At 70.6% G+C, this 57,671-nt stretch carries 46 protein-coding genes, 1 tRNA gene and 2 pseudogenes (2 of these 49 cut by a window edge); 35 read left to right on the plus strand and 14 right to left on the minus strand.

The genetic code is table 11. The features are described 5' to 3' along the window. From OHA73_RS16625 to OHA73_RS16675, 11 genes and pseudogenes are all read left to right on the plus strand, one after another. Positions 1-898, plus strand: the 3' portion of a protein-coding gene (locus OHA73_RS16625) for a carbohydrate ABC transporter permease (protein ID WP_266719558.1). Its footprint begins 38 nt before the window's first position; 898 of the gene's 936 nt are visible here — the last part of the coding sequence; the start codon falls outside the window, past its left edge; the stop codon is at positions 896-898. Between the two features lie 5 nt (positions 899-903). Beyond that, complete coding sequence (locus tag OHA73_RS16630) at positions 904-1,812, plus strand: carbohydrate ABC transporter permease (RefSeq protein WP_327655419.1); 909 nt, start codon at positions 904-906, stop codon at positions 1,810-1,812. 9 nt (positions 1,813-1,821) lie between these two features. Continuing rightward, positions 1,822-3,090 (plus strand): annotated as a pseudogene (locus OHA73_RS16635) (6-phospho-beta-glucosidase); the annotation flags it as partial. A gap of 164 nt (positions 3,091-3,254) precedes the next feature. Continuing rightward, positions 3,255-4,226 carry an N-acetylglucosamine kinase gene (locus OHA73_RS16640; protein ID WP_327658473.1) on the plus strand — a complete coding sequence of 324 codons (972 nt, stop codon included), beginning with the start codon at positions 3,255-3,257 and terminating at the stop codon, positions 4,224-4,226. Between the two features lie 222 nt (positions 4,227-4,448). Then, a complete protein-coding gene (locus tag OHA73_RS16645) occupies positions 4,449-5,897 on the plus strand; it encodes a hypothetical protein (RefSeq protein WP_327655420.1) in 1,449 nt (482 codons plus the stop codon). A gap of 14 nt (positions 5,898-5,911) precedes the next feature. Continuing rightward, positions 5,912-6,964 carry a glutamate ABC transporter substrate-binding protein gene (locus OHA73_RS16650; protein WP_327655421.1) on the plus strand — a complete coding sequence of 351 codons (1,053 nt, stop codon included), beginning with the start codon at positions 5,912-5,914 and terminating at the stop codon, positions 6,962-6,964. A 69-nt stretch (positions 6,965-7,033) separates the two neighbouring features. Further along, on the plus strand, positions 7,034-8,341 hold the full coding sequence (locus tag OHA73_RS16655) for a hypothetical protein (RefSeq protein ID WP_327655422.1): 1,308 nt from the start codon (positions 7,034-7,036) through the stop codon (positions 8,339-8,341). A gap of 221 nt (positions 8,342-8,562) precedes the next feature. Beyond that, entirely contained in the window at positions 8,563-11,046 is a 2,484-nt protein-coding gene (locus tag OHA73_RS16660; protein ID WP_327658474.1) for a serine/threonine-protein kinase, read from the plus strand. Positions 11,047-11,075: 29 nt separating this feature from the next. Further along, on the plus strand, positions 11,076-12,395 hold the full coding sequence (locus tag OHA73_RS16665) for a protein phosphatase 2C domain-containing protein (protein WP_327655423.1): 1,320 nt from the start codon (positions 11,076-11,078) through the stop codon (positions 12,393-12,395). Between the two features lie 47 nt (positions 12,396-12,442). Beyond that, positions 12,443-13,789, plus strand: coding sequence for a vWA domain-containing protein (locus OHA73_RS16670; protein ID WP_327655424.1), 1,347 nt, complete (start codon positions 12,443-12,445; stop codon positions 13,787-13,789). A 58-nt stretch (positions 13,790-13,847) separates the two neighbouring features. Further along, positions 13,848-15,146 carry an FHA domain-containing protein gene (locus OHA73_RS16675; RefSeq protein WP_327655425.1) on the plus strand — a complete coding sequence of 433 codons (1,299 nt, stop codon included), beginning with the start codon at positions 13,848-13,850 and terminating at the stop codon, positions 15,144-15,146. Positions 15,147-15,177: 31 nt separating this feature from the next. Here the strand turns inward: OHA73_RS16675 and OHA73_RS16680 are convergent, their stop codons facing one another. After that, complete coding sequence (locus OHA73_RS16680) at positions 15,178-16,176, minus strand: methyltransferase domain-containing protein (RefSeq protein ID WP_327655426.1); 999 nt, start codon at positions 16,174-16,176, stop codon at positions 15,178-15,180. A gap of 104 nt (positions 16,177-16,280) precedes the next feature. On the opposite strand from OHA73_RS16680, the gene OHA73_RS16685 reads away from it, so the two are divergent. After that, on the plus strand, positions 16,281-16,685 hold the full coding sequence (locus tag OHA73_RS16685; RefSeq protein WP_266719538.1) for a globin: 405 nt from the start codon (positions 16,281-16,283) through the stop codon (positions 16,683-16,685). Positions 16,686-16,703: 18 nt separating this feature from the next. On the opposite strand, the gene OHA73_RS16690 is transcribed toward OHA73_RS16685, so the two are convergent. Genes OHA73_RS16690 through ettA form a run of 3 tightly spaced genes read right to left on the minus strand, consistent with a single transcriptional unit; the run spans position 16,704 to position 19,470 of the window. Then, on the minus strand, positions 16,704-17,387 hold the full coding sequence (locus OHA73_RS16690; protein WP_327655427.1) for a hypothetical protein: 684 nt from the start codon (positions 17,385-17,387) through the stop codon (positions 16,704-16,706). After that, positions 17,384-17,806, minus strand: coding sequence for an acyl-CoA thioesterase (locus OHA73_RS16695; RefSeq protein WP_266719535.1), 423 nt, complete (start codon positions 17,804-17,806; stop codon positions 17,384-17,386). Before OHA73_RS16695 ends, OHA73_RS16690 begins: the two co-directional genes overlap by 4 nt. After that, on the minus strand, positions 17,806-19,470 hold the full coding sequence (ettA, locus tag OHA73_RS16700; protein ID WP_266719534.1) for an energy-dependent translational throttle protein EttA: 1,665 nt from the start codon (positions 19,468-19,470) through the stop codon (positions 17,806-17,808). The genes OHA73_RS16695 and ettA overlap by 1 nt, the downstream gene beginning before the upstream one ends. A 279-nt stretch (positions 19,471-19,749) precedes the next feature. Here ettA and OHA73_RS16705 point away from each other — a divergent pair, with 279 nt between their 5' ends. Further along, positions 19,750-20,016 (plus strand): hypothetical protein, encoded by a 267-nt coding sequence (locus tag OHA73_RS16705; protein WP_267070417.1) that lies wholly within the window; start codon positions 19,750-19,752, stop codon positions 20,014-20,016. Between the two features lie 30 nt (positions 20,017-20,046). Here the strand turns inward: OHA73_RS16705 and OHA73_RS16710 are convergent. The 5 genes and pseudogenes from OHA73_RS16710 to OHA73_RS16730 form a co-directional block, all read right to left on the minus strand. Continuing rightward, a pseudogene (locus tag OHA73_RS16710) lies at positions 20,047-20,379 on the minus strand (UTRA domain-containing protein); the annotation flags it as partial. 345 nt (positions 20,380-20,724) lie between these two features. Continuing rightward, positions 20,725-22,182: a Cys-Gln thioester bond-forming surface protein gene (locus OHA73_RS16715; RefSeq protein WP_267070416.1), complete on the minus strand. Its 1,458-nt coding sequence runs from the start codon at positions 22,180-22,182 to the stop codon at positions 20,725-20,727. A 374-nt stretch (positions 22,183-22,556) separates the two neighbouring features. After that, entirely contained in the window at positions 22,557-23,072 is a 516-nt protein-coding gene (locus tag OHA73_RS16720; protein ID WP_267070415.1) for a single-stranded DNA-binding protein, read from the minus strand. A gap of 125 nt (positions 23,073-23,197) precedes the next feature. Continuing rightward, on the minus strand, positions 23,198-25,060 hold the full coding sequence (locus OHA73_RS16725; RefSeq protein ID WP_327655428.1) for a YfjP family GTPase: 1,863 nt from the start codon (positions 25,058-25,060) through the stop codon (positions 23,198-23,200). A gap of 98 nt (positions 25,061-25,158) precedes the next feature. Beyond that, a complete protein-coding gene (locus tag OHA73_RS16730; protein WP_327655429.1) occupies positions 25,159-26,847 on the minus strand; it encodes a GTPase domain-containing protein in 1,689 nt (562 codons plus the stop codon). A gap of 333 nt (positions 26,848-27,180) precedes the next feature. On the opposite strand from OHA73_RS16730, the gene OHA73_RS16735 reads away from it, so the two are divergent. Further along, positions 27,181-27,253, plus strand: a tRNA-Arg gene (locus OHA73_RS16735). Between the two features lie 177 nt (positions 27,254-27,430). Here OHA73_RS16735 and OHA73_RS16740 read toward each other — a convergent pair. Next, on the minus strand, positions 27,431-27,571 hold the full coding sequence (locus OHA73_RS16740; RefSeq protein ID WP_327655430.1) for a hypothetical protein: 141 nt from the start codon (positions 27,569-27,571) through the stop codon (positions 27,431-27,433). After that, positions 27,562-28,053, minus strand: a complete 492-nt coding sequence (locus OHA73_RS16745; protein WP_267070411.1) for an ATP-binding protein — start codon at positions 28,051-28,053, stop codon at positions 27,562-27,564. Before OHA73_RS16745 ends, OHA73_RS16740 begins: the two co-directional genes overlap by 10 nt. A 216-nt stretch (positions 28,054-28,269) precedes the next feature. Here OHA73_RS16745 and OHA73_RS16750 point away from each other — a divergent pair, with 216 nt between their 5' ends. Genes OHA73_RS16750 through OHA73_RS16760 form a run of 3 tightly spaced genes read left to right on the plus strand, consistent with a single transcriptional unit; the run spans position 28,270 to position 29,546 of the window. Continuing rightward, on the plus strand, positions 28,270-29,115 hold the full coding sequence (locus OHA73_RS16750) for a helix-turn-helix domain-containing protein (RefSeq protein WP_327655431.1): 846 nt from the start codon (positions 28,270-28,272) through the stop codon (positions 29,113-29,115). A 10-nt stretch (positions 29,116-29,125) separates the two neighbouring features. Next, a complete protein-coding gene (locus tag OHA73_RS16755) occupies positions 29,126-29,317 on the plus strand; it encodes a DUF397 domain-containing protein (RefSeq protein ID WP_266719511.1) in 192 nt (63 codons plus the stop codon). Next, on the plus strand, positions 29,310-29,546 hold the full coding sequence (locus OHA73_RS16760; RefSeq protein WP_327655432.1) for a DUF397 domain-containing protein: 237 nt from the start codon (positions 29,310-29,312) through the stop codon (positions 29,544-29,546). Before OHA73_RS16755 ends, OHA73_RS16760 begins: the two co-directional genes overlap by 8 nt. Positions 29,547-29,565: 19 nt before the next feature. Here OHA73_RS16760 and OHA73_RS16765 read toward each other — a convergent pair whose 3' ends face one another. After that, positions 29,566-29,727, minus strand: coding sequence for a hypothetical protein (locus OHA73_RS16765; protein ID WP_327655433.1), 162 nt, complete (start codon positions 29,725-29,727; stop codon positions 29,566-29,568). A gap of 95 nt (positions 29,728-29,822) precedes the next feature. Between OHA73_RS16765 and OHA73_RS16770 the strand changes: the two genes are divergently transcribed. Beyond that, on the plus strand, positions 29,823-30,857 hold the full coding sequence (locus OHA73_RS16770) for a protein NO VEIN domain-containing protein (RefSeq protein ID WP_327655434.1): 1,035 nt from the start codon (positions 29,823-29,825) through the stop codon (positions 30,855-30,857). Positions 30,858-31,116: 259 nt separating this feature from the next. Next, positions 31,117-31,815, plus strand: a complete 699-nt coding sequence (locus OHA73_RS16775; protein WP_327655435.1) for a hypothetical protein — start codon at positions 31,117-31,119, stop codon at positions 31,813-31,815. Between the two features lie 278 nt (positions 31,816-32,093). Here OHA73_RS16775 and OHA73_RS16780 read toward each other — a convergent pair whose 3' ends face one another. Beyond that, positions 32,094-33,323 (minus strand): pyridoxal phosphate-dependent aminotransferase, encoded by a 1,230-nt coding sequence (locus tag OHA73_RS16780; RefSeq protein WP_327655436.1) that lies wholly within the window; start codon positions 33,321-33,323, stop codon positions 32,094-32,096. 266 nt (positions 33,324-33,589) lie between these two features. On the opposite strand from OHA73_RS16780, the gene OHA73_RS16785 reads away from it, so the two are divergent. The 11 genes from OHA73_RS16785 to OHA73_RS16835 all read left to right on the plus strand — a co-directional run bounded on the left by OHA73_RS16785 (position 33,590) and on the right by OHA73_RS16835 (position 46,497). Further along, positions 33,590-33,811, plus strand: coding sequence for a hypothetical protein (locus OHA73_RS16785; protein ID WP_327655437.1), 222 nt, complete (start codon positions 33,590-33,592; stop codon positions 33,809-33,811). A gap of 97 nt (positions 33,812-33,908) precedes the next feature. Beyond that, entirely contained in the window at positions 33,909-34,259 is a 351-nt protein-coding gene (locus OHA73_RS16790) for a 4Fe-4S dicluster domain-containing protein (RefSeq protein ID WP_266719497.1), read from the plus strand. Next, positions 34,243-36,297 (plus strand): hypothetical protein, encoded by a 2,055-nt coding sequence (locus OHA73_RS16795; protein WP_327655438.1) that lies wholly within the window; start codon positions 34,243-34,245, stop codon positions 36,295-36,297. Before OHA73_RS16790 ends, OHA73_RS16795 begins: the two co-directional genes overlap by 17 nt. Then, positions 36,287-37,594 (plus strand): ATP-grasp domain-containing protein, encoded by a 1,308-nt coding sequence (locus OHA73_RS16800; RefSeq protein ID WP_327655439.1) that lies wholly within the window; start codon positions 36,287-36,289, stop codon positions 37,592-37,594. Before OHA73_RS16795 ends, OHA73_RS16800 begins: the two co-directional genes overlap by 11 nt. Continuing rightward, entirely contained in the window at positions 37,578-38,858 is a 1,281-nt protein-coding gene (locus OHA73_RS16805; protein WP_327655440.1) for an ATP-grasp domain-containing protein, read from the plus strand. Before OHA73_RS16800 ends, OHA73_RS16805 begins: the two co-directional genes overlap by 17 nt. Next, complete coding sequence (locus tag OHA73_RS16810) at positions 38,855-40,090, plus strand: MFS transporter (RefSeq protein WP_266719489.1); 1,236 nt, start codon at positions 38,855-38,857, stop codon at positions 40,088-40,090. Before OHA73_RS16805 ends, OHA73_RS16810 begins: the two co-directional genes overlap by 4 nt. 1 nt (position 40,091) lies before the next feature. Then, the gene (locus OHA73_RS16815; protein ID WP_266719487.1) at positions 40,092-41,330 is read left to right on the plus strand and encodes an ATP-grasp domain-containing protein; all 1,239 of its coding nucleotides are present in this window, start codon (positions 40,092-40,094) and stop codon (positions 41,328-41,330) included. After that, a complete protein-coding gene (locus OHA73_RS16820) occupies positions 41,320-43,308 on the plus strand; it encodes an FAD/NAD(P)-binding protein (RefSeq protein ID WP_327655441.1) in 1,989 nt (662 codons plus the stop codon). Before OHA73_RS16815 ends, OHA73_RS16820 begins: the two co-directional genes overlap by 11 nt. Continuing rightward, on the plus strand, positions 43,305-44,657 hold the full coding sequence (locus OHA73_RS16825) for a fatty acid desaturase (RefSeq protein ID WP_327655442.1): 1,353 nt from the start codon (positions 43,305-43,307) through the stop codon (positions 44,655-44,657). The genes OHA73_RS16820 and OHA73_RS16825 overlap by 4 nt, the downstream gene beginning before the upstream one ends. Positions 44,658-44,701: 44 nt before the next feature. Next, on the plus strand, positions 44,702-45,157 hold the full coding sequence (locus OHA73_RS16830) for a cobalamin-dependent protein (RefSeq protein WP_327655443.1): 456 nt from the start codon (positions 44,702-44,704) through the stop codon (positions 45,155-45,157). Continuing rightward, the gene (locus OHA73_RS16835) at positions 45,154-46,497 is read left to right on the plus strand and encodes a methylaspartate mutase (RefSeq protein WP_327655444.1); all 1,344 of its coding nucleotides are present in this window, start codon (positions 45,154-45,156) and stop codon (positions 46,495-46,497) included. The genes OHA73_RS16830 and OHA73_RS16835 overlap by 4 nt, the downstream gene beginning before the upstream one ends. 3 nt (positions 46,498-46,500) lie before the next feature. On the opposite strand, the gene OHA73_RS16840 is transcribed toward OHA73_RS16835, so the two are convergent. Further along, positions 46,501-47,523: a helix-turn-helix transcriptional regulator gene (locus OHA73_RS16840; RefSeq protein WP_266719477.1), complete on the minus strand. Its 1,023-nt coding sequence runs from the start codon at positions 47,521-47,523 to the stop codon at positions 46,501-46,503. Between the two features lie 262 nt (positions 47,524-47,785). Between OHA73_RS16840 and OHA73_RS16845 the strand changes: the two genes are divergently transcribed. From OHA73_RS16845 to OHA73_RS16865, 5 genes are all read left to right on the plus strand, one after another. Beyond that, positions 47,786-48,085 (plus strand): WXG100 family type VII secretion target, encoded by a 300-nt coding sequence (locus OHA73_RS16845; RefSeq protein WP_111662277.1) that lies wholly within the window; start codon positions 47,786-47,788, stop codon positions 48,083-48,085. Positions 48,086-48,160: 75 nt separating this feature from the next. After that, positions 48,161-48,478, plus strand: coding sequence for a hypothetical protein (locus tag OHA73_RS16850; protein ID WP_266719471.1), 318 nt, complete (start codon positions 48,161-48,163; stop codon positions 48,476-48,478). A 44-nt stretch (positions 48,479-48,522) separates the two neighbouring features. Beyond that, positions 48,523-49,245: a hypothetical protein gene (locus tag OHA73_RS16855; RefSeq protein WP_266719469.1), complete on the plus strand. Its 723-nt coding sequence runs from the start codon at positions 48,523-48,525 to the stop codon at positions 49,243-49,245. Between the two features lie 10 nt (positions 49,246-49,255). Continuing rightward, positions 49,256-53,731: a DUF6531 domain-containing protein gene (locus tag OHA73_RS16860; RefSeq protein WP_327655445.1), complete on the plus strand. Its 4,476-nt coding sequence runs from the start codon at positions 49,256-49,258 to the stop codon at positions 53,729-53,731. Between the two features lie 276 nt (positions 53,732-54,007). Beyond that, positions 54,008-57,671 carry the 5' portion of a DUF6531 domain-containing protein gene (locus OHA73_RS16865; RefSeq protein WP_327655446.1) on the plus strand. It continues 827 nt past the right edge of the window, so only the first 3,664 of its 4,491 coding nucleotides appear in the window; it begins with the start codon at positions 54,008-54,010; its stop codon lies off the right edge, out of view.

Below are 57,671 nucleotides of genomic sequence, written 5' to 3' on the forward strand. Positions count from 1 at the left end.
GCGCACCGTGGGCTTTCTCTCCCCCTGGCTGATCGGATTCAGCGCCTTCTTCGCCTATCCGCTGCTCGCCACCGTCTATTTCTCGTTCATGCACTACAACCAGATCAAGGCGCCCACCTTCGTGGGGCTGCGGAACTGGGTGTACGTGTTCCGGGACATGCCGCTGTTCGGGCCCGCCCTGTGGAACACGCTGTGGCTCGTGGTGGTGATGGTGGCGCTGCGCGTGGTGTTCGGACTCTCGCTCGGGCTGCTCATCACCAAGATCAAGAGCGGCGTCGGATTCTTCCGGACCGCCTTCTACCTGCCGTATCTGGCGCCGCCGGTCGCCGCGACCGTCGCCTTCGTCTTCCTGCTCAACCCGGGCAGCGGGCCGGTCAACGAGATCCTCGCCAAGGTCGGCATCGAGGGCCCCAACTGGTTCAACGACCCCACCTGGGCCAAGCCCTCGCTCGTCCTGCTGTCCCTCTGGGGCATCGGCGACCTCATGGTCATCTTCATGGCCGCGCTGCTCGACGTACCGAAGGAGCAGTACGAGGCGGCCGAGCTGGACGGCGCCGGTCCTTTCGCCAAGTTCCGCTACGTGACGTGGCCCTCGATCACCCCGATCGTCATGTTCGCCGTGGTGACGGGCGTCGTGCAGACCATGCAGTACTACACGCAGGCCCTCGTCGCCGGAAAGATCGCGTCGGGCGTATCGATCGGTCCCGGCACCGTCATCCAGCCGGGATACCCCGACCACTCGACCCTCACCGTCCCGCAGCTCGTCTACTCGATGGGCTTCCAGAACTTCAACACCGGCGCGGCGTGCGTGCTTTCGCTCGTCCTGTTCGCCATTGCCATGGCCGTGACCTCGCTGCTCATGCGCAAGCGCTCGGGTCTGCTCGCGGCGGAGGACTGATCGACATGACCACTACGACCTTGAGGCCGCGCCCCGCCGTCACCACCGGGCCCGCACCCGAGAGCGGCCCGGCCGCCCGGCGCGCCCGCCGCCAACGGATCCTGCACTGGATCGCCGTGCACAGCATCGCGATCGCGGTCGCGCTGCTCTTCGTCCTCCCCTTCGTGTTCGTCTTCCTGACGTCCGTGATGAGCGACGGGCAGGCGATGAGCGGCGACCTGTGGCCGGACTCCTGGCACTGGGAGAACTACAAGGCCGTCCTCCAGACGGACGGCTTCCTCGACTGGTGGAAGAACTCGCTGCTGTACGCGGGGCTCGGCACACTGTTCACCGTGTGCTCGGCGATCCCCGTCGCGTACGCGCTCGCCAAGTTCCGCTTCCGCGGGCGGCGCACGGCGATGCTCCTCGTCATCTCGACGATGATGCTTCCGCCGCAGGTCATCGTGATCCCGATGTACCTGGTGTGGGCGCAGCAGTTCCACCTCTCCGGCACCCTGTGGCCGCTGATCATCCCGATGGCGTTCGGCGACGCGTACTCGATCTTCCTGCTCCGTCAGTTCCTGCTGACGATCCCGAAGGAGTACATCGAGTCGGCGAAGGTCGACGGCTGCGGCGAGCTGCGCACGCTGCTGAGGATCGTGGTGCCGATGGCCAAGCCGGGCATCGCCGCCGTCGCCCTCTTCCAGTTCTTCTACTGCTGGAACGACTACTTCGGGCCGCAGATCTACGCGGCCCAGAACCCGGCTTCCTGGACGCTGAGTTACGGCCTTGAGTCCTTCAAGTCCGCGCACAGCGTCAACTGGAACCTGACGATGGCGGCCACGCTCCTGGTGATGGCGCCGGTCTGCCTCGTCTTCTTCTTCGCACAGAAGGCCTTCGTCGAAGGCGTCACCCTCACCGGAGTAAAGGGCTAAGGGATTTCTATGAAGCTCGCCGTGGTCGGCGGAGGATCGACCTACACACCCGAACTCATCGACGGGTTCGCGCGGCTGAGGGACACGCTGCCGATCGAGGAGCTGGTGCTCGTCGACCCGGCCGCGGACCGCCTCGAACTGGTCGGCGGCCTCGCCCGCCGCATCTTCGCCAAGCAGGGACACCCGGGCGTTATACGTACGACGTCCGACGTGGACGCGGGCGTCGCCGACGCCGACGCGGTGCTCCTCCAACTGCGAGTCGGCGGGCAGGCCGCCCGCAACCAGGACGAGACGTGGCCGCTCGACTGCGGCTGCGTCGGCCAGGAGACGACCGGCGCCGGCGGCCTCGCGAAGGCCATGCGGACCGTGCCCGTCGTCCTCGACATCGCCGAACGCGTGCGCCGCGCCAACCCGGACGCCTGGATCATCGACTTCACCAACCCGGTGGGCATCGTGACGCGGGCACTGCTTCAGGCGGGCCACAAGGCCGTCGGCCTGTGCAACGTCGCGATCGGCTTCCAGCGGAAGTTCGCCCGGCTCCTGGACGTGACGCCGCAGGAGGTGCACCTGGACCACGTCGGCCTCAACCACCTGACGTGGGAGCTGGGTGTGCGCCTCGGCGGCCCCGACGGCGAGAACGTCCTGCCGCGCCTGATCGCCGAACAGGGCGACGCCATCGCCGAGGACCTGCACATGCCGCGCGCGGTCGTCGACCGCCTCGGCGTCGTCCCGTCCTACTACCTGCGCTACTACTACCAGCACGACGCGGTCGTACGAGAGCTGCGCACGAAGCCGTCCCGCGCCGCTCAAGTGGCGGAGATGGAACGCGAGTTGCTGAAGATGTACGGCGACCCGACGCTCGACGAGAAGCCGGAGCTGCTCGCGAAGCGGGGCGGCGCCTTCTACAGCGAGGCGGCGGTCGACCTGGCCGCGTCCCTGCTCGGTGGCGGCGGCAGCCCGCACCAGGTCGTGAACACGTACAACAACGGCACGCTCCCCTTCCTGCCCGACGACGCCGTCATCGAGGTCCAGGCGACGGTCGACGGAAAGGGCGCGAAGCCCCTGCCGGTCGCCAAGCTCGACCCCCTGTACGCGGGCCTCATCGCCAACGTCACCGCCTACGAGGACCTGGCGTTGGAAGCGGCCCTCAAGGGCGGCAGGGACCGCGTCTTCAACGCGCTGCTCGCCCACCCCCTCATCGGCCAGATCGAATACGCCGACCGCCTCACGGACGAACTGATCGCGCACAACCGGGAGCACCTGGGTCCTGCCTGGAGTTCCCCGTCTGCGCCCCGACGCCCGGCACGCACGCTCGCCGCACGGCGCCCCAGGACAGGTGGCTCCGCCACATGACCTGGGACACCGCACGCCGATCGCACGCACCGACCGCCGCTGCGCCCGCGCTCCGCGCGGACGACGGGGAACTCCAGGCAGGACCCAGCGTGGGCATGACCGTCCTCGCCATCGACGCGGGCAACAGCAAGACCGACGTCGCGGTGGTCGCGACCGACGGCACCGTCGTCGGCACGGCCCGCGGCGGCGGGTTCCAGCCCCACCGGGCGAACGTGCAACCGGCCGTGGACGTCCTGGCGGAGGCGGTCGACCGCGCCTTCGCGCAGGCCGGCGTGGGCGCCGTCGACCATGTCTCGGCGTGCCTGGCGAATGCCGATCTTCCGGTGGAGGAACGGGAGTTGGCGGCAGCCCTGACCACACGCCGCTGGGGATCCCGGGTCGACGTGCGCAACGACACCTTCGCCGTGCTGCGCGCCGGGCTCCTGGAGGACGCCGAGCCGCGCGGCGTCGCCGTCGTGTGCGGGGCGGGTGTCAACTGCGCGGGGATGCTGCCCGACGGCCGCACGGCCCGGTTCCCCGCGATCGGCCGGCTCTCCGGCGACTGGGGCGGCGGTGGCGGCCTCGCGGAGGAGGCCATCTGGTTCGCCGCACGCGCGGAGGACGGCCGCGGCGGGCCCACGGCCCTGATGCACGCGCTGCCCGCCCACTTCGGCCTCGACTCCATGTACGCCCTGATCGAGGCGCTGCACCTGGGCCACATCCCCGCACCCCGCCGCCACGAACTCACCCCGGTCCTCTTCGCCACGGCGGCGGCCGACGACCCGGTGGCCCGCTCCCTGGTCGAGCGCATGGCCGACGAGGTGGTGTCGATGGCAACAGTGGCCCTGCGCCGCCTCGACCTCCTGGACGAGCCGGCCCCGGTCCTCCTGGGCGGCAGCGTCCTGGCAGCCCAACACCCCCAACTCAACGACCGTATACGGACGTTGCTGTCCGCCCAGGCACCGCACGCAATCCCCCGCGTGGTGACAGAACGCCCGGTACTGGGAGCAGCACTCCTGGGCCTGGACGCAGTGGGAGCTCCTCCGGAGATCCATGCAAGAGTGCGGGCGTATTACGCATAACTCGACCACAATCAAGCCCCGCCGGCGATTGAGGCGCGGGGTCCGGGGCAGCGCCCCGCAACCTCAACCCCGTCGCCGCAGACACGACCAGGGAACCGAACCCCCCGCCCCCACGTGTTCCACAGCGGAGCGCTTCCGCACAAGATCCAGCGAATGCCCGTGCGGATGTCAGTCGCGGAAGCGATACTTGCGACCGACGTACGACCATGGGGGAGGGTCGAAGTGACATACCCGTCGAACGGGAGCGTGGCGCCGCCGGAGCGTCCCGCCGCCGCGCCGTCCATTCCGGGCGTGCCACCGCAGGCGCAGCGGGGCGGTCCGCCCGGCGCGCCTCCGCCCCGGCGGCGTACCGCCTGGGCGGAGGGCGTGGACCGGCTGAAGGCCGCGGCCACGACCGAGCCCGGCAGGCTGCGCATCATCGGCGCCATCCTCGCGCTGCTCGTCGTGGCGTTCGGCGCGACGACGGCCTGGCAGATGACGGACCGCTCGGCGGCCGCGGACGACGTGCTGCACTCCAGCCAGCCGCTGAGCGCCGACGCCGCCGACATCTACCGCTCGCTCGCCGACGCCAACACGGCGGCGTCCAGCGGCTTCCTGGCGGGGGGCCAGGAACCGGCGGCTGCGCGCGACCGGTACGAGCGCGACATCAGGAACGCCGCGGACAAGCTGGTGACCGCGGCGACCAGCACCGACCCCGGCACCCGTTCTGCCGGGACGATCGCGGAGCTGAACAAGCTGCTGCCGCAGTACAAGGGCCTCATCGAGCGGGCCCGGGCCAACAACCGGCAGGGCTTCCCGCTGGGCGGCGCCTATCTGCGGTACGCGAACGAGAAGATGCAGACCGAGATGCTCCCGGCCGCCGAGGATCTCTACAAGACGGAGAACCAGCGGCTGCGGAACGACTACGACTCGGCGACGCCCTACCCGTGGATCGCCATCGTCCTCGGCGTGTTCGCGCTCGCGGGCCTCGCGTGGGCGCAGCGGCGCAACTACCGGCGTACGAACCGGGTGTTCAACCAGGGGCTCGTCGCCGCCACCGCGGCGGCCACCGTGGTGCTGCTGTGGCTCGTCGTCGGTCACACCGTCGCGCGCAGCGGACTCAGTGCGTCCTATGACCATGGCGTACGGTCCTTGAACGTGTTGCACGACGCGAGCATCGCGTCCCTGAAGGCGCGGGGCAGCGAGAACCTGACGCTGGTCAGCCGTGGCGCCGAGACGGTGTCCGTGAAGGGCGAGACCAAGGACAAGTACGACGTCGACTTCCAGCAGGAGATGACCGCGCTCGCCGGCAAGCTGAACGCCGCGTACGCGCTCGCCGACGACGAGGGCGACACCACGGGCCGCGCGCCCGTGACCAAGGCGAACGACAGCATGAAGGAGTGGCGCAAGCGTCACCAGGACGCGCGGGAGCAGGACGACTCCGGCAACTACCAGGGCGCGCTCGACAAGATCATCGGTTCGAAGAAGGACAAGCCGACAGGTGAATGCTTCGATCTGGTGGACAAGAATCTGGACACGGCCCTCGTGCACGAGCAGCGTCAGTTCAGTGACAAGGCGAGCGGCGGTCTCGACGCGATGACCGGACTGCCCGTGGGGGCGGCGGTGTTGGCGGTGCTGGCCGCGACCGGCGCGGTGTTCGGTATCGGACGCAGGCTTTCGGAGTACCGGTGAGAGGGGGTGCGGCGATGAGCGAGCGAAGGAACGGGCGGAAGGTGACTCTGCGCGGCTGGGGCGGCGTGGCCGCCATGGCGGTGGCCTGCGCCCTGACGGCGGTGTTCGCGCTGCTGCTCCCGCTGACCCAGCAACAGCGCCCCACCGACAGCGGCACGACGAGCTACGCGTCCGGTGGCGTCGCCGACGGCCGGCAGGCCAGGGCGGGCGACTGCGACCCCTCGGTGAAGGGCAAGGAGCCGGAGCGCAGCCTCTCCCCTTCGGGCAGCGAGAGCGGTAGCGCGGTGCAGGCCGTCAAGGACCGCGGCTATCTCTCGGTCGGCGTCGACCAGAACAGCTACCGGTGGGGCTACCGCGACCCCAACAGCACGGCGAAGACCAGCGAGTTGGAGGGCTTTGACATCGATCTCGCGCACGAGATCGCGGAGAAGATCCTCGGCGACAGGGACGCGGTCCGCTTCCGCGCCATCCCCACCAACGAGCGCATCCCGGCGATCCAGCACGGCGACGTCGACATGGTGGTCCGCACGATGACCATCAGCTGCGACCGCCTCGAGGACGTCGCGTTCTCCACCGCGTACTTCCAGACCGGCCAGCAGGTGCTCGCCCCGAAGACCTCCGACATCAAGGGGTACGGGGCCTCGCTCGCGGGCAAGCGGATCTGCGCGGCGACCGGTTCGACGGCCGCGTCGTCGCTGGAGGACGGCAAGAAGAAGCCGGTGGACGAGGGCGGTCTCCCGCAGAGCACCGACATCTCCACGACCGTGCCGAACCAGCTGGACTGCCTGGTGCGGCTCCAGCTCGGCGAGGTCGACGCGGTGGTCACCGACGGCGCGCTCGCCGCGAGCCAGGCCGCGCAGGACCCGACGGTGGAGCTCAAGGGCGAGCCGTACACCGAGGAGTTCTACGGCGTCGCCATGAAGAAGGGCGCGGACGACCTGGTGCGCCGGGTCAACCAGGTGCTGGTGGACTACCGCAAGTCCGACGGCTGGCAGAAGTCGTACGACCACTGGCTGAAGCCGGCGCTCGGCTCCTCTTCGGGGCCGCCCGCGCCGAAGTACCAGTAGGAGCCGGCAGGACAAGCAAAGCGGTGCGGCAGGGACTTGACGAGGACTCGGGAAAGCGAGAGGTGATCGATGGGCGTCGGGGGACCCGCTGGTCCAGTGATGGACCGGGACGAGGTGGACCGTGCCCTGGCCCGGCTCGGCGCGGAGCACGAAGCGATCGAGACGTCCCTGCTCGCCCTGCAGGACCACGCGGGGCGCAGACTCCTGGAGGGCGCCCGGCTGACCGGGACGACCCAGGAGCGCTGGGCCTCGGCCGACCAGGAGATCACGCTGCTGTGGGCGTACTTCGACGCGTACGCGGACGCGTTGCGCACGGCGCGGGAGATCCGCTCGCGGCGCCGGCTGCCCAGCCGCGGCGACCTGTCGGAGCTGACGGAGCTGCTGCGCGGCGAGTCCGTCACCATCGCGCCGGGCCCCGGCGCGGGCGGCACCTCGCCCTCGATCACCGGTCCCGCGAAGCTGTCCGAGCAGTTCACGCTCGCGGCGCTCGTCGACCGGATGAACACGCTGTACGCCTCGTCCCTCGACATGGTGGTGGCCGCCGACGCGGTGTGGTCGGCGCTGCCCGCCCGTATCGACATGCTCGCCGCCGAGCTGGCCCGCACCCGGCAGCTCGCGCACTCCGTAGGAGTGCGCCCCGGTGAGCATCCGGCGGGCGACGACCTGGAGCGGATCACCGGCTCGCTGACCCGGATGCGCGAGGAAGTGGTCTCGGACCCGCTCACGTACTGGCAGAAGGCGGCGGGGAGTTCGGCGCCCGGCGGCGGCCGCCCCGACACCACTGCGTACGACCGGGAGGCCCGCGCCCTGGAGGACGTGCGCCGGGAGATCGAGGCCGTGCTCGGCGTGCGGCAGGACGCGGAGGTGCGGCTCGGCCGGCTGCGGGACGTGCTGTCGCGCGCGGACCGCACGCTCGCCGAGGCGAGGTCGGCTCGCGGCGAGGTGCTCGCGAAGATAGCCGGGTCGGAGGTGCCCGCGGTGTCGGGTCCGCCGACGGTGTTGCAGGAGCAGTTGGCGACGGCGGCCGAGTACCGCAGGCACGGCCAGTGGAACCGGCTCTCGCCGCTCCTGGAGTCGCTCGAGTCGAAGGCGGAGGACGAACTGCTGCGCGCGCGTGAGTCGTTGACGGCGGTGACGGCCCCGCTGGCGATCCGCGCGGAGCTGCGCGGGCGCCTCGACGCGTACAAGGCGAAGGTGGCCAGGCTCGGTTTCGCCGAGGATCCGTTCCTGGTGGAGCGGTACGACGCGGCGCGCCGCATGCTGTGGAGCGCGCCCTGCAATCTGCGCGCCGCGGAGGCGGCGGTGCTGCGGTATCAACGGGCGGCGGCGGACACGCTGTCCGCGCCCGCCGACAGAACGGCCAGGGGGGAGTCGTGAGCGTGGCGCCACAGAAGTGCGGCAGAGCGGGTTGCACGGGCTCGTACGAAGACATGGGCGGCGAGCTGTACTGCAACACGTGCGGCCTGAAACCGCAGACGGCCGGTGGCACCTACGGGGGCAGCGCCCCCACCCACCGCCCTGCCGCCCGCCCACAGCCCGCGCCCGTGGCCGCGGCGTCCTCCTGCCAGCGGCCCGGCTGTACCGGTTCCTACGAGGACATGGGCGGCGGCGAGCTGTACTGCGACATGTGCGGGCTCGCCCCGGTCGTGTCGCCGAGCGGCATGGTGGCCTCGCAGCCGACCGGGATCGCCGGTGGCGGGCATCGCGGCTCGCAGAACTCCGGCTCCAGTTCGCGGGCCTCGGCCAGGACATCGGCGCGCTCCTCGCAGTCCCGCAGGTCGGTCTCCGGCCGGCTCTCCCGCTCCCTTTCGGGGAGTTCGACGTCGCGCTCGGTGTCGGTGCGCAGCTCCGGGGCGGGCGCGAGCGGTTCGGGCCGGGCGCGGCTCGGCGTCGGCCTGGTCAATGTGCCGGACGTGCCGCGGCCCGATCCGCGCGCGATGGTGCAGGAGCACCCCGAAGTGCCCGAGCGGAAGCGATTCTGTTCGAGGTCCGACTGCGGTGCCCCGGTGGGCCGTTCGCGGGGCGAGCGGCCGGGCCGTACGGAAGGGTTCTGCACCAAGTGCGGCCACCCGTACTCCTTCGTCCCGAAGCTCGCCACGGGCGACGTCGTGCACGGCCAGTACGAGGTCGTGGGCTGCCTGGCGCACGGCGGCCTCGGCTGGGTCTATCTCGCCGTCGACCGCGCCGTGTCGGACCGCTGGGTGGTCCTCAAGGGCCTGCTCGACACGGGCGACCAGGACGCGATGGCCGCCGCGATCTCGGAGCGCCGCTTCCTCGCGGAGATCGAGCACTCCAACATCGTCCGCATCTACAACTTCGTCGAGCACCTCGACCAGCGCACCGGCTCCCTGGACGGATACATCGTCATGGAGTACGTGGGCGGCAAGTCCCTCAAGGAGATCGCCAACGAGCGGCGCACGCCCGAGGGCAGGCGCGACCCGCTGCCGGTGGAGCAGGCGTGCGCGTACGGCATCGAGGCCCTGGAGGCGCTCGGTCATCTGCACAGCCGCAATCTCCTCTACTGCGACTTCAAGGTCGACAACGCGATCCAGACCGAGGACCAGCTCAAGCTCATCGACATGGGCGCGGTCCGCAGGATGGACGACGACGAGAGCGCGATCTACGGGACCGTCGGCTTCCAGGCGCCCGAGGTCGCCGAGGTGGGGCCCTCCATCGCCTCGGACCTGTACACCGTGGCCCGGACGCTCGCCCTGCTCACCTTCGACTTCCAGGGCTACACGAACGTGTTCGTGGACTCCCTGCCCGACCCCGACAACATCGAGGTCTTCCGCACGTACGAGTCGTTCTACCGGTTCCTCGTGCGCGCCACCGACCCGGACCCGGCCCGCCGCTTCGCCTCCGCGCAGGAGATGGCCGAGCAGCTGACGGGCGTCCTGCGCGAGGTCGTCGCGCTCCAGACGAACCGGCCGCGGCCCGCCCTGTCCACGCTGTTCGGGCCCGAGGTGAAGGTCACGGACACGGAGCTGTTCGGCCTGCTCGAAGGCGAGGTGTCGCCGCTCGGCGCGCGGGAGACCCCCGTACGCGTACGGAACGGCCGGCGCCCGGGAAAGGCTGCGGCCGAACTGCCCCCGCCGCCCGCCGCGCCCGCCCTGCCGCCGTCGTCCACCGAGATCGTCAAGCCGCTTCAGGCGCAGGGCACCGCGCTCGCGCTCCCGGTGCCGCGCGTCGATCCGGGCGATCCGAACGCCGGGTTCCTCGCGGGCCTGATGGCCTCGGCCCCCGCCGAGCTGATCGCGGCCCTGCACGCGGCGCCCGCCGACTCCCTCGAACTGCGCCTGCGCGAACTGCGGGCGCGCCTCGAAATGGGCGAAGTCGACTCGGCGGCACGCGGCTTGGCGGCGCTGGAGACCGACCATCCCGACGACTGGCGGGTGGTCTGGTACCGGGGCGTCGCGGCGCTCGCGACCGGTGACCACACGAACGCGGCGCTGTCCTTCGACGCCATATACGACGCGTTCCCCGGCGAGCCCGCGCCGAAGCTGGCGCTCGGCGTCTGCGCGGAGGTGCTGGGCCAGCTCGACAACGCGGCGGAGTACTACCGCCTGGTGTGGTCGACCGACCCGAGCTACGTCAGCGCGGCGTTCGGCCTCGCGCGCGTGCAGCTCGCCGCCGGTGACCGGGGCGGCGCGGTGCGCACCCTGGAGTCGGTGCCCGAGTCGTCGATCCACTACACGGCGGCGCGGGTCGCCGCGGTGCGCTCGCGGCTGCGGGGGCGGACGGCACAGGGGGCGAACGGGGACCCGTTGCTGCACGACCTGACGGCCGCCGCGGGACAGGTCGAGGCGCTCGACTCGTTCGGCCTCGACGTGGTGCGCCGCGAGCAGTTGTCCACCGAGGTGCTCGGCACGGCTCTGGACTGGGTACTCTCCGGTAGGCAGGGTTCCGGTCCGCCGCAGGATCCCGTGCGCACGGTGGTGCTCGGCAGCGATCTGGACGAGCGCGGCCTCCGCCTCGGTCTTGAACGCTCGTACCGAACTCTGGCCAGGCTCGCTCAGCGCGGCGAGGAGAGGATCGAACTGGTGGAGCGGGCCAACCGCTACCGCCCCCGGACGTGGGTGTGAGGATGTCGCAGACGCACAAGGCGGCCGCAATGTCAGTGTGTCCCAGCTGCGAGGAGCCTCTGGAGGAGGCCGATCGCTTCTGCGGGGCATGCGGATACGACCTTTCCTCGACCGGGCGTCCGCCGCGGTCGGGCGCGCAGGACGCCGGGCGCGATGCCGCCGAAGAGCCCGCTGCCGCCTCCGTCGAGGAGCCCGCTTCCGTCGAGGAGCCGGCCTCCGTCGAGTGGCCTGCCGCCCCCGACCTGGACAGTTCGGACCTGCCCGCCCCGGTGCACCTGCCGACCGATCTGCGGGGCACTGACTCGGGCGGCTCCGAACTGCCCGCCGCCGTACGCATCGACGGTCCGCCGTCCGAGGAGGAGTTCAGGATCGCCGCACCCGACCCGCGCACCGCGACGCCCGAGGAGCTCGGCGCCGCCACACCGCCGGCCGGCACCAAGCTGTGCGTGGCCTGCCGCGCCGGGCACGTCGACCCGGACGGCTACTGCGAGAACTGCGGGCACGCCCAGCCGCGCGAACGCGACCACATGGAGCAGGAGTTGGGCGCGGTCGCCGCGGTCAGCGACCGCGGCCTGCGCCACCACCGCAACGAGGACTCCTTCGTGATCTCCTCGGCCGCGCTGCCCGACGGCTCCGCGGCCGTCCTCGCCGTGGTCTGCGACGGGGTGTCCTCGGCGACCCGGCCCGACGACGCGTCGCTCGCCGCGTCCCGCGCCGCCACCGAGGCCCTGCACGAGGCGCTGCCGCGCGGCACCCACCCGCAGCAGGCCATGCACGAGGCGATCGTCGTGGCCGCCGAGGCGGTCAACGCCCTTGCGGACGAGCCCGAGACGGCCCGCGAGCACAAGCCGCACCAGAACGCGCCGGCGTGCACCTTCGTCGCCTCGGTCGTCACCAAGGAGCTGCTCATCGTCGGCTGGATCGGCGACTCGCGCGCCTACTGGGTGCCCGACGACCGCGAGGCACCGGCGGCCCGGCTCACCGAGGACGACTCGTGGGCCGCGCAGATGGTCGCGGCGGGCCTGATGAGCGAGGCGGAGGCGTACGCGGACGAGCGGGCGCACGCCATCACGGGCTGGCTCGGCGCGGACGCGTACGAACTGGAGCCGCACACCGCGTCGTTCAAGCCGGACCGCCCCGGAGTGGTCGTGGTCTGCACCGACGGGTTGTGGAACTACGCGGAGTCCGTCGACGAGATGGCCCGCGTGCTGCCCACGGACGCCGCCAGCAATCCGCTGCACAGCGCCCAGGTCCTGGTCGGCCACGCCCTCGACGGCGGGGGCCACGACAACGTAACAGTGGCGGTGCTGCCGTTCCCTGTGCCGCAGTCGGGGGCAGGATCGGCGTAGCGCGGGAAAGCCGCACAAATGGTCTTGTTCAGGGGGGACATGTCGCCATGGCAAATTTCTCGAAATCGCACGTTCCGCAGTTCGCCGTAGAGGTCTACCAGAACGAATATCTGCCGGAGGGCGGCCGTGACGTCAACGCGATCGTCACGGTGACCTCCACCGGGGGCGGCACGGTGGGCGGCGCGGTCAGCGCCCCTCATCTGTTCAGCGTCCCGGGAGAGGGCACCGACGCCGCGGTCGCGCTGATGGTGGACTGCTCCGGCTCGATGGACTATCCGCCCACCAAGATGCGCGGCGCCCGCGAGGCCTCGGCCGCCGCGATCGACGCGCTGCGCGACGGCGTGCACTTCGCGGTGATCGCCGGCACCCATGTGGCCAAGGAGATCTACCCGGGCGAGGGCCGCCTCGCCGTCGCGGACCGGACCACCCGCGGGCAGGCCAAGCAGGCGCTGCGCAAGCTCTCCGCGGGCGGCGGCACCGCGATCGGCACCTGGCTTCAACTGGCCGACCGGCTCCTGGCCTCGGCGGACGTGCCGATCAGGCACGGCATCCTGCTCACCGACGGGCGCAACGAGCACGAGTCGCCGGAGGATCTGCGCGCGGCGCTGGACGCGGGCGCGGGCCGCTTCACCTGTGACGCCCGTGGCGTCGGCACGGACTGGGAGGTGAAGGAGGTCACAGGAATCGCCTCCGCCCTCCTCGGCACCGCGGACATCGTTGCCGATCCGGCCCATCTCGCCGAGGACTTCACGCAGATGATGGAGACGGCGATGGGCAAGGAGGTCGCGGACGTCGCCCTGCGTCTGTGGACCCCGGTCGGCACCGAGATCAAGTTCGTGAAGCAAGTAGCGCCCACCGTCGAGGAGTTGACGGAGCGCCGCACCGAGGCGGGCCCACGGGCCGGCGACTACCCCACCGGCTCTTGGGGCGACGAGTCCCGCGACTACCACGTGTGCGTGCAGGTCCCGGACGCCGATCTCGGCCAGGAGATGCTCGCCGCCCGCGTCTCCCTGGTGATCCCGCAGCCGGACGGCTCGGCGCAGACCCTGTCGCAAGGCCTCGTCCGTGCGGTGTGGACGGACGACATGGCAGCCTCTACGTCGATCAACCCGCAGGTTGCCCACTACACGGGCCAGGCCGAACTGGCCGACGTCATCCAACAGGGACTTGACGCCCGAAAGTCGGGCGATATGGACGGGGCGACCGCGAAGCTGGGCCGTGCGGTGCAGCTCGCGGCCCTCTCGGGGAACGCGGATACGGCCAAGCTGCTTTCGAAGGTGGTGGACGTGGTGGACGCCGCGGAAGGTACTGTTCGATTGAAAGCGAAGGTCGCGGAGGCCGACGAGATGACTCTCGAGACCCGGTCGACCAAGACGGTTCGCGTCAAGAAATAGCCACCCACGCACTACGGCAAGCCCTGCTTGCACTTGAAGGAGAGGGGGAAGCGCCGACATGCCGACCTGCCCGAACGGACACCAGTCGGGTTCCGACGACTGGTGCGAGGTCTGCGGTCACCGCATGGCCGGTACCGTGCCCCCGCCCCCTCCGCCACCCCCGGCCGCCGGTTACGGCTACCCGCAGGCGCCGCAGGGTGGGGCCGGTACGCCCGAACTGTGCCCGCAGTGCCGTACGCCGCGTGAGGGCGGCGCGCCGTTCTGCGAGGAGTGCCGCTGGAACTTCCTCACGAACACGGCGACGTCGTACACGCCCGCTGCCCCGAACCCGCCGCTGCCCACGTCGGGCGGCCAGGGCGGCCCCGGTGCGCCCGGCTTCCCGCCGCCCCACCAGGAGCCGCAGGGCCCGAACCCGGCGCTGCACTTCCAGCAGCAGCCGCCGCCCGGCCCGGACCCGTACGAGTACCAGGGCTCGCGGCCCTCGCAGATGAACCGGCCCGCGGAGCCGATCCCGCCGTCCCCGTTCGGGAACGAGCCGTCGGGTCAGGCCCCGCCGCCGCAGTCCTTCGACGGCTCCGGCCAGTACGAGACCGGTGGCGGTGCCCCGCAGGGCTTCCACCAGCAGCAGGCTCCGGCCCCCGCCCCGGCTCCGCCCGCGCAGCCGGGTCCGCACGGCCAGCCCGGCCCGCCGCCGGGACCGGCGCAGCCCGTGCAGCCGGGGCCCATGCAGCCCCCGCCGCCCGGCTTCCCGCAGCACCACGACCCGCAGGGCCCGCCGCCCCCGCCGCCCAACCCGTCGTTCGGCGGTCACGGTGGTCCGGGTGGTCACGGTGGTCCCGGTGGGACGAACGGGGACGACTGGATGCTTCCGCCTCCGTCGTCGGACCCGTCGGCGCCCTCGACGACCCCGCCGCCGTTCCAGCAGCAGCCGCCGCAGCAGCCGCAGGGCCCGTTGGCGTGGTCGGCGACGATCGGCCCGGACCGCGACTACTTCATGGCGATGATGCAGCGCAGCGGCCCCGAGGCCTCGGGGCTCAACCTGCCCGCGTACTCGCCGGAGCAGCAGCGCCCGCTCACCGGGAACCAGCTGTCGATCGGCCGGCGCCGCCACTCCACCGGGGAGTCCCCCGACATCGACCTGTCGGTGCCGCCGGAGGACCCGGGCGTCTCGCACCAGCACGCGGTGCTCGTGCAGCAGCCGGACGGCACGTGGGCGGTCGTCGACCAGAACTCGACGAACGGCACGACCGTCAACAACGGCGACGAACCGATCCAGCCGTTCGTCCCCGTGCCGCTGCAGGACGGCGACCGGGTGCACGTCGGAGCGTGGACGACGATCACGATCCGGCGCGGCTGAGCACACGCAGTCGTAGGACGTTGCCGGGCACCTAGCTGGTGCCCGGCAACTCCCATGTGTGGGGCCCGCCCGGATCGTCCAGCCAGGCCCACTGACGGTCGCCGCGCACGGTCACCCCGAACCGCTCGCGCGCGGGCCGCCCCTCGCGCTCCCACAACGCGAGAGCGTCCCGCGGGTCCAGATGGCCCGACGTCAGCGTCAACAGAAACCGGAACAACTCGTCGCGCAGCACGGGATGCGGCAGACCCCCGACCCGCGGCTCCGCCGCCCGGTCACCGCCACCGCGCAACGCCATGAAGTACGCGGAGGTATGCAAAAACCGCCCCTCCGCATACGCCCCCTCCATGTCATCCAAGTCCCGCACGTCGAGGACCACAATCCCGGTCGACAGGGGCGCAAGGATCCGCGCGCCGACCGCGCACTGGCCGAGCCACCCCACCGGCACCGAGCGCAGCGCGCACGTCGCCATGATCCGGTCGTACGGCGCCCGGTCAGGGCAGCCGCGCGTCCCGTCACCCGCGACGACGACCGGCCGATATCCGGCGGCGGCGAGATGGGTGCGGGCGGACTCGGCGACCTCCGGATCGAGGTCCACGGACGTGACGTTCCCCGCACCGACCCGGTGCGCGAGCAGCGCCGCGTTGTATCCGGTGCCCGCACCGATCTCCAGGACCCGGTCCCCGTCCCGTACCCGCAGGCCCGCGAGCATCCGCGCCATCAGCGACGGCTGGCTGCTCGACGACACCAGCTCCCCGTCCCGCAGCCGGGTGGCCAGCGGCTCGTCGGCGTAGGCGCCACGCAGCCAGCGCTCGCGCCGCTCCGGGTCGGGGTGCTCGCCCCACAGCCGCTCGTAGCCTCCGGGCACGCCGACGAAGTAGTACGGCACGAAGAGGTGACGCGGCACCTCCGCGAAGGCCTCCCGCCAGGCCGGGTCGGCGTCCCAGGCACCGCTGTGATCGATCTCGCGCACGAGCCCGGCCCGCGCCCGTTCCGCGAGCTGCTCGAGGTCTCGGGTGTGCTCTGCGCCCATATGTCCACTGTCCTGCGGCAACCGGGAAACGGCGACCCCCGCTCCGGAGTCGAAGGGGTCCTAGGACCCCGGTCCCCGGCCGGTGCGTCTGAGAGCATGGAGGGGTGACTGAGATCCCACGCGACACGCTTACGGAGCAGACGTTCTACGAGCAGGTGGGTGGCGAGGAGACGTTCCGCCGCCTCGTGCACCGCTTCTACGAGGGCGTCGCACAGGACCCGCTGCTGCGCCCCATGTACCCGGAGGAGGACCTGGGCCCTGCCGAGGAGCGCCTCGCGCTGTTCCTGATGCAGTACTGGGGCGGCCCCCGCACCTACAGCGACAACCGCGGCCACCCGCGCCTGCGGATGCGGCACGCCCCGTTCCAGGTGGACCGCGCGGCACACGACGCGTGGCTGAAGCACATGCGGGTGGCGGTGGAGGACCTGAACCTCTCCGAGGAACACGAGCGCACGCTGTGGAACTACCTGACGTACGCGGCGGCCTCGATGGTGAACACGGCGGGCTGAGGGGGCTTCTGCCGCACCTCAGACGGGGCTGACGGAGAGCCCACCCAGCGTGGACGACGCCCGCCGCACAGCCACGGACCCGTACGCGGAGCGCAACCGCAGCCACGCCCCGGCCGCCACCAGGTCGACCTCGGCCCCCCGCAGGAAGCCGAGGGAGGCCGCGGCGTGCACGATCCGCACCGGGGCCCCACTCGTACCGATCTCCCGCGACCAGACCTCGTGGCCGATCCGGTCGAGTTCACCGCGCGTACGCGCGTCCGGCGCCAACTCCTCGACCCGCGCCCGGAATTCGGCCACGGCCGCCTTCACGAGCCCACGCAGCGCATCGGCGTCCGGGAACCCGGCCACCCGCTCCCAGCCGCCGAGCGGCGGCAGCACACCGGCCCAGGGCGGCCCGGTGACGGCGGCGGGGACCGTGGCGGTGGCGTTCCCCTCGTCGAGGGCGTCGAGCAACTCCCCCGCGGACACGGTCACATCGAGGGTGTCCTCGATCCCGTTCTCGTACGGCTTGAGCAGCCGCGCCGTACGCACGGCCAGCACCTCGAACGAGGGCGGCCGGCCGAACACCGCGAGCGCCGACCCACCGGCCTGCGCCCGCAGCCGCACGGCGGCCGCCTTGTCGTAGTGCAGCAGCCGGCCGAGGAAGGCGGCGAGATCCGCCGCCTCCCCCGGATCGGCAAACGACAACACGGTCGCACTCATGCGACGAGCGCCTCCGAACGGTCCGCTTCGTCGTCCCGGTACTCGCCCAGGAACTCCCGCTCATCGGCGGTGATCCGGCGCGGCCGCTGCGCCTCGAAGTCGAACGGCACGACGACCGTCGAGGCGCGGACATACACGACGTCCTCGTCCTTCACCTCGTACGACAGCGTGAACGACGCGGCCTTTATCTCACTCACCCACAGCTCGATGTCCACGGGCCGATGCCGATGCACCAACTGCCGCTTGTAGTCGATCTCATGGCGCGCCACGACGGACCCCTGCTGGAAGTCCTTGTCGGGCCGAAACAGGAAATCGATCCGCGCTTCCTCCAAGTACCGGAGGAAGACCACATTGTTGATGTGGCCATACGCGTCCATGTCGGCCCAACGCAGGGGGCAGGCGTATACGTGGCGGGCCATCAGCCGCGGGTCAGCTTCTTGTAGGTGGCGCGGTGCGGACGGGCGGCGTCGGCGCCGAGCCGCTCGATCTTGTTCTTCTCGTAGGACTCGAAGTTGCCCTCGAACCAGAACCACTTGGACTCACCCTCGTACGCGAGGATGTGCGTGGCGACCCGGTCGAGGAACCACCGGTCGTGAGACACGACGACGGCGCAGCCGGGGAACTCAAGCAGCGCGTTCTCAAGGCTGCTCAGGGTCTCAACGTCAAGGTCGTTCGTCGGCTCGTCAAGAAGCAGCAGGTTGCCGCCCTGCTTGAGGGTGAGCGCGAGGTTGAGCCGGTTGCGCTCACCACCGGAGAGCACGCCGGCGGGCTTCTGCTGATCCGGCCCCTTGAACCCGAACGCGGAGACGTACGCCCGCGACGGCATCTCGACCTGGCCCACATTGATGTAGTCCAGCTCATCACTCACCACGGCCCAAAGAGTCTTCTTCGGGTCGATGTTGGCGCGGTTCTGGTCGACGTACGAGATCTTGACGGTGTCGCCGACCTTGATGGAACCGGAGTCCGGCGACTCGAAGCCCTGCAGCATCTTGAACAGGGTGGTCTTACCGGCACCGTTCGGACCGATCACACCGACGATCCCGTTACGCGGCAGCGTGAAGGAGAGATCATCGATGAGCACCTTGTCGCCGAATGCCTTGCCGAGGTTCTCGACCTCGACGACGACGTTGCCCAGGCGCGGGCCCGGCGGGATCTGGATCTCCTCGAAGTCCAGCTTCCGCATCTTGTCGGCCTCGGCGGCCATCTCCTCGTACCGGGCAAGACGCGACTTGGACTTGGTCTGGCGCCCCTTGGCGTTGGACCGCACCCACTCGAGTTCTTCCTTGAGCCGCTTCTGCCGCTTCTCGTCCTTCTTGCCCTCGACCTTGAGGCGCTCGGACTTCTTCTCCAGGTACGTGGAGTAGTTGCCCTGGTACGGGATGGCGCGGCCGCGGTCGAGCTCGAGGATCCACTCGGCGACGTTGTCCAGGAAGTACCGGTCGTGAGTAATGGCCACGACGGTGCCCTTGTACTGGGCGAGGTGCTGCTCCAGCCAGTTCACGGACTCGGCGTCGAGGTGGTTGGTGGGCTCATCGAGAAGCAGCAGGTCGGGCGCCTCGATCAGCAGCTTGCACAGCGCCACACGACGCTTCTCACCACCGGAGAGGTTGCCGACACCCCAGTCGCCGGGCGGGCAGCCGAGGGCGTCCATGGCCTGCTCCAGCTGACCGTCGAGGTCCCACGCGTCGGCGTGGTCGAGGTCCTCCTGGAGCTTGCCCATCTCCTCCATGAGCTCATCGCTGTAATCGGTGGCCATGAGCTCGGCCACCTCGTTGAAGCGCTTGAGCTTGCCCATGATCTCGGCGGCGCCGTCCTGCACGTTCTCCAGAACGGTCTTGGACTCGTCGAGCTTCGGCTCCTGCATCAGGATGTTGACGCTGTAGCCGGGCATGAGGACGGCGTCACCGTTCGACGCCTGCTCGATGCCCGCCATGATCTTCAGGACAGTCGACTTACCGGCACCGTTCGGCCCGACAACGCCGATCTTCGCTCCAGGAAGAAAGTCCAGGGTGACGTCGTCGAGAATCACCTTGTCGCCGTGCGCCTTGCGCGCCTTGCGCATGGAGTAGATGAACTCAGCCAAGAGAAACCGTCCGGCAGTCGAAGTGTGTATCGCAGTAAGGGGCCCGCGTGCTGCGGCTCCACCGCGTGAGGGCAGATACACCCCATCTTGCCGTACAGCCACCGCTGGGCGAAAACGTGTATCGGTGGGTGGGCCTGAACTGGGGCTTCTGCGAGCCCCGTCGTAGCGAAGCTGTCACTGTCGGTCGCCCTTTGTCGCCGTCGGGCGGCCTCGCACGGCCCAGGGACGGCCCAGAAACCGTCACCGGATGATCACTGGGCGGCATGCCATCCTGACGCCATGGCACCACCGGACGTACGGGACGACCTCCGAGATCTGCTCAACGAATGGGACCCGATCGGCGTGGCCGAGCTCGTCCAGGACGAGTACGACTGCATGCTGACGCCGATCCTGACCCGCCTGAAGCGCGGAGCCGACCGGGCAGAGCTGAGGGATTTCCTCCACCACGAGCTCACAGACCACTTCGGCCTACCCGCACCCCACGATGCGGATGACGTGGCCGCCCGCCTCACCGCCTGGTGGACCTCGACGCATCCACAGGTCTGACGCGCCCGGCCGTTCGCCCCACCCGCAGCCCTACCGACTGATGGGGATCTCGTAGACGATCTCGCACAGGGCGGCGGGCACGACGATGTCAGCCGTCTCCACGGGCCGCCCCTGGTCGCTGTAGTACGTCCGCCGGATGTGCGTCACGAGCGCACTCTTCTGGATACCCAGCAGCGACGCCTCGTCGGCGGTGGCCTGTCGCGGCTCCGGCTGCTCAACGGCATGACTGACGGTGACCCCGATCTGCGCCATCCGATTCACGACACCCACCCCGGCATGGGGGCCGCCTTCGGGGAGAACGACGAGCGTGCCACTGGTGAGGTCGTACGGCTCCCAGCTCGTCGACAGCTGCACGGGCCGACCGCCCAGTCCCCCAGTAGTGCTCCGCACCGTCCGCGTGCGCGGCCGACGCGAACGCGACGGCGCTGCCCGCGGCCAGTACCGCCGCCACCGCAACGGCGCGAACAGCCCCCGCCGCCCTGCTCTTCTTCGACATGTGCGAAGTCGATGCCGACATGTGCGATCCCCCTCGGGTTGTGAACGTCCCGGTCAACCAACGCACTTGACGCTAGGGAGCGGTGATCACATCCCGTTGACATGTGGATGACAGCGCAGGTGGCACGGCTGCGGAGACTCATTCCGAGCCGGGGCGGGGCGCACCCAGCCGGAGAGGGGGACCCCGGCTGGGACTGTTACTCGCCTACTTGCCTACTCGCCGTCACTGCTGCCGTCGCCGGCGCCCGGCGACTTCTTCTTGCGCCCCATGACAACCGACACCCCACCGATCAGGACCAGCAGCACCGCGATGCCCGCGATGATCGGCGTCGCGTTCGAGCTGCCCGTCTCGGCCAGGTCCGTGTCGGCGTCGGAGCCCGTGCCACCGACGGAGGCAGGGCTCGGCTGCGTCGTCGCCTGGGTGCGCAGACCGCCGCCCGCCGTGGCACCCACCGCCGAGGTCGTCGAGCAGTCGAGCACGCCCCGTATCCGCTTGTCGAAGCCGTGCGGCCCCTTGATCGTGAAGTCGTACGCCTGGTCCTCCTGCAGCGGTATCGTCACCGTCCGCGTCTGACCGGCCGGGATCGTGTACCGGGTGCGCATGAGCGTGAACGTGTACGGCTCGTCCCCGCTGTTGGCGGCCGTGATGTCGACGCCGCCCTTCGTGCAGTTCTCCCGCGCGGACAGTGCGGGCACCGCGCCCTCGCTCGCCCAGGTCGCCGTCGCGGTCGCGGAGACCGTGGACTCGCTGGAACCCGCGAGGATCTGCGTCTGGCTTCTGGTGTCGGAGGCGAAGGCCCGGCCGACCGGAACCGTCGTCGACGCCTGCACGGTCAGCTCCGCCGAACCCTCCTTCGCCTTCTTGGGTACGTCGAAGTAGAGCCGGCTGCCGTCCTTCGCGGTGGTGACGGGCTCGCCCTTCTCGTCGACGAGCTTCACCCCACCCGCGGCGGCCTCGACGGGCGGCATCACCGTGACGCTGTCGGCGTTCGTGTGCACCGTGACCGGGCCGACCCTGTTGCCGACTTCCGAGTCCCCGGTTTCCGAGTCCGCACGGCCCCCGGCTTCCGTATCCGTACGAGCGGGGGCTGCCTCATCCTCCGGCTGCTCGGACACGGCCTGCGGCGTCAGGGTCAGCGAGGCCTGCGGCTCCGCGAGGTCACGCGCGCTGCGCTGCAGATAGTCGGCGAGCTTCTCGGCGGCGGGGCTGACCGCGTCCACATCGACCTTGTCCGAGTAGCGCCAGATCGCGACCTGGGTGCCGGCCGCGGCCTCCTGCTCGGTGAGGCTCCCCGCGTGCGCCTTGCGGGCGAGCGCGGCGAGATCATTGACCTGCGGATACGAGTTCTGCAGGATCCAGCGGATGCGCCCCGCGTTCACGTTGTCGTGCAGCGACGTACCGGACCAGGACGTCTCGCGGTACTTGGCGTCCGGCTGCGTCGGGTTGTGGATGTCGACGCAGTACGTCTGGAGCGTCCCTCCGTCGTCGACGGCCATCCGGAACAGGCCCGCCGACACCTTCTCGTCCTTCCCGGCCCCGTGGATCACGGCCGCGTCGTACGTCTCCAGGCCGACCAGAGTGGCGCTCGCACCGCTCTGCTCCGTCGCACCGTCGTCGGCTTGCGCGACGCCCGCGCCGGATATCGCTCCCGTCGCCATGAGTCCCGACATCAGGGCCGCCGCGGCGAGACGGGCTGCGCCTCGTCCACGCCGTGCGGTCCGTGAGCACACAGAAAACACGTAATTCCCTTCAGGCGGGACAGGTGTCACATGGGGGGTGGTGTCCCGCCGGCAGAATCAACGCCAACCACAGTGATTCGGCTGGCCCTTGCACTCCCGACCCGTCGCTGCACCTGATGCGCAGAGGTCCCGACGAGCCCAGGAGTCACGCTCGGCATCCTAGGGAAATGATCTTCGGCGATCTCCGGAGCCGCCTTCCGGCAACCGATCCGAATCGCAATCGTTATCGCCAACACCGTTTCCTAGCTGGGCTTATCGACAAATCGCCAGTACATGGGAGCCGATAAGCCACAGTTCGGCCAGACTCACCCCACCGGCTGCGGCTCGGCCAAATCCGGCTCGGCGTCGGCCGGTTGCCCGTCCGGCGCTTGGCCGTCGCCGACCTCGGGCCCCGATCCCGCCTCGCCCGGTTTCACCACGTCCCACGGAGAATCACCCCGCGGCGCGCTCTCCGCACGAACCTGCTGCGTCCGGTGGAACGCGGAGGTGCCGCGCGACAAGTCGTGCCCGATCGCGACCGCCTCGATGTCCGCCGACGTCCAGTGCTGCCCGCCCCGCTCCTCGTCGCGCACCTTCAACTTGCCCTGCACCATGACCGGTTCACCGAGCGCCAGGGAACTCTGCACATTCGTCCCAAGGCCGCGCCAGGCCCATACCGTGAAGAAATTGGTGTGCCCGTCCACCCACACGTTCTGCACCCGGTCGAAGCGGCGGCTGTGCGCCGCGAGCCGGAACCGGGCGACCGGCCCTGTCGGCAACTCCCGGAACACCGGTGTCGTCGCCACGTTCCCCACCACGGTCACCATCGTCTCGCTGCTCATCCGGAACCCCTCCCGTTACCCCCGCCCGGCCCTTTCGGCCAGGACGTCCGTGCGCGGCCCGAGCCCTTCCCGAGCCGCGATCACAGACTGCACCCGGCGCCGCGATCCCCGCCGACGCCTGTGTCCTACCCGCGGGTTGTGGAAATCCCGGTCACTCCCCCGGCCACCCGTACGTACTGCTCCCGCACCTCCCGGTACCGCAGCAGCTCCGCCGCGACGGGATCCAGCACCCGCGCCCTGCCACAGGCCGCGGCCGCGTCCCTGAGCCGTCGCTCGGCCTCCTGCCCGTACCGGCGGGCCGGCCCCTTCGCCGCCATCCGGCACGACCACTCCACGCACGGTCCACCCACGAGCCCCGTGAGCACCAGCAGCAGGGGCACACCCAGATTCGTCGAGAAGCCCCCGACGACCTGCCCCAACAGCCACAGCACCCCCAGAACTTGCAGCAGCGTCATGGCCACCTGGGCGAACACCGCGACCGGCCACCAGCCGGGCCGCGGCGGCCGCCCGGCCCCGTGCTCCGTCTTGAGGTGCTCGGAGGCGGCATCGGACGCCAGCTCGTCGAGCGCCTCGGGCAGCCCCTCGCCGCCCCGCGTCGCGGCCTCCCGCACGGCCTGCCCCCACGCCTCGGGCAGCCCGCTCGCGGCGGCGTCGCCGACCACGCGTACCGCGTGCTCGACGCGCTGCCGGGCCGTGACCTCCTCCTCGTCGGCAGGGACCACGGGGACCGTGACGGTCGAGCCGACCGCGCGCCGGTCCTCGTACCAGCGCCAGAGCCTGAGCCACGGGGTGCCGCAGGCCCGGTTGGCGCCCCGGCTCCACTCCCGCCCGGCCGCCTGGCCCGCGGCGGCCGCGCCGACGGCCTCGGCGAGCCGGTCCGCGAACTCCTCGCGGGCCTCCTCGCTCAGCCCGCCCTGCCGCCCGGTCGCGTACACCTGCTTGAGGTGGTCGGCGGCGGCGTCGACGTCGGCGCCGATCCGGCGCGCGGCGGCCCGGCGTTCGGTGGTGACCTGGTCGAGGCAGTCGCGCAGGTCGTCCACGCCCTCACCGGTGAGGGCGGAGAGCGGCAGCACCGTGGCACCGGGCTCGCCGTGCTCGCCGAGCGCGATGCCGTCCTCGTCGAGAAGCCTCCGCAGATCGTCCAGGACCTGCTCGACGGCCTCGCCGGGCAGCCGGTCGACCTGGTTGAGCACCACGAACATCACCTCCGCGTGCCCCGCCATGGGCCGCAGATACCGCTCATGGAGCATCGCGTCGGCGTACTTCTCGGGGTCGACGACCCACACCACGGCGTCCACGAGGCCGAGCACCCGGTCGACCTGCTCACGGTGTTCGAGGGCGGCGGAGTCGTGATCGGGCAGGTCGATCAGGACCAGCCCGTCCAGCGCCGCCTCGCCCTGCGGCCCCTGCGCGGGGCGCCTGCGCGCACGCCCGGGGATCCCGAGCCGGTCGAGCAGCCCGGCGGCCCCGTCCGTCCAGCTGCATGCGATCGGCGCGGAGGTGGTGGGCCTGCGCAGCCCGGTCTCCGAGAGGGGCACGCCCGCGAGGGAGTTGAACAGCGTCGACTTGCCGCTTCCGGTGGCGCCCGCGATCGCGACGACCGTGTGCCGTGAGGAGAGCCGCCGCCGGGCCGCGGCCTCGTCGAGCACGTGCCCGGCCTCGGCGAGGGTCGTCCCGTCGAGCCGGGCACGCGAGAGCCCGACGAGCTCCCGCAGCGCGTCGAGCCGCTGCTTCAACTGCCCGTCGTACGTCCCCGATCCGGCCGGCACCGCCGCCTCGCCGCCCTGCTTGGCGACGCGCCGCGCGATGAGACCGTCGTCCCAGGGGGTGGACCCCGTACGCCCTTCGGGAATCTCCACGCCTTGGGTGGCCCCGGCAGCCTCTTCGGAGGACGCGGAGGACGCGGAGGCCGATGCGGCTTCCGGTGTGGGGGCTGTGGGGGCATCACCGAGCTTGTCCGCGAGATCCGTCAGCTCGGAGTCATCCACGCAACTGGTGTGATCAGCGGGGCCGGCGTGGTCGGCAGAGTTCGTGGAACCGGTGGGATCCCTGGGATCGGTCTGATCCGTGACGGCGGACAGCGCCCTCACCTCTCCTTCTGCAGCAGCGAAAGGGCCGCGATCAACTCGGCCTGGGATTCGGGTGTGATGTCGAGCGCGTCGAGCGGCGCGAGCCGACGCTCGCGTTCCGCGCCGAGCACGGCGTCCAGGTACTCGTTCAGGAGCTCTCCACCGCGATCGCGCAGCCGCAGGGCGCCCTGGGCACCGATCCGCTCGGCCAGGTTCTCGCCGGCGGCCTTGCCCCTGCGCCCGCCGAGCAGGCCGGTGGCGACGAGCGCCGCGACCGCCTCGGCGTCGGGCGGCGAACCGTCCATGGCCTGGGCGGCGGCCCGCGCCTCTTCCTCCGCGTACTCCTCGAGCACCCGCCGCCAGCGCCGTACGGCCAGCCCGATCCGCTGCTCGGCGGTCTCGGACCCGGGATCCTGCCTACGTAGTTCCTTGGCACGCGACCCGGGTTCGCGGCGCCAAGCCTCATCGACCCGTTCATCAGCCGCAGTCACCGCACACGCCAGCAACGAGCCGAGACTCTCCACCAACGCATCAAGCAGCTCACCGGCCCCACAGTCCGCCGGATAACTCCGCCAGTGCTTCAGCGCGTTCCCCGAGAGCACACCCCCCTTCCGCAAACGCTCCAGTACGCGCGCGTGCTCGGTCTCGTACGCGTCCTCGACGGCGGAGGTGAGCCGGACCATGGCCGAGTGCTGGGCGGCGACGGCCGCGGCCAGTTCGGGCATCCGGGCGCGCAGCGAGTCGAGCGTGCCGCGGGCGGTGCGGGCGACGGCGCGGGCGCGGGCGTCGGAGTCCTGGGCGCGATGGGTCAGCCAGGCGCGGAGCGGGGCGACGGCGGTGGCGGGCAGCAGCCCACCATTGCCGGTCGACTCCGGCAGTTCCGGCACGGTGAACCGCGGCACCTCGCCGAGCCCGGCCTTGGCGAGCAGCGCGCCGTACTGCCGGGAGACCTCGGCGACGACCTGGTGGGGCACCCGGTCGAGCACGGTCACGAGGGACGCGTCGTACTCCTTGGCGGTACGCAGCAGCCGCCACGGCACGGCGTCGGCGTACCGGGAGGCGGTGGTGACCATGACCCACACGTCGGCGGCGCTGATCAGCCGTGCGGCGAGCACCCGGTTCTCGGCGACGAGGGAGTCGATGTCGGGGGCGTCCAGCAGCGCGAGCCCACGCGGCAGAACCCCCGAGGTCTCGACGCGCAACACGCGCTCTTCCTCGTCGGCAACGAGCTCGATCTCCCCCTCCTCGTCCCCTTCTCCTTCGAGCCCGCCATGCCCGCCATGCCCGCCATGGCTTCCATGCCCGCCATGCCCGCCATCGGCCTGCTTGGGCATCCACACGCGCGTGAGGTCGGGCAGCACGCGCATCCCGGAGAACCAGTGGTGGTCATCCGGATGGCAGACGAGGACGGGAGTACGTGTGGTCGGCCGCAGCACCCCGGCCTCGCTCACGACACGCCCCACGAGGGAGTTCACCAGGGTCGACTTGCCGGCGCCCGTGGAGCCGCCGACCACGGCGAGCAAGGGCGCTTCGGGAGCCCGCAGGCGGGGCACCAAATAGTCGTCTAGTTGTGCGAGCAGCTCGCCGCGGTTGGCACGCGCGCGTGGCGCCCCCGCAAGCGGGAGCGGAAAGCGCGCGGCGGCGACACGGTCGCGCAGCGCGGTAATTGCGTCGAGCAGCTGAGGCCGAACGTCCAAGGTCACCACACGTGAAGAATGCCCAATTTTGGACGCTTTATGAAGCATATGACCGCGTCTGCGCGCCGATAAGTTACGCGATAAGGCACAGGAAGCACACAGCGGGACGGAAGGGGCGACTGGGGGCGCAGGCATAACGAGTGCACAACACCCGAGGCGTATGAAGCCAAAAGCGATGCAGGATTCGTACCTACCTGCGATTATCGGGACCGCTTCACTGAACCTCCACATCGTGCCGCGGAGGCGAAGCAGCAAGGGCAGGGACCCGGGAGCCCTATCCTTGTCCCCGGCAAGGTCACGGATCACCCCACATCCCCCGACCAAGCCACCGGCCACACACCGGCCCCCGTAGCTCAGTGGATAGAGCAGGCGCCTTCTAAGCGCTTGGCCGCAGGTTCGAGTCCTGCCGGGGGCGCCTTCAAAAGGCCCTACTCCGGTAGGGCTTTTTTGCTGGTCAGAGCGAGTCTCCCTGAACGTACGGAAGCGCCGGGCCCTCCTCCGAAGATCGCGGGAGGACCCGGCGCTGTCCGGCTGCCACCGGGTTTCTGCGGGTGGCAGCGGTAAATACGCGGTGGAGTATCCCGGCGGCGACTCAGGCGGTGCCGGACAGGTCGGCGCCCGGAAGCGCCTTGCCCACCCCGCCGCCGCCCGAGCCCGAGCGGGGCTCGCGCTGCGCCATCCGGCCAGACGACCCCTCCTGGCCGGATGCCGTGGAGGCCGCGGTCACCAACACAGATCGGCCCCACTCCCCGCGCCGCTGCCCGGCCGATCCGCGCCCCCGCACTCGGCCCACAGCAGCTTCCCGCCCCGCCCGTCCGGGAACGAGTACGCGCCCCAGTCATCCGCGTAGGCCCGCACGAGAAACAGCCCGCGCCCGCCCTCCGCACACGCATCAGCGCGCGGCCCGCCCCGCTCGAATCCCGGGGGAATCTTCGGGTCACCGTCCCACACGGCCACACGAACCCGCCCCGGGTCAGCGACGCCAGGACCAAGACGCAGCGTGTACGGGCCGGTGGTGTGCAGGTGCGCGTTGGTCAGCAGCTCCGAGCTCAAGAGCTCGGCGGGCTCGACGAGTTCAGCCTTGCCGTGCGCTTCAAGGACCATGCGGAGCAGGGCGCGGGCGATGCCGGGGGCGCGAGGGTCGTGCGGAAGCTGGAGGGCGTACGTGCCCGGGAACAGGCCGGAGCCGGCCGGAAGCGGGGATACGGTGGTCATGGAAGTCTCCCTTCGAGTGGGCGAGTTGGAGTGCCAGCCGAGTGGTTCGCGTCAGCCGATGCCCAGTGACCAGGTCGCTCCGTCGAGCGGGATACTTCTGAGCGAGGCGCCTGAATTGAAGGTAGCGGAGCCGCGATAAACTGTTATCGAGAATAGCGAAAAACCCTTAGGCGCCACCCTTATGGGTGACAGCGTCGCCAAGGAGGCGCAGAGTCAGTGCGGAGCAACCCGACAGGGCGTCAGCTACGCCTCGGTTCCGAGCTGCGCAAACTGCGTGAGCGCGCCGGTCTGACCTCCACTCAGGCAAGTCAACTACTCGGTGTGAAGCAGAACCAGGTCAGCAACACCGAGTCGGGACGCATGGGCGTCAGCCCCGACCGCGTACGAGCACTGGCCTGTCACTACGACTGCTCGGACGCCGCGCTGGTCGACGCGTTGGCGGGCATGGCCGGCGAGCGCGTACGCGGCTGGTGGGAGGAGTACCGGGCCATACTGCCCGCCGCGTTGCTCGACCTGGCCGAGGTGGAGCACCACGCCCGACGCATGCGCACGGCCATCACGGTGCACATCCCCGGGCTGCTCCAGACCGCCGAGCACGCACGCGAAATCTTCCGTCAGGACGTTCCCGCCATCGCGCCGCCGGAGATCGAGCATCGCGTCTCGTTCCGCATCAAGCGGCAGGCAGTGCTGTTCCAGGAGGAGCCGACCCCGTACCACGCGATCATCCATGAGGCCGCGCTGCGCATGCAGTTCGGAGGATCTGCCGTCGCCAAGGGCCAACTCCATCACCTGCTCGAGATGAGCGAACGTCCCGGAGTCGTGCTCCAGGTGCTCCCCTTCAGCGCGGGCTCCTTCGCCGGATCCGGACAGTCGATCTTCTACTCGCACGGCCCCGTGCCGAGCCTCGACACCGTGCACCTCGACCAATCGCACGGGCCTGTCTTCCTGGACGCAGACGCCCAACTGGCCAAGTACCGCGTCCTGATCGAGCGCATGGAAGCCATCGCCCTGCCCGGGCCAGCCTCACGAGACCTCATCCACACCGTCGCCGAGAGCCTGTGAAGGAACCCAAATGCCCACGCCCACCTGGCAGAAGTCGTCCTACTGCGCGCAAGGCGACTCCTGCGTCCACGTCGCCGCCGACACCGACCGCGTGCTCCTGACCGAGTCCGCCGACCCCCGCGAATCCATAGTCACCGCCACTCCCGCCGCCTTCTCCGCGCTCCTCTCCATGGTGAAGCGCAACGCCTCCCGCCGTGACTGACGGCCTCCCGGTAGACATACCCGACGACCTCACCTGGCAGCGGGCCGCGCCCGACGATGCCACCGGCCCTGGCCCCTGGATCGAAATCGCCTTCGGCGACGGCGACTTGGTGTTCCTGCGGGAAACCTCCGCCCCGGGCACCGTCGTCACCACGACGCGGACCAAGTGGGACGCCTTCGCACGCGGCGTCCAGGCCGGAGAGTTCGACCACTTCGTTGACGGCATGTAGCAACCAATGCCGGGCCTATTCAAAGCCCCATGCCCAGGCACTCTTCCGGCTCCCCTGCTTCGACATCGACCAGGCGATCATCAACCCCACCAGCGGTTCCCGAGCTAAGGAAACAGAGGCCGGCCAGCTCAGCAGACCCCAGTGGGAAATCGTGGCGGAAGGTCGCGACGTGGTCGGCCACGGATGGCGCTCATCGATCCATGGTTCCGTTTAGCTTTAGAGCCTGGTTGCGGGCATTCTCGGTAACGAGCCGAGTCGCTAATCAGGGTGGGGGCCGTGCCTGTAAACCGGTGGTGGAGACGAGATCCGAGCGAACGCTACTGGCTGGAGATCACTAACCGAGACGATATCGGCGCAGATCTGGTCGCGCCACAGGTCAACGATCAGGGCGGGGAGTACTGGTCATACGCGCTCGTATGCGAGGTGCGGCCAGGGGATCTCATCTTGCACTGGGACAAGAACCACGGACCGGGTGTCGTCGGCTACTCCCATGTACTGGGCGAGCCGTTCGCATCCACCATCACGTGGCAGAGTCGGGGCACATACGGGAGGCAGCGGAATGCGTCGAGGCCTGAGCCTGCCTGGAAGGTGCAGCTAGGCGGGTACCGGCAGTTGAAGCAGCCAGTCACACAGGCGAGGCTACGGGAAATCGAATCTCGTATCCGGTCCCTGCGAGACCAACTCGCCGAGTCAGTCGACGGCCCCGTGTACTTCCCCTTCGCCTTGTCTGAGACCCGGCCGCTTCGTGCTGCACAGGGCTACCTCACCAAGCTTCCACGGATCTTGGTGGAAGAGCTGCCCGAGCTGCTACCCCTTCGCCAGATCGCGATCTCTGAACCCCATGAACCGGAAGGCCCTGACCGCCCAGCCGTTTCCCGGGCTAAGCCGACAAGATCGTCTGGGTACGGACGCCAGCAGGACGCCCGGCGACGAAGGGCCGTAGAACGGCACGCGGTCGATCTGGTGCTTGAGCACTATCGCTCACTGGGCTACGAAGGAGAGGACGTTGGCGACCACTCGCCGTGGGACGTCACCGTGCGCCGAGACGGAACGGAGACGCATATTGAGGTGAAAGGCAGCACCACTGACCGCGAGGCGATTGACCTCACCGAGGGCGAGGTCCGTCACGCCGAGGGCGTCAACACCCACCTCATAGTGATAGATCAGATCGATCTTGACGACAACTTCCACTGCCGTGGTGGGCGTTGGCGTACCTGGGCAGACTGGACGCCTGAGCGCGAGGGCCTGGTGGCCACTGCCTACCGTTACCCCCTGCCGAGGGACGGACAACCGGGTCGTCCACAGCACTAGCCGGAACGCCCCGAGCGACAGGGCCTCCGAACCACCCGTGGACCATTCGCGGACGGGGCTGCTGCGACCAGCGTGCTCCCGTCCTCTGACCAGTGAAAACACGGCCATCCGAAGGGCCCTTCAGAGCCGTGTGCTCACGTTTGGGCAGGCTGAAAGCGGATCAGTATGTATCTGGTCCGCTGTCATACCACCGCAGGGCCGCTCAGGCACGAACCCATCATTGCGCCTTCTGCCGCCGGGGGACCGTACGTTGTCAATCTTGACGATCACAGGACCAATCGTCGGTGCAGTGGTCGTAGCGGTGATCACCTACCTAACCTCACGACCTCGTTTACGGGCGGAAGTTCGGAAGCTGGAAGCCGAGTCGGAGCGCACAAAAGCCGAGACAACCAAGATCCTTTCAGAGTTCCAGGCGCGCCCCTCGAACGTCGATGGCACTAACACTTTGCCGCGAGGCTGGTACGTGACAGGGGCGCGACCTGAGGACTATGAATTCGGTATCGACACGCAGACATTCCATAGCGGCCGGGGCTGCGCCTTCATCCAAGCACAACCCGGGGCCAAGGAGTTCTCCTCTATCGCCCAGTTGTTCAAGGCAGACGCTTACCGAGGTAAGCGTGTACGTCTGTCCGCCATGCTGAAGACCACAGACGTCGCCAACTGGGCCGGGATTTGGCTCCGCGTAGATGACGCCCTGCACAACACGATGGAGTTCGACAACACTGCTGACCGCCGAAGCATTTCAGGTACCCAGAGCTGGAGTCGACGTGATGTTGTCCTTGACATACCGGGCGAAGGCGCGACCATCCGGATCGGGTTCATTCTCCAAGGTGAAGGGCGTGTCTGGTGTGACGACGTGAAGTTCGAAGAAGTTGGACTCGACATACCCGTTACCCGGAACATCGAAGATGTGCGGGACCATCCAGAGAACCTGGACTTCGAGGCTGGAACCAACTGACGACACGTCACCGAGTGGCAAAAGCGTCGCCTGCATCCCGCGTCGAGCACGTGTCGATGTAGCTAAGAATACGCTGCCGCCGCCGGTAACTCCCCAGGTCGGATGTGTACTGCCAGGCGCAAGAGTAGGCTCCTTCTAAATGCTGGGCCGCAGGTTCGATCCCCGCCGAAGGCTCCCTAGCAAGAAGGCCCTACTCCGGTAGGGCCTTTTTGCTGGGCAGGGGCGGACGGCCTCGCGATGGCTCGTGGTGGGTGATGGGCCGCCGCCCGCACGTGGTGTCAGGCCCGTGCCTCCGCGAGGAGTTTTTGGAGGCGGGTGAGGCCCTCCGTGAGGTCGGTGTCGCCGAGGGCGTAGGAGAGGCGGAGGTAGCCCGGGGTGCCGAAGGCTTCGCCGGGGACCACTGCCACCTCGGCCTCCTCCAGGATGAGTGCGGCCAACTCGACCGAGCTCTGGGGGCGCTTGCCGCGGATCTCCTTGCCGAGCACGCCCTTCACCGAAGGGTAGGCGTAGAACGCGCCCTCGGGCATCGGGCAGACGACGCCGTCGATCTCGTTCAGCATCGGGACGATCAGGTTGCGGCGGCGGTCGAAGGCCTCGCGCATCGTCGCGACGGCGGACAGGTCGCCGGAGAGGGCGGTGATCGCGGCGGCCTGGGCGACGTTGTTGACGTTCGAGGTGGCATGCGACTGGTGGTTCGTCGCGGCCTTGACGACGTCCTGCGGGGCGATGATCCAGCCGACCCGCCAGCCCGTCATCGCGTACGTCTTGGCGAGACCGTTCACCACGATGCACTTGTCCCGCAGTTCGGGGACGAGCACGGGCAGGGAGTGGAACTCCGCGTCGCCGTACACCAGATGCTCGTAGATCTCGTCGGTCAGCACCCACAGGTCGTGCTCGACCGCCCAGCGGCCGATCGCCTCGACCTCGGCCGCGCTGTACACGGCGCCGGTCGGGTTCGACGGGGAGACGAAGAGCAGCGCCTTGGTCTTCTCCGTGCGCGCCGCCTCCAGTTGCTCGACGGTGACCTTGTAGTCCGCCCCCTCGTCGGCGACGACGTCCACGGGGACGCCGCCGGCGAGGCGGACCGACTCCGGGTACGTCGTCCAGTACGGGGCCGGGACGATGACCTCGTCGCCCGGGTCGAGGATCGCGGCGAAGGCGTTGTAGATGGCCTGCTTGCCGCCGTTGGTGACCAGGACCTGCGACGGGGCCACCTCGTAGCCGGAGTCGCGGAGCGTCTTGGCGGCGATCGCCTCGCGCAGCCCCGGCAGTCCGGCCGAAGGCGTGTAGCGATGGTTGGCCGTGTCACGGCAGGCCGTCACGGCGGCCTCGACGATGTAGTCCGGAGTGGGGAAGTCGGGCTCGCCGGCGCCGAAGACGATCACGGGACGTCCGGCGGCCCTGAGCGCCTTGGCCTGGGCGTCCACGGCGAGGGTGACGGACTCGGAGATGGCGGCGACCCGGGCCGAAATGCGGCTCTGGGACTGGGGAGTTGCGGCTGCGGTCATGAGCGGCAGCCTTGCACCCGTACGACAGAGGCGACAATGTACGGCCGTCCCTGATGTCCATATTCGCGTGGTTCAGGAGTAATGCCCCTGTGTCGCGTTACGACAGGCGCAATCAGGACGGTCGCCCGGCATTGCTCTTCGCGCCGCGCCGACCTGAACATGAGTGACGTCCGAGCCGGTCGCTTCTTTCCGCAACGGGCACCTCACCGCGTTTTCCCGGGATATCGCCGTCCCGGTGTCCGCCATGCCAGAAAGCGACACACCACATGCCGAGCCGCACCCGAACCACCCCCCGAGCCGTCCCCGGCATCACCTCCCGTATCGCCCTCAGCTCCGCCGCCTGCCTCTCGCTCGTCCTGGGCGCCGTGACGCTTTCCGGCGGGCTCTTCCCGACCTCCGACGAGGCCCGAAGCCAGGCGCTGGAGCAGGTGACGTCGCAGGTGAACGCCTCCGTCTCGACGTCCACCGACGACACCGGGTGGGGCTGAGCCGTACCCCTCGGGATCCGGAACACCGAAATCCGGAACACCTGAATCCCGAAGACCGAATCCCGAACATCGAGGATTTCCTCAGGAAAGCGGAACGATGCAGAGCGACGAGACCGGAACAGACGCCCCGCCGCCCGCCACGACTTTCTCGCGGCGCCTCAAGGAACACCGCCGCAACGACGAGTGGAAGAAGGCGCCGCGCCGTATCGAGCAGGCCGAGTGCATCGGCTGCGACTCGTGCATGCGGGCCTGCCCGCCGCAGTTCAGCGCGATCTACAACCACGGCCTCGACGTCGTGATCATCCCGGAGCTGTGCAACGGCTGCGCCAAGTGCGTGCAGGCCTGCCCCGTCGACTGCATCTACCCGGACGACAACTGGCAGCCCACCGACCAGTCGATGTGGACGTACGTCGAGGGACAGGAGGAGTTCCGTGCAGTCGTCAACTGACGTCCTGCCCGCCCCGACGGACGGCCTCGTCGTACGCCCCACGGTCGACGACCTCATCACGCACCCCACGGCGGACGCCCCCGCCGTCGCCCCGCCCAAGAGTGCCCGGCGGCTCGCCATGGAGGAGGCCCGGCGCAGCAAGCGTCCGAGCCGGGCCGACCGGCAGGCCGGGGCGTCCCCGCACCCCGAGCGCACCCTCGACGACGCCGGGTTCCCGAGGCTGCTCCAGCAGACCCTCACCGCCGCCCGCGGCGCGGCGAGCACCCGCGAGATGGTCGAGATCCTGATCACGCTCGGCGGCCGGCTCGACGCCGACACAGCCCGGCGGTCGCTGACCCGCGCGGAGACAGCGGCCGTGCGGATGCTGACCGCGCCCGGCCGCGCCCCCGGCGCCGGTGAGCCCGGCGGACCCGAGCGCGCCCGCACCACGAGCGACCCGGATGAAGCCCAAAGAGCGGGCGCCGAGGCCGCGTTCACCTCTACCCTCGCCCTCTCCCCGCAGGGTCGGCTCGTCGTCACCGTGCCCCAGCGCCGGTCGCTGCCCGCCGAGGTCGCCGCGACCGGGGTCGCCGCCCGGATCACCTGGAGCCGGGACGATCTCGCCGAGTACGTGCGGCTCTTCGCCGACGTACGACGGCGCACGGAGCACGAAGTCGCCGAGTGCCGAGGCCTGTTGGACAGCCTCGGGCAGGACGGGCGTACGGCCGCGGTCGACGCACTTCGCGGGGCCGTCTTCCTCGTTCCGCCCGTGATGCTCTACAAGGACGACTCGGTCTTCTCCAACCTGAAGGACGAGAAGAACCTCACCGGCAAGAGCCTGCTGCCCACCCACCCCGACTGCTTCTTCCACCATCTCGACAGGCTGCCGCTGGAGTTGTGGACGGACGACGAGGCGGTGGTCGTCGCGTGCCTGTGGCTGGCGTACTCCTCGGGCGGCCCCAACCGCGTCGAGAGCTTCAACGGCGTGCAGCTGTCCCTGGAGAACGTCGCCGACAACTTCCGTACGACCAGGGGTGTTTATCTGCAGGCGGCTCCTGAGCTTGTGATCGACGAGCTGGCGGATGCGGGACTCTCGGGTGTCGAACTTCCCTCCATTGAAAGCCTGTTGGCGTCTGCCGGGCAGATCGCCGACGCGCGGGCCCGGCTCGTGGCCGAGCGGCGCATCCACTACGACATCAACGCCACCATCCGCCGCAAGTCGGAGCGGGCACTGCCGCGCGCCGAGCGTCCCGGTCCGCACGAGCTGGGCGTCTGTGAGCGTCTCGGTGAGCTGCTGCCCGGCGCCGGGCGGGACTTCGCCGGCGTACTCGACGTGCTGGACGACGCCTGGTTGCAGGCGCCGCACGGCGAGTTCGCGACCGGGTTCGAGGCGCTGGTGGAGGCGACCGTGCACGCCTCCGTCGACCTGTTCGGCGCGGACTTCGCGATGAGCCGGGGCATCCGCTCGCTGCCGAAGCTGATCGACGCGCTCGGCCGGCGGGACTGGGCGGAGATCGTCTCCTGGGAGCTGCCCGACTTCTACTGCTGCGTCGTCCCCTCGGCCCGCGCCTTCGAGCTGCACGGCGGCGACCGGCTGAAGGTCGCCGACTCGGCGTGGGCCATGTCGGCGCGCATGCAGTACAACACCTGGCACGTGATGCCGGGCAACCTGCCCAAGGACCCGGCCGTGCAGGCCCGCGACTTCCTCTCCCCGCACGTCCTGCCCGATCTCGCCGTCCACTCCGACCTGCACCACCGCGGGCACGTCGCCAACCTGATCCGTTTCTCGGCGCGCAGCCCCGAACCGGTGCGCATCACCGACGAGATCACCTTCAAGAGCCTCACCGACCTGCGCGTGCTGCGCTGCACCGGGGAGCCCTTCGACCAGGCGGACCTCATCGGGGTCACCCATGTCGCCCGGTTCCTGGCCCAGTTGTCCGAACGGGTCGCCGCGGCCGCCGTCGCCGGGCGTCCGATCGAGGTCACTTCCTTCGACCACCGCTGGCACCGCACCTCCATCGCCGGCCCCGTCCCCTCTCTGGAGAGCCATGTCCTCTGAGCCGTCATCTGAGCCGTCCTCCGAGTCCGCTGTGCCGCAGCAGGTCCTCGTCTACGTCAATCTGCGCCGCACCCCGCTGGAGCAGCGCTCCGCCCTGTACGCCGCCCATCGCCTCGGCTACGGCGTCGCGCTGATCGCCGACGCGCCGCCGGCCGGGCTGCCGACGGAGATCGTCCGTACGGTCCACCAGGTCGACACCTACGACGACGCCGCGGTGGACGCCGCGGTGTCGGCCATCACGGCCGAGTTCGACGTCGTCGGCGTCGTCACCTGGTCCGACGCGGCCGTGGAGACGGTCAGCCGGATCGCGCAAGGGCTCGGCCTTCCGGCGGCCTCGACGGAGGCGGCCCGGATCTCCCGCGACAAGTTCCTGATGCGGCAGGCCCTGACCTCCGTACGCCCGGACCTGTCGCCGCGCTTCGCCCGCGTCACCACCTGGGAGGAGACCGCGAAGGCGGCCGCGGAACTCGGCTTCCCGCTGGTGCTGAAGCCGGCCACGGGCAACGGCAGCAAGGGCATCTACCAGGTGCACGGCGAGGACGAACTCCGTCCTGCCTTCGAGCAGTTGACGTCCTATGTCCGCCCGGAGATGGACCGCGTCTTCACGGGGCACGCGGGCGAGATCGTCATCGAGCAGTTCCTGGCCGGCACCGAGCACAGCATCGAGGGCTGGGTCCAGGGCGGGCAGGTGCACATCGCCGGCATCACCGACAAGACGACGACGGAGCCCTACCGTCTGGAGGCCGGACACGCCTTCCCGACCTCGCTGCCCGAGGCCTCCGTGGCCGCCGTGCACGAGCTGACGCACGCGGTCGCCGAGGGGTTCGGCATGGACGACTGCGCCTTCCATCTGGAGGCGATGGTCGGGCCCGACGGCAAGGCGCGGATGGTGGAGTGCGCGGCCCGGGTGGGCGGCGACTTCATCACCTCGCACCTGGTGGGTCTCGCGACAGGCGTCCCGTTCTGCGAGAACACCGTGCGCGTCGCGACGGGCCAGGCCCCACGGGCCGCTGAGGGCACTCCTCTCCACTCGGGACTCCGCAAGCTGCTCGCTCCCGCCGACGGCGTCCTCGCGAGCGTCGAAGGCGTCGACGACGCGTTGCGGGTGCCCGGCGTCGAGCACATCGTCGTCGAGCGGAAGCTGGGCGCGACGGTCCAACTGCCGCCCGCCGACTACATGTCGAGCACCATCGGCGTCATCATCGCCACCGGCGGTAGCGCCGCGGCCGTGCAGGCCGCCCTGGACGCCGCCGAGGCCGCGATCACGATCGGGATCTCGGATGCCGACGCCGCCTGAGGGCGCCCGACCGGCGGCGGCCGGGCGGGTCCCGGACGCCGCCCCGACGGTCCTGGTCGTCGGCTCCACCACCCCCTCCCCGCACGGCCAGGACCAGCTGACCCGCCTTGCGGCCCAGGCCCGGTCCCGCGGGCTCCGGCTGATCGGCGCGGACACGGCGCGGGCGCTGGGGTCCGGGGTGTGGCGGATGCCCGCCGACACGCACCTGCCGCTGGAGTACGCGGACCCGGGGGCCTGCCGGGAGTTCGCCGCGGCGCATCCCGGCATCGACGCCGTGGTCACCGTCAAGGAGGGCTGCGTACTCGCCGTCGCCCACCTCACGCGGGCGCTGGGCGTGGCGGGCAACGACCCGGAGGCGGTGCGGACGGTCCGTACGAAGGACCTGTGCAGGGCGGTGCTGCGGGAGGCCGGTTTCGCGCAGCCCGGGTTCGCCGTCGCGGCTGGCCAGACGGAGGCCGCGGACTTCCTCGCCGCCACCGAAGGCCCGTGGATCGTCAAGCCGCGGGACGGCATGGGCAGCGCGGGCGTCTCGCTCGTACGGGACCGCTCCAGGCTCGGCCGGGCCATCGCGGGCCTCGAACCGCCGTTCCTGGTCGAGGAGTTCGTGCAGGGCGCGGAGTTCTCCGCCGAGGGCGTCATGGTCGGCGGCAAGCCGTGGGTCCTCGCCCTGACCGCCAAGCGCACCGGCGCCGGCTTCGTCGAGACCGGCCACCGCACCCCCGCCCCGCTGGACGCGGCCACGGCCGCCGCCGCACGGGACGCGGTGGCCTCGGCGGTGACCGCGGCCGGGCTCACCCACGGGGTGCTGCACGCGGAGTTCTGGGTCACGCCCGCCGGTGCGATCGTGCTGGGCGAGATCCACGCCCGGCCGGGCGGCGACTTCATCCACGCCCTCGTGGAGGAGACCCGGCCCGGCTTCGAGCTCTACGGCACCCTCCTGGACGACCTGCTGGGCCGCCCGGTCGCCGAACCGCCCGTCGCCCAAGGCGCCGCGGGCTCCGACTTCCTGGTGCTCGGCCCCGGCCGGATCGCGTCGGTGACCGGCTGGGATGCGGTCGCCGCGGACCCGGCGCTCGTCGCCGCCCACCTCTTCATCGGCGCGGGCGATGTCCTGACCGAGGTCGCCGACTCCGCGGGACGGCACGGCGTGCTCGTCGCCACGGGTCCCGACCTCGCGGCGGTCGACGCGACACTCGCCGCGGCGAGGGCCCGGATCGACGTACGCCTCGACGGGTGCGCGCCCCTGCCGGGAGGCACCCCGTGACCGTCGCCGCGCCGAAGCCGTCCGTCGCCCGCGGGCCGGTTCGGCGGGTTCTCGCCACCATCACCCTCGACTATCTCCTCTCCCACCTCGGCTACTTCACCCTGCTCCCGGTCCTCCCCCTCCTCGTCCCGCGCCTCGACCCGGGCGCCGGGGCGTGGTGGGTCGGTACCGCGCTGCTGTCGCTGACCGTCGCCGTCCGGGCCGGTTCGCTGACCTGTGGCGGGCTGTTGCAGCGGACGCCGGTGCGGGCGGCCATGGTCGGCGGGCTGCTGCTCGCGGCCGCCGCCTTCGCCGTGCTGCCGTTGGCGCCGGGGATGTGGGCGGTGGTGCTGTGTCTGGTGGTCGCCGGGTTCGGGATCAGCGTCAACGCGCTCACCGCACGGGCCTACGTGGCCGTGACGCTGGACGCCGCCGCCGACCGCTCCACCGTCTTCTCGGCGATCCAGGTCGCCGTGAACATCTCCGCCGCGCTCGGCCCCGTCATCGCCAACCTGCTGTTCGGCGGCGCCCGTTACGGCCTGCTGCTCGTCCTGGTCGGCGCCCTGTACGCGGCCGCGGCGGCGACCGTCGCGGTCACCGTTCCGCGCGGCCTCAGGCTGTCCGACGGCGACACCCGGCCCCCGCTGAAGCTGGGGCTGCTGAAGGTCGTCGTCACCGATCCAGCGGTGCGCCGCGTGTCCCTGCTGGCCGCCGCCGGAAGCCTGCTGTACGCGCAGTTCTTCTCGGCCCTGGCCCTCGGCATCGCCGAACTCAGCGACAACACGGCGGTACGCGCCGGGTACTTCACGCTCAACGCCGTCCTGGTCGTCGCCCTTCAGATCCCGGTCACGGTGTGGATGAACCGCGACCTTGCGCGCGGGGTGTCGCCGATGCGTCATCTGCGGCTGGGCACCGCGGTGTTCGCCCTGTCCTTCGTCCTGCTCGGCGTGGACAGCGACGGCCTGGTCACCGCGTTCGGGGCACTGGTGGTGTTCACGCTCGCCGAGACGGTGTTCTCGCCGACCGTCTCCACCGCCTTCGCCGGGCTCGACGGCGACCGGCCGGTCGTCGAGGTGTTCAACCTGCGCCAGGTCGCCACCGCCACCGGCGAGTCCGCAGGCTCGTTCGCGGGCGGCTCGCTGTTCCTGCTGGCGGGCGCGCACGGCCTGACCTCCGGTTACTGGTTCACGCTCGCCGCCATCGGCCTGCTGGCAGCCGCCGCCGTCCGTACCGTCCCGAAGGGAGCCCACTGACATGCGTCTGATGCTCATCGGCTACAACGACGGCGTCCTGGCCGCCCTCGACGACAGCCGCCCCGCCGGCAGTGTCGTCCTCGTCGAGGAGGCCGACCTGTGGGAAGCGAAGGGGCTCGCCGCCCGCGCTGCCGCCCACCCCTGCCTCGGCGAGGTCCGCTTCGGCCGCTATCAGCAGGACGAGCAATTCCTGGATGTCGTACGGGACTTCGGCCCTGTGGATGCGGTGGTGGCCGGGCTGGAGTACGCCGTCGTGGCCGCCGCCCGCGCCGCGGAGGAGCTCGGGCTTCCCGGCCCCGGCGCCAAGGCCGCCGCCGTACTGCGCGACAAGCTGCTGCTGCGCGAGACGATGCGGGCGGCCGGGCTGCCCACCCCGGCGTTCCGCGAGGTCGGCTCCGCCGAGGACATCGCCGCGTTCGCGGCCGGCGGCCCCTGTGTCGTCAAGCCCGCGGGGCGGCAGGCCAGCCTCGGCGTACTGCTGCTCGACGCAGGGGCCGACCCCGGGGCGGCCTGGCGCCACTGCACCGGCGCCGACGAGGGACGCCAGCTCGCCAAGCGGCCCATGACCTGGCGCTATCTCGCCGAGGAGCGGCTGTACGGGCCGGAGTTCTCCACCGAGGGCCTGGTCGACGAGGGCCGGGTCGTCTTCTGCAACGCCACCCGCAAGTACACCCTCGAAGGACCGAGCCCGGTCGAGACGGGACACACCGTCCACGCCCAGGACCCGTCCTGGACAAGGGAGTTGCAGGCGTTCGTCGACGCCATCGGATACGGCAGCGGCATCCTGCACGCCGAGTGGGTGCGCACCGCCGACGGGCCCCGCCTGATCGAGTGCGCCGGACGTCCGCCGGGCGACCGGATCATGGACCTGATCGACCTGGCGTACGACGTCGATCTCCACGGCCGCTGGATCGCCACGCTCCTCGGCGAGGACACCGGGCCCGCGCCGACTCCCGTACGGGCGGCGGCGATCCGCTTCCTGACCGCCCCGCGCCCCGGCACGATCACCGGCATCGACGGCGCCGACGCCGTGCGCGCCCGGCCGGGGGTCGTCCGCGTCGACCTCACCCGCAAGCCGGGCGACACCGTCACCGACGTGCGCTCCTCCTGGGACCGGCTCGGCTCCGTGATCACCACGGGCGTCGACGCCCCGGCCGCCGAGCGCGCCGCACGGGAGGCGGCGGACCTCATCACCGTATCCCTGAACACCGCTCCGGAGACCAACTCCCATGACAGGTGAGCGCCTTGAGATCTGCGTCGTCGGCGCGGGGCCGCGCGGCCTCTCCGTGCTGGAGCGGCTGTGCGCCAACGCGCGCGACCGCCGCCCCGCCGGACCGATCGTGGTCCATGTCGTCGACCCGGACCGGCCGGGCGCCGGGCGGGTGTGGCGCACGGACCAGTCCCGGCATCTGCTGATGAACACCGTGGCCTCGCGGGTCACCGTGTTCACCGACGCCGGCACGCCCGTCGAAGGACCCGAGGAGCCGGGGCCGAGCCTGTACGAATGGGCCCGCTTCCGCACGGTCATGGGCCCCTTCGACGACACGCAGGACGACATGGAAAGCGGGGCGGAGGGCTGGTCCGACGCGGACTGGGCGAACGCGGACGGGGCTGTCTCAGACGGTGCGGACGGTGTCGCCCTCGCCGAGATGCGTGATCTCGGCCCCGACAGCTACCCCTCGCGCGCCCTGTACGGCCGCTACCTGGAGTGGGCCTTCGGCCGCGTGGTGCGCCGGGCCCCCGAGCGGCTGACGGTGCGGGTGCACAGGTCGCGGGCCGTCGCCGTCGACGACGCGGCCGAACCGCCGTACCAGGAAGTCCTGTTGGACGACGGCACGCTGCTCGACCGGCTGGACGCGGTGGTGCTCAGCCAGGGCCACGTGCCCGCCCGGCTGTCCCGCGCCGAGGAGGAACTCGCCCTCGGCGCCATCGACCACGGCCTGGTCTACGTACCACCCGCCAACCCCGCCGACCTCGCCCTCGACCGGCTCGTCGCCCCCGGCGAACCGGTGCTGCTGCGCGGCCTCGGGCTCAACTTCTTCGACCACATGGCCCTGTTCACCGAGGGCCGCGGCGGCACCTACGAGCGCACCGCCGACGGTCTGGTCTACCGGCCCTCCGGACGGGAGCCGCTGATCTGCGCGGGCTCGCGGCGCGGGGTGCCCCACCGGGCGCACGGCAGGAACGAGAAGGGCGCGCACGGCCACCATGTGCCCCGGCTGCTGACGCCGGAGCGCATCGAGCGGCTGCGCGGCGGCGATCGGCTCGACTTCCGCACCGACCTGTGGCCGCTGATCGCCAAGGAGGTCGAGACCGTCTACTACGAGACGCTGCTGGCGGGCCGGGTGCACCGCGCCGAGGCCGGGGCCTTCGCGGCCCGTTTCGCCACGGCGCCGCGCGGCGACGAGGACCGGCTGCTGACGGAGGCGGGCGTCCGGGACGCAGAGCGCTGGAACTGGGACCTGGTCCACCGCCCTTACAGCGAACGGGACTTCAGCTCCCACGCGGACTTCACGCACTGGCTGGTCGGCCATCTGCGGGCCGACGCGCGCGCCGCGCGGCTCGGCAATGTCAGCGGCCCGCTGAAGTCGGCCCTCGACGTCCTGCGCGACCTGCGCGACACGATCCGGCTCGCGGTGGACCATGGTGGCCTCGACGGCCGCTCGCACCGCGACGACCTCGACCGGTGGTACACGCCGCTCAGCGCGTTCCTGTCCGACGGGCCCTCCGCACACCGGGTCGAGCAGCTGACGGCGCTGATCGAGGCGGGCGTGCTGCGGGTCGCGGGCCCGGGCACCCGGGTGACGGCGACCCCGGAGGGCTTCGCTCTGGAGTCCGACGTCCCCGGCGTCCGGCTCACGGGCCGCGTCCTGTTCGAGGCCCGGCTGCCCGCACCCGACCTGCGCCGCACCGCCGATCCGCTGCTGCGGCACCTGCTGTCGGCCGGCCACTGCCGCCCGTTCCGGGTGCGGTCCGCCGACGGCACCTCGTACGAGACCGGCGGCCTCGACGTCACCGACCGCCCGCACCACGTCGTCGACGCCACCGGCCGCCCGCACCCCCGCCGCTTCGCCCACGGCGTCCCCACCGAGTCCGTGCACTGGGCCACCGCGACGGGCGTCGGCCCCGGCGTGGACTCGGTGACGCTGCGCGACGGCGACGCGCTGGCCAGGGCCGTGCTCGATGCCGCGCCCGGCTTCGCGGGAGCGCCCGCATGACCTCGACCACCGCGACGGCCGAACCGCTCGACCCGACGCCCCAGGAGGAGTCCCCGATGACCGTCGTGTCCGACCTCACCGCCCCTGACCACGCAGCCGGATCCGGCACACCCGCACCGGGAACCGGCACGCCGGCCCCCGGACCCGCGGCGCCCACCCCTGATCCCGTGGCGCCCGCCCCCGATCCCGTACGCGAGTCCATGGGGCGCGTGCCCCGCGTCCTCCAGTACCCGCTGACGCTCCTCACCGGCAGACCCCTGGCAGGACAGGCACCGCTGAGCTGGTGGACGCCCGCCTTCCATCTCTTCGCGGCGCTCGTCTCGATGCTCGCCGGGGTAGCCGTCTCGGTCACCGGCTGGGCGCTGGCGGGGAGTTGGCTGTTCCTGCTGCTGCCGGGCTGGGCGATGACGCTGCACGGCATGCGCAACCTGCGCATGATGGTCTACCACCAGTGTTCGCACCGGAACATGTTCCGCCGCAGAAAGCTGGACACGGCGATCGGCCGAGCGACGTCGAGCCTGCTGATCGTGCAGCACTTCGCCCGCTACAGCGAGGAACACGTCGGCGACCACCACGCGGCGCACCACATGACGCTGCGCGACCCCACCGTGCAGGCCTTCCTGATCAGCCTCGACCTGCACCCGGGCATGACCCGTCGGCAGATGTGGCGGCGCACCCTCGGCAAGCTGCTCTCGCCGGTCTTCCACGCCACGTTCGCCGTGGCCAGGGCCCGCTCCTTCTGGCACGGCTCCTCGCGCGCCGAGCGGCTCACGGCGGCCGTGCTGTACGGCGGTTCGGCCGTCGCCTGTCTGCTCACGGGCACGTGGGCGGCGCTGCTCGTCGTCTGGTTCGTGCCGCTCGTGCCGCTGTTCCAGCTCAGCAACACCCTGCGCCTGTGCGTCAAGCACACCTTTCCGCACCCGGAGCAGACCGAGCGGCGCGGCAAGGCGTACTTCGGCTCCCTCACCAACGCCATCTTCATCGGCGAGGCGGCCCCCGCCCCCGGAGCCGCGCCGCTGCGGGCCACCGTCGCCTGGCTGCGCTGGACCGCCCGCATGCTCTTCGTGCACCTGCCGAGCCGCTACCTGGTCCTGACCGGCGACACCGTCGTCCACGACTTCCACCACCGCCGCCCGGCGGCCCGCGAGTGGGCCGACTACCTCTTCGCCCGCCAGGCCGACGCCGACCGGGGCAGCGCCGGCTGGCCGCCCTACCACCACGCCTGGGGCCTGGTGCCGGCGATCAACCTGGTCTTCGACTCGCTGTCCGCGGCCGACCCCGCGGAGTTCGACGTACGACGGATACGGGACGTCAGCAGGCGGGAGCTGTTCGCCGCCTTCGACGACTGACCTTCCCCGTCCGAGAGCCGCCCAGATCCGACCGGAGCCGCCCCATGCACAGACGCACCGTGATCCTCGGCGTCGCCGCGAGCGACAGCCATGCCGTGGCCAACCAGCTCATCGCGCACACCCTGCGCGCCCGTGGATTCCAGGTGATCAACCTGGGCACCTGCACGACCGTCGACGAGTTCGCCGCCGCCCACCGCGTGCACCCCGACGCCGAGGCCGTCCTGATCGGCAGCCTCAACGGCCATGCGTACGAGGATCTGTTGGACCTCCCCGAGGCGCGCGCCCGGGGCCTGCTCGACTGTCCGGTCCTGGTGGGCGGCAACCTCTCCGTGGGCAGCCGCAAACAGTCCGCCGACATCGAGCGGCTCTACGCCATCGGGGTCCACCGCGTACTGAACGACGCGTCCGAACTGCCCGCCGCACTCGACGAATTGGCGGCCCCGACGCCGGCCCCGGCCGCGACTCCGGCTCCCGCCCCGACACCGGCGGGTGCCTCGTGACGACCGCCACCGAACTCCCGACGCTCCACGAATCCGTCGCGTACGTCGGCGCGTTGGGGAAGGCCACCGTCGCCGACGTGCTGCGGGAGGCCAGGGCCGCCGGCCGCCTGGCCCTCCAGCCGCGCTGCGGGGTCGGCTCGCACCCCCAGATGTCCACGCTGCTCAAGGACATCGAGCGGCACGCCGCCCCCGACGTCCTGTCGCTCACCATCGACGCGCACACCCGCCTCGGCCGCTTCGACCACGCCCGGTCGGTCCTCGACCGCAACCCGGCCGACCTGAACGGCTATCCGCTGGTCTCGCACGGCTGGCGGCGCGGCCGCGAGCTCAACGAGGCGGTCCGCGCGCCCCTGGAGGTCCGGCACGGCTCCCCCGACGCCCGGACGCTGTTCCGCACGGCCGTCGCCGCCGGCATCACGTCCTTCGAGGGCGGCGGCATCTCGTACAACCTGCCGTACTCCAAGGACGTGCCGCTCGAACGGTCCCTGGCCGCGTGGCGCGAGGTCGACGCGGCCTGCGGCGAGCTGGCCGAGCTCGGCCTCGTCGTGGACCGTGAGCTGTTCGGCACGCTCACGGCCGTCCTGATGCCGCCCTCGGTCAGTCTCGCCGTCAGCGTCCTGGAGGCGGTCGCCGCCGCCCGCGAGGGGGTGCGCTGCATCTCGGTCGCCTACCCGCAGGGCGGGCACGCCGAGCAGGACGTGGCGGCGCTGCGGGCCATCCCGCTGCTCGCCGCCCGCCATCTGCCGGCCGGCGTCGAGGTCCACGCGGTGCTGCACGAGTTCATGGGCGTCTACCCGCGCGAGCGCGCGCACGCCGAGGACCTCATCCTCTACGGCGCGCTCGTCGCCCGGTACGGCGGCGCGACCAAGCTGATCACCAAGACGTACCAGGAGGCGTACGGCATCCCCGACACCCGCGCCATCGTCGACGGTCTGCACCTCGCCGCCCGCGCCAACTCGCCGCTGCTCGCGGGGTGGCGGCTCGACGAGGCGAGGATCGCCGAGGAACTGGCGTGGCTGCTCGCCGAGGTCGACGCGCTGGTGGCGCCGGTGCTCGACAGCCGCCTCGGCCTCCACGAGGCCATCGCCGCCGCCTTCGCCGACGGCACCCTGGACATCCCGTTCAGCGCCAGCCGGCATGCCCGCTCGGCGGTGATCCCGGGCCGTGCGCGGGACGGCGCGATCCGCATCCTGTCCACGGGCGCGCTGCCCCTGCCACGGCACCTGCGGGACCGGAACACCGACGCGCTGCGGACCCGGCCCACGGACCTGTACGAGGCCCTCACCAGGGACATCGACCATTTCCCGCGGCTGTTCGGGGAGCCGAACCACCGCCTGTGAGGGTCACTTGGCGGGTTCGGCCAGCAGCCCGTGCTTGTGGATGAGATAGCCGGCCTGGAAGCGGCTGCGGGCGCCGAGCCCGTCGAGGATGCGGGAGACCCGGCGCTGGCAGGTGCGTAACGAGACACCCAGCCTGCGGGCGATGGCGGCATCGTCCATGCCGCTGGCCAGCAGCCTCAGCAGCGCCTTGTCGACGTCCTCCGACAGCACTTCCATGCGCTCGCGCGAGGTGTCGACCTCGAACGGATCGGCGTTGAACCACACATGCTCGAAGGCCTGCACGGCGAAGTTCACGACGCTGGGTTCCTCGATGAGCACCGCGCCCAGGTTGTTGCCCGCGTGGGAGATCACCGCGACCCGGCGGTCGAACACGATCAGCCGCATGAACTCGGCCGACGCGGTGCGCACTTCGCCGCCCTTGTGGGTGATCCGCTCGACGTAGGCGGCCGTCGGCAGACTGAAGCGGGCGCTGTGCTGGTAGAGCGTGCGCATCCGTACGCCCCGGCCCAGCATCGCCTCGTCCCGCTCGATCGCCTCCTCGAGGACCTCGGTGCGGCGGCCTCCGCCGGGCTGCGCGGTGAGGACCTCCTCCTGGCAGTTGGCGGCGCGCTCGGCCAACACGTTGCGCACGTCCTGGAGTTCCGTGAGCACCTGCACGCCCTTGGCGCGCTGCCGCCAGGCCAGGCTGTTGTGGTAGACGGGGGCCAGGCTCTCCAGGTCGCGGCGGGCGTGCGCGATCAGCTCGGTCTGCTTGCGCAGCTCCGTCTCCAGCGGCAGCAGGGTCAGCAGCGCCGCGGACTCCGGGCCGACCGGCGCATAGCGGTGGCAGTCGGGATCCTCCTGGTGCAGCAGGCCGAGGCCCAGCAGCCGCGCCAGTGATTCGGTCACATCGCTGTCGGTGATGCCCAGTTCCGCGGCCAGCGCCGGCACGTCGAAGGGGGTGCCGTCGAGCACCCGCTCGTATACGAGTCCGTCACCCGGTTGAAGTCTCAGATCGGTCAGGCTGTCCCACACCAAGCGGCCCATGGTGCTCCCACGTTCCCGTTCCCACAATGTAAAGAACCAGAGAACAGCCCCGTTGCCGTAACCCGGCCGGAACGTTAACAGAGCTTTCGAGCGGCCGACCAGTAGGTGCTCACAGGGTGGAACGGCCCCCTTGATCGCTTGCCGGCCCCTTCTTTCGTCACCGTTCGGCAACAGCCATGAACCGCCTGGCCAGGTGCCCCGTAGACCCCGGTGTGCGCGGATCTAGGACCGCGGGCGAATCGAGACGAGAGAAGGAACCGAGATGGCCGGCGGCAACATTCAGATCAGCCCGGACGAGATGCGCGAGGCGTCCACCTGGCTGCAGAACCAGAAGGAACTCATGCAGCAGAGCCTGCACGAGGCCAACACGAAGATGGACGAGATGGTCGAGGCGGCGTACGCGACGCCGGGCTCCGAGAGCAAGTTCCGCCCGTACTGGGAGGAGTACAAGAACGGCACCGAGAAGGCCATCGAGGGTCTGCAGGGTGTCAGTGAGTTCATCAAGCAGGTCGCCGACGCGTTCGTCGACACTGACGACCAGACGGCCGGCTCCATCGGCTGAAGCGCCCCGCATCGCCCGGCCCCGCTCTCCCCGTGAGGGCGGGGCCGGGCGGCTGGGACAGGAGAGGAGACACCGATGAGTGGTCGCATCAGCGTTCCCGTGCAGGATCTGAAGGACACCGCCAAGGAGCTCCAGAACATCGGGGATCTGATCGGCAACTCCGCGACGCTCTACCACGCCGCCGGCGACGACGGGGATTTCAAGAGCCTGGCCGGCGACAGCAAGCTCGCGGACGCCCTCGACGCGTTCGACAAGGCGTGGGTGGCGGGTCACGAGCGGGTTCACGACAACGTGAAGAAGTTCTCCGACAACACGGACACGATCGCCGAGAACTTCACGCAGACCGACGACGAGACCATCAAGTCGCTGGACGAAGAGAAGCAGGACGCGTGACGGAAGAACGTCGCGAAGAACGTCACGCGGAAGGGAAAAGCACCATGACGGAACCGGGTACGGAACCGGGAACGGAGCGGCCGGAGACGGCCGCGCCCGCGGAGTACAGCCTGAGGTTCCCCGACTCGTGGTGGCACCTCGACCTCGACCCGAACACCCGGGACGCGTCGATCCGCCGCCGTATCGAGGCACAGGTGGAGAAGGCCCCGCAGCTGACCCGCGAGCAGGTGGACGGGCTGATCCGCAGCACGCGGCGCATCGCCCGCGAGGCGCACGCGAAGGGCGCGCTGCGGGCGTCGGGCATGCTCAGGATTCTGCGCGCGGGCAGCGGCCCGCTGGTGCTCAGCGCCACCACGGTGGTGCTGCGGATCTCCGTCCCCGAGGAGGAGGCGGAGGACCTGGCGGACCTCGTCATGGCCGCGGGCGTCCAGCTCGGCACCGACGCGGAAGGCAGCGGACTGCCGCCCGGCGAGGTGGAGTTCGTGGAGCTGCCGCACGTCGGGGCGGCCGGGCGGATCTCCCGTATCGAGGACATCGACTACAACGGGACGCGGGTGCCCACCGCGGTGCGGCACACCCTGGTCCAGGTGCCGAACAGCCACGACTATCTGGTGCTCGCCAGCTCCACCCCCAACGTGGATCTGGCGGAACAGTTCTACGAGGTCTTCGACGCGATCGCGGAGTCGCTCCGTTTCGGTGACCCGTCCGATACGGCCGCGGAAGCCGCCGACGCAAGCCCCATGGGCGCAACAGAACAGGGAAAGTGAGGTCGCGGCCATGGCGCGCCCTGCGGTGTCCGATTGGGAAGACGTCTTCGGGTTCTCGGACGACCCGACCCCGGGTGATGCGGACATGCTCGGAGACCTCGCCCGCCAGTACCGCTCCGTAGCGGACAACGCGGGCGACGCCCTGCCCCTCGTCTCCGGTCTGAAGAACAACCAGACCGGCGAGGGCAAGACGATGGACAAGCTCCGGGACAAGCTGGGCGACCTGGCCGAGCAAGTACGCAAACTGCACAGCTCGTACGACCAGGCGGCCGGCGCCCTGGACACGTACGTGCACTCGCTGCGCGATCAGCAGCGCAACGCCGACAACGCCCTGGAAAAGGGCCGCGAGGCCAAGGCGCGGCTCGATTCGGCCACCGATGTGGTGAGTGCGCTCACTGCCGACATCAGCCACCTCGACGGCCAGAAGCATCCGCCGGACGACAAGGCGGCACGGGCCAGCACTCGGCGCGCCCTGGACGAGGCGCACAGCAAGCAGTCCGGCGCGCAGGCGCAGGCCGACGACGCGCAGGCGGACCTGGATGCGGCCCGCATGCTCGCCGAGGACGCGCGGCAGGTGCGTGAGGAGGATGCCTCCGTAGCGGCGCAGAAGTTGGATGACGCGCGGGGCGAGTCGGTCGCGGGCTACAGCCTCTGGGACAAGATCAAGAAGGCGTTCAGCAAGGCGCTCGCGATCATCAGCGCGGTGTTGGGTGTGCTGGCGATGCTGATTCCCGGGCTTCAGGGGCTCGGCATCGCGCTCACGATCGGCGCCGTCGTCGCCGGCGTCGCGTCACTGGCCATCAATATCTCGATCATGGTCGAGACCGGCGACTGGGACATCGGCGAGATCATCCTCGGCGTCGTGGGCCTGGTCGCGGGCGGCGGTGCGCTGCTCAAGGGAATCAAGGGAATCGGTTCGGCCCTCAAGGGCGTCAAGCCCGCCTCGGCCAAGGCGGGCGACGCTCGTGGCGTGGGCCGGGGGCTGGGCAGCCGTAAGTGCAAGACCGACCCGGTCGACGTGGCCAGCGGTGAGATGGTGCTGCCGCAGACCGATCTGTCGCTGCCCGGCGTGCTGCCGCTGGCGATCTCCCGTACGCATCTGTCGACGTACCGCTGCGGCCAGTTCTTCGGCCCGTCCTGGGCCTCCACCCTCGACGAGCGCCTGGAGATCGACGACCGGGGGCACGTGTGGTGGACCCGCGAGGACGGGTCGATCCTGACCTATCCCAGCCTTCCCAGCGTCGAGTCCGGCGGCCCGGTGTGGCCCGAGGAAGGCGACCGCATGCCGCTGACCTGCGCGGGAACGGACGACGTCACGGGCCGGGTCACGTACCGCGTCACCGACCCTCACACGGGTGTCGTCCAGACCTTCGCGGATCACCCCGACGACGAGAACGGCCTGTACTGGCTGACCCGTTGGCACGACCGGAACGACAACGAGGTCACCGTCTCCCGTCTGGAGGACGGCACCCCGACCGAGCTCCTTCACTCCGGCGGTTACCGCGTCGAGGTCCGCTGCATCGCCGGCCTGATCACCGGCCTCTCGGTCGCCACCCCCGAGGGCCCCGTCGAGGTCATGTCCTACGAACACGACGCGGACGGCAACCTCACACACGTCATCAACTCATCCTGCAAGCCAATGGTGTTCGGCTACGACGACCAGTCCCGCATCACCTCCTGGGCCGACCGCAACGGCTCCGTCTACCGCTACGTCTACGACGACGCCAACCGCATCACCGAGACCGTCGGCCCCGAGGGGTACCTCTCCTCGAGCTGGTCGTACGACCTCGAGCAGCGGCGCACGCACTACACGGACGCCGTGGGCGCCACGCACATCTACCAGCTCAACGACCACCACCAAGTCGTCGGTGAGACGGACCCCCTGGGCCACACCACCACCTCCGAGTGGGACCGCTACGACAACCTGCTGGCCCGCACCGACGCCCTCGGCAACACCACCCGCTACGAATACGACCGGGCGCACAACTCCACGGTCGTCGAGCTCCCGGACGGCAGCAGGTCCACGACGGCGTACAACGAGCTGAACCTGGCGGTCACGGAGACGGGTCCGGACGGCGACGTCTCGCGGCAGGAGTTCGACGAGCGGGGCAACCTCGTCGCCTTCATCGCGGCCGACGGGTCCACCCACCGGCTGGCCCGGCACGGCACCGGGGCCCTCGCCTCCGTCACGGACCCGACGGGAGCGGTCGTCACGTACGAGACCGATGCCGCGGGGCTCACCGTGGCCCGCGACCGGGGTGACGGGAGCAGGACGACGGCCGAGCGCGACGCCTTCGGCCGCATCGTCGCCCTCACCGATCCGCTGGGCGCCGTCGTGCGCAGCGAGTGGACCGTCGAGGGGCTGCTGGCCAAGCGCACCGGGCCCGACGGCCGCGTCGAGCACAGGACGTGGGACGGGGAGGGCAACTGCTGCTCCGCCACCAACCCGGCGGGGGCCACCACCCGCTACGAGTACACCCACTTCGACCTGGTCGCGGCCCGCACCGGGCCCGACGGGGTGCGCCACACCTTCGGCTACGACCGGGAGCGGCGCCTCACGCAGGTCACCAACCCGCAGGGCCTGACCTGGGACTACACGTACGACGGGGCGGGCCGCCTGATACGCGAGTCCGACTTCGACGACCGTGAGGTCGGCTACGCCCACGACGCGTCGGGCCGCACGGTCGTCCGTACGACGCCGCTGGGCGAGGAGATCGCCTTCGAGTACAACTCCGTCGGCGAACTCGTGCGCAAGGACGTGGCGGGGACGGTCACGTCCTACGACTACGACCTGGCCGGGGAGCTCACCCGGATGTCCTCCGCCGAGTCGACGGTGGAGTTCGAGCGGGACGTCATGGGCCGGGTGCTCGCCGAGACCGTGGACGGCCGCCGCACCGCGTTCGGCTACGACGTCCTCGGCCGCCGCACCTCCCGCACCACCCCCACCGGCGTCGTCACCGAACTCACCTACGACGACCGGGGGAACCGCGACGGCCTCTCGATCGACGGGCACCGCGTGGCCTTCAGCCACGACGCGCTCGGCCGGGAGCTGGCACGTGCCTGGGGCGCGGAGACCGTGGCCGCCACGACCGCTTGGGACCTGGCAGGGCGCGCCGTCACCCGCGGCCTCACCGCCTCCGGCCGGGCGCTGCGCGACCGTCGCTACACCTATCGCGGCGACGACCTGCTCACATCCGAGACGGAGGCCGTCACGGGCCGGACCCGGCAGATGGAACTCGACCCGGCCGGGCGCCCGTTGACGGTCACCGCCGAGAACTGGACCGAGTCCTACGCCTACGACCAGGCGGGCAACCAGACGTCGGCGACGTGGCCGGAGAAGGCCGGCCGCACCGAGGCCCGCGGCGAGCGCACCTACACCGGCACCCGCGTCCAGGCGGCTGGAGGCGTGCGCTACGAGTACGACGCCGCGGGCCGCATGGTGCTGCGCCAGAAGCGCCGCCTGTCGAAGAAGCCCGACACCTGGCGCTACACGTGGGACGCCGAGGACCGGCTCACCGTGTGCATGACGCCCGACGGCACCCAGTGGCGCTACACGTACGACCCGATGGGCCGCCGCACCGCCAAGTACCGCGTGGCGGAAGACGGTTCGGTGGCGGAGACGGTCCGCTTCACGTGGGACGAGACCCGCCTCGCCGAGCAGACCGAAAGCACCACCGGCGTCACCACCACCTGGGACCACGAGGGCCACCGTCCCCTGACCCAGCTGGAGCGCAGGCCGCGGACCCAGGACCCGAGGACGCAGGAGGAGTACGACTCGCGGTTCTTCTCGATCGTCACCGACCTGGTGGGCGCCCCCACCGAACTGGTCGACGAGCGGGGCGACATCGCCTGGCGCTCCCGCGCCACCCTGTGGGGCACCACCAGCCGCAACCGGGACGCCGTCGCGCTGACGCCGCTGCGCTTCCCCGGCCAGTACGAGGACACCGAGACCGGCCTCCACTACAACTACTTCCGCCACTACGACCCCGAGACCGCGCGCTACGCCTCCCCCGACCCGCTGGGCCTCGCGCCGGCCGACAACCCGGTCACGTACGTCCACAACCCGCGCACCTGGGTCGACGTGCTCGGCCTCGCTCCGGAGAGCTGCTCGTCGGTCCCTCAGAATCAGCACCTTCCCACCAAGCGCGGCGCGTTCGTGGCGGCCAAGCGGGATCTGGGCATCAAGAAGGATCAGCTGCCCGACTACATCACTCGCCCGAACATGACGGACGGTAAGGGCGCAAATGTCTTGAAGAACGGCGAGCCGTTCGAGACCCGCCAGCTCCACTACACGCTCGACGACGGCAGAAAGGTGGCCATCCAGGACCACGGCGCCGGCCACATTTACGGTCCCAAGGGCACCCCCGGAAACCAGGGGCCGCACTTCAACGTGCGCCCCGACAACGGCCCCGACGACCTCCGAAACGGTAAGGTCCCCGGAACCTCGGAGCACTACAGCTGGGGTAAACGGCCCTCCAATGTCTGAATCGCGCGTACCGACCGGAGGGCGGCACATGGCCTGGACCGATCACGTCGTCCGGTCGACGGGACTCGTGAAGATCTACGGGGGCGATGTGCCACCCCTGCGCGGGGGTGCACCTGCACCGGCGCGGACGAGCTGAGCGCGGTGGAACGGCACGTCGACGTGCCGCAGGAGAAAGCGCAGTTCCTTTGGCGAGCAAGAAACCCGACCGTTCGTTACCGAATGCAATAGCCGTTGCCGGTCTGCCCGGAACCGGCCAAAAGAAAGTGGGAAATGGCCATGACTCGGCCTGCGGTGTCCGACTGGGAAGATGTCTTCGGATTCTCGGACGACCCGACCCCGGGCGATGCGGACATGCTCGGCGATCTCGCCCGCCAGTACCGTTCCGTCGCTGACAACGCGGGCGATGCCCTGCCGTTGGTTTCCGGTCTGGAGAACAACCAGACCGGCGAGGGCAAGACGATGGACAAGCTCCGGGAAAAGCTGGGCGACCTGGCCAACCAGGTGCGAAAACTGCACAGTTCGTACGACCAGGCCGCCGGCGCCCTGGACACGTACGTGCACTCGCTGCGCGATCAGCAGCACAATGCCGACAACGCCCTGGAGAAGGGCCGCGAGGCCAAGGAACGCCTTGAGTCCGCCACCGACGTGGTGCGGGCTGCCGGTGCCGACATCAGTCACCTCGACGGGGTGAAGCATCCGCCGGACGACAAGGCGGCACGGGCCAGCACTCGGCGCGCCCTGGACGAGGCGCACAGCAAGCAGTCCGGCGCGCAGGCCCAGGCCGATGACGCGCAGGCCGATCTCGACGCGGCCCGCATGCTCGCCGAGGACGCACGCCAAGTGCGCGAGGAGGACGCCTCCGTAGCCGCGCAGAAGCTGGACGACGCGCGGGACGAGTCCGTCGCCGGCTACAGCCTCTGGGACAAGATCAAGAAGGCGTTCAGCAAGGCCCTCGCCATCATCAGCGCCGTACTGGGCGTGCTCGCGCTGCTGATTCCCGGGCTTCAGGGGCTGGGCATCGCGCTCACGATCGGCGCCGTCGTGGCCGGCGCGGCATCACTGGGCATCAATATGTCGATCATGGCGGAGACCGGCGACTGGAACATCGGCGAGATCATCCTCGGCGTCGTGGGCCTGGTCGCGGGCGGCGGTGCGCTGCTCAAGGGACTTGGAGGGATCGGTTCGGCCCTCAAGGGCGTCAAGACCGTCCCGATCAAGACGGCCAACACCCGCTTCGTCGGCCGTGGTCTGGGCAGCCGTACCTGCAAGACCGACCCGGTCGATGTGGCCAGCGGTGAGATGGTGCTGCCGCAGACCGATCTGTCGCTGCCCGGCGTGCTGCCGCTGGCGATCTCCCGTACGCATCTGTCGACGTACCGCTACGGCCAGTTCTTCGGCCCGTCCTGGGCCTCCACCCTCGACGAACGCCTGGAGATCGACGACCGCGGACGGGTCTCATGGGCCCGCGAGGACGGCTCGATCCTCACCTACCCGAGCCTCCCCGCCTCCGACACCGACGAGCCGGTGTGGCCCGAGGAAGGCGACCGCCTTCCCCTGACCTGCGCGGGAACGGACGACGCCACGGGCCGGGTCACCTACCGCGTCGCCGACCCCCACTCGGGTCTCGTCCAGACCTTCGCGGATCACCCAGACGACGAGAACGGCCACTACTGGCTGACCCGTTGGCACGACCGCAACGACAACAACGTCACCATCGCCCGGCTTGAGGACGGCACCCCCACCGAACTGGCCCACTCCAGCGGCTACCGCGTCCAGGCCCACTGCATCGCCGGCCTGATCACCGGCCTCTCGGTCTCCACGCCCGAGGGCCCCGTCGAGGTCATGTCCTACGAGCACGACGCGGACGGCAACCTCTCCCACGTCGTCAACTCCTCGCGCAAGGCGCTGGTGTTCGGCTACGACGACCAGTCCCGCATCACCTCCTGGACCGACCGCAACGGCTCCGTCTACCGGTACGTCTACGACGACGCCGACCGCGTCACCGAGACCATCGGCCCCGAGGGGTACCTCTCCTCCCGCTGGTCCTACGACCCCGTCGGGAATCGCACCCACTACACCGACGCCTGCGGCGCCACGACCGTCTACCAGCTCAACGACCACCACCAAGTCGTCGGTGAGACGGACCCCCTGGGCCACACCACCACCTCCGAGTGGGACCGCTACGACAACCTGCTGGCCCGCACCGACGCCCTCGGCCACACCACTCGCTACGAATACGACCGGGCGCACAACTCCACGGTCGTCGAGCTCCCGGACGGCAGCAGGTCCTCGGCGACGTACAACGAGTTGAACCTGCCGCTCGCCTCGACCGGCCACGACGGGACGACGTGGACGTGCGAGTACGACGAGCGGGGCAACCCCACCGTCATGACCGGGCCGAACGGCGCCGCCCTTCGGTTCACCCATGACCGTGCGGGTGCCATCGCGACCGCGATCGACGCCGCGGGCGCCGCGGCCGCGTACGAGAACGACGGCGCCGGCCTGCCCCTCTCCGTGACCGACGCCTCCGGCGGAACCGCCCTGATCGAACGCGACGCGTTCGGTCGTCCCGTCACCCTCACCGACCCGCTGGGCGCGGTCACCCGCACCGTGTGGACCGTCGAGGGCCGCGTAGCGGAACGCACCGGTCCCGACGGCCGCACCGAACGTCTCACCTGGGACGGCGAGGGCAACTGCCTCACGCGCACCGACGCCGCGGGCAACACCGCCCGTTTCGCGTACACGCACTTCGACCGGCTCGCGGCCCGTACCGAGCCCGACGGCGCCCGGTGCACCTTCGCCTACGACGCCCAGCTCCGCCTCACCCGGGTCACCAACCCGCAGGGCCTGGAGTGGGACTACGTCTACGACAGCGCCGGCAACCTCACCAAGGAAACCGACTTCGACAACCGCGAGATCCGTTACGCCCACGACGCGTTGGGCCGGGTCACTGCGCGCACGACGCCGCTGGGCCAGGAGATCGGCTACACGTACAACGAGCTCAGCCAGCTGACGGCCAAGGACGCGGCCGGGGTGCGGACCGAGTACACCTACGATGCGGCGGGCGCGCTGGTCCGCGCGGCCTCCCCTATGTCCACGCTCGCCTTCGAGCGGGACATCACGGGCAACCCGCTGTCGGAGACGGTCGACGGCCGCACCACCCGCTACACCTACGACATCATGGGGCGCCGCACCTCCCGCACCACTCCCACCGGCGCGTACACCGAACTCGCCTACGACGGGGCGGGCAACCGCAGCTCCCTGGCCGCCGACGGCCACCGGATGGAGTTCGCGCACGACCTCCTCGGCCACGAGCTCGTCCGCTCCCTGGGCGCCGCCGCATCGCCGGTCGCCCTGACCACGGCCTGGGACCCGGCAGGGCGCCCCGTCGCACAGCGGGTGGCCGCCCCGGGCGGGGACGTCCGGTCCCGCACCTACGCGTACCGGGCGGACGACTACGTCACCTCCGTCACCGACGAGGTGACGGGGACCAGCCGACGGATGGAACTGGACCCGGCGGGCCGCCCGTTGACGGTCACCGCCGATGGCTGGACCGAGTCCTACGCCTACGACCGGGCGGGCAACCAGACCGAGGCCGACTGGCCCGACAAGGCGCACCGCACCGACGCCCGGGGCCCCCGCACCTACACCGAGACCCGGCTGCTCTCCGCCGGCGCGGTCCGCTACGAGTACGACGACGCCGGCCGCATGGTGCTGCGGCAGAAGCGCCGCCTGTCGAAGAAGCCCGACACCTGGCGCTACGAGTGGGACGCCGAGGACCACCTCGTCGCCTGCGTCACCCCCGACGGCATCCGCTGGCACTACACGTACGACCCGATGGGGCGCCGGACCGCCAAGTACCGTATGGCGGAGGACGGTTCGGTTGCCGAGGCGGTGTACTTCACCTGGGACGAGACGCGTCTCGCCGAGCAGCGGGACA

Origin of the sequence: Streptomyces sp. NBC_00483 (assembly GCF_036013745.1) — a bacterium.
In the GTDB taxonomy this organism is placed as follows: domain Bacteria; phylum Actinomycetota; class Actinomycetes; order Streptomycetales; family Streptomycetaceae; genus Streptomyces.

Bases quoted from the DNA above. Each gene is read 5' to 3' on its own strand.
- OHA73_RS16630 (WP_327655419.1), top strand. From the start codon at position 904: ATGACCACTACGACCTTGAGGCCGCGCCCCGCCGTCACCACCGGGCCC.
- OHA73_RS16650 (WP_327655421.1), top strand. From the start codon at position 5,912: ATGAGCGAGCGAAGGAACGGGCGGAAGGTGACTCTGCGCGGCTGGGGC.
- OHA73_RS16655 (WP_327655422.1), top strand. From the start codon at position 7,034: ATGGGCGTCGGGGGACCCGCTGGTCCAGTGATGGACCGGGACGAGGTG.
- OHA73_RS16660 (WP_327658474.1), top strand. From the start codon at position 8,563: ATGGGCGGCGGCGAGCTGTACTGCGACATGTGCGGGCTCGCCCCGGTC.
- OHA73_RS16665 (WP_327655423.1), top strand. From the start codon at position 11,076: ATGTCAGTGTGTCCCAGCTGCGAGGAGCCTCTGGAGGAGGCCGATCGC.
- OHA73_RS16670 (WP_327655424.1), top strand. From the start codon at position 12,443: ATGGCAAATTTCTCGAAATCGCACGTTCCGCAGTTCGCCGTAGAGGTC.
- OHA73_RS16675 (WP_327655425.1), top strand. From the start codon at position 13,848: ATGCCGACCTGCCCGAACGGACACCAGTCGGGTTCCGACGACTGGTGC.
- OHA73_RS16680 (WP_327655426.1), bottom strand. From the start codon at position 16,176: ATGGGCGCAGAGCACACCCGAGACCTCGAGCAGCTCGCGGAACGGGCG.
- OHA73_RS16690 (WP_327655427.1), bottom strand. From the start codon at position 17,387: ATGAGTGCGACCGTGTTGTCGTTTGCCGATCCGGGGGAGGCGGCGGAT.
- OHA73_RS16695 (WP_266719535.1), bottom strand. From the start codon at position 17,806: ATGGCCCGCCACGTATACGCCTGCCCCCTGCGTTGGGCCGACATGGAC.
- OHA73_RS16705 (WP_267070417.1), top strand. From the start codon at position 19,750: ATGGCACCACCGGACGTACGGGACGACCTCCGAGATCTGCTCAACGAA.
- OHA73_RS16715 (WP_267070416.1), bottom strand. From the start codon at position 22,182: ATGTCGGGACTCATGGCGACGGGAGCGATATCCGGCGCGGGCGTCGCG.
- OHA73_RS16720 (WP_267070415.1), bottom strand. From the start codon at position 23,072: ATGAGCAGCGAGACGATGGTGACCGTGGTGGGGAACGTGGCGACGACA.
- OHA73_RS16745 (WP_267070411.1), bottom strand. From the start codon at position 28,053: ATGACCACCGTATCCCCGCTTCCGGCCGGCTCCGGCCTGTTCCCGGGC.
- OHA73_RS16755 (WP_266719511.1), top strand. From the start codon at position 29,126: ATGCCCACGCCCACCTGGCAGAAGTCGTCCTACTGCGCGCAAGGCGAC.
- OHA73_RS16780 (WP_327655436.1), bottom strand. From the start codon at position 33,323: ATGACCGCAGCCGCAACTCCCCAGTCCCAGAGCCGCATTTCGGCCCGG.
- OHA73_RS16785 (WP_327655437.1), top strand. From the start codon at position 33,590: ATGCCGAGCCGCACCCGAACCACCCCCCGAGCCGTCCCCGGCATCACC.
- OHA73_RS16790 (WP_266719497.1), top strand. From the start codon at position 33,909: ATGCAGAGCGACGAGACCGGAACAGACGCCCCGCCGCCCGCCACGACT.
- OHA73_RS16800 (WP_327655439.1), top strand. From the start codon at position 36,287: ATGTCCTCTGAGCCGTCATCTGAGCCGTCCTCCGAGTCCGCTGTGCCG.
- OHA73_RS16805 (WP_327655440.1), top strand. From the start codon at position 37,578: ATGCCGACGCCGCCTGAGGGCGCCCGACCGGCGGCGGCCGGGCGGGTC.
- OHA73_RS16815 (WP_266719487.1), top strand. From the start codon at position 40,092: ATGCGTCTGATGCTCATCGGCTACAACGACGGCGTCCTGGCCGCCCTC.
- OHA73_RS16820 (WP_327655441.1), top strand. From the start codon at position 41,320: ATGACAGGTGAGCGCCTTGAGATCTGCGTCGTCGGCGCGGGGCCGCGC.
- OHA73_RS16825 (WP_327655442.1), top strand. From the start codon at position 43,305: ATGACCTCGACCACCGCGACGGCCGAACCGCTCGACCCGACGCCCCAG.
- OHA73_RS16830 (WP_327655443.1), top strand. From the start codon at position 44,702: ATGCACAGACGCACCGTGATCCTCGGCGTCGCCGCGAGCGACAGCCAT.
- OHA73_RS16840 (WP_266719477.1), bottom strand. From the start codon at position 47,523: ATGGGCCGCTTGGTGTGGGACAGCCTGACCGATCTGAGACTTCAACCG.
- OHA73_RS16845 (WP_111662277.1), top strand. From the start codon at position 47,786: ATGGCCGGCGGCAACATTCAGATCAGCCCGGACGAGATGCGCGAGGCG.
- OHA73_RS16850 (WP_266719471.1), top strand. From the start codon at position 48,161: ATGAGTGGTCGCATCAGCGTTCCCGTGCAGGATCTGAAGGACACCGCC.
- OHA73_RS16855 (WP_266719469.1), top strand. From the start codon at position 48,523: ATGACGGAACCGGGTACGGAACCGGGAACGGAGCGGCCGGAGACGGCC.
- OHA73_RS16860 (WP_327655445.1), top strand. From the start codon at position 49,256: ATGGCGCGCCCTGCGGTGTCCGATTGGGAAGACGTCTTCGGGTTCTCG.